The sequence below is a fragment of the Amycolatopsis sp. NPDC058278 genome (assembly GCF_042881395.1).
Classification (GTDB): domain Bacteria; phylum Actinomycetota; class Actinomycetes; order Mycobacteriales; family Pseudonocardiaceae; genus Amycolatopsis.
In genome coordinates this window covers 1-55,197 of sequence record NZ_JBHVXZ010000032.1, presented here as the reverse complement: position 1 = coordinate 55,197, position 55,197 = coordinate 1, and the positions used below count along the sequence as shown (strand labels likewise).

Annotated in this window: 57 protein-coding genes and 1 pseudogene (1 of these 58 only partly in view); 30 read left to right on the top strand and 28 right to left on the bottom strand. The window is 69.5% G+C overall.

All coding sequences use genetic code 11. The features are described 5' to 3' along the window. Both ACFVYA_RS18855 and ACFVYA_RS18850 read left to right on the top strand, forming a co-directional pair. Positions 1-505: the 3' portion of an ABC transporter ATP-binding protein gene (locus ACFVYA_RS18855; protein ID WP_285987419.1), read on the top strand. It extends 197 nt beyond the left edge of the window; only the last 505 of its 702 coding nucleotides appear in the window; the start codon falls outside the window, past its left edge; its stop codon occupies positions 503-505. Continuing rightward, on the top strand, positions 502-2,751 hold the full coding sequence (locus tag ACFVYA_RS18850) for an FtsX-like permease family protein (RefSeq protein ID WP_387046470.1): 2,250 nt from the start codon (positions 502-504) through the stop codon (positions 2,749-2,751). Before ACFVYA_RS18855 ends, ACFVYA_RS18850 begins: the two co-directional genes overlap by 4 nt. A gap of 107 nt (positions 2,752-2,858) precedes the next feature. Here the strand turns inward: ACFVYA_RS18850 and trmB are convergent, their stop codons facing one another. The 6 genes from trmB to ACFVYA_RS18820 all read right to left on the bottom strand — a co-directional run bounded on the left by trmB (position 2,859) and on the right by ACFVYA_RS18820 (position 7,892). Beyond that, a complete protein-coding gene (gene trmB / locus ACFVYA_RS18845; RefSeq protein ID WP_387046468.1) occupies positions 2,859-3,566 on the bottom strand; it encodes a tRNA (guanosine(46)-N7)-methyltransferase TrmB in 708 nt (235 codons plus the stop codon). A 115-nt stretch (positions 3,567-3,681) separates the two neighbouring features. Then, positions 3,682-4,251: a hypothetical protein gene (locus ACFVYA_RS18840; protein ID WP_285987416.1), complete on the bottom strand. Its 570-nt coding sequence runs from the start codon at positions 4,249-4,251 to the stop codon at positions 3,682-3,684. Positions 4,252-4,411: 160 nt separating this feature from the next. Next, a complete protein-coding gene (locus ACFVYA_RS18835) occupies positions 4,412-5,167 on the bottom strand; it encodes a hypothetical protein (RefSeq protein ID WP_285987415.1) in 756 nt (251 codons plus the stop codon). Further along, the gene (locus ACFVYA_RS18830; RefSeq protein ID WP_387046467.1) at positions 5,164-6,078 is read right to left on the bottom strand and encodes an ABC transporter ATP-binding protein; all 915 of its coding nucleotides are present in this window, start codon (positions 6,076-6,078) and stop codon (positions 5,164-5,166) included. Before ACFVYA_RS18830 ends, ACFVYA_RS18835 begins: the two co-directional genes overlap by 4 nt. A 108-nt stretch (positions 6,079-6,186) precedes the next feature. Next, positions 6,187-6,936, bottom strand: coding sequence for an ABC transporter permease (locus tag ACFVYA_RS18825; protein WP_285987413.1), 750 nt, complete (start codon positions 6,934-6,936; stop codon positions 6,187-6,189). A 17-nt stretch (positions 6,937-6,953) separates the two neighbouring features. Beyond that, on the bottom strand, positions 6,954-7,892 hold the full coding sequence (locus ACFVYA_RS18820) for an ABC transporter ATP-binding protein (RefSeq protein WP_387046466.1): 939 nt from the start codon (positions 7,890-7,892) through the stop codon (positions 6,954-6,956). Positions 7,893-8,089: 197 nt separating this feature from the next. On the opposite strand from ACFVYA_RS18820, the gene ACFVYA_RS18815 reads away from it, so the two are divergent. Then, the gene (locus ACFVYA_RS18815) at positions 8,090-8,677 is read left to right on the top strand and encodes a TetR/AcrR family transcriptional regulator (protein ID WP_387046464.1); all 588 of its coding nucleotides are present in this window, start codon (positions 8,090-8,092) and stop codon (positions 8,675-8,677) included. Continuing rightward, positions 8,674-9,585, top strand: coding sequence for an SDR family NAD(P)-dependent oxidoreductase (locus ACFVYA_RS18810; protein WP_387046463.1), 912 nt, complete (start codon positions 8,674-8,676; stop codon positions 9,583-9,585). Before ACFVYA_RS18815 ends, ACFVYA_RS18810 begins: the two co-directional genes overlap by 4 nt. Before the next feature lies 1 nt (position 9,586). Here the strand turns inward: ACFVYA_RS18810 and ACFVYA_RS18805 are convergent, their stop codons facing one another. Further along, positions 9,587-10,243 (bottom strand): response regulator transcription factor, encoded by a 657-nt coding sequence (locus tag ACFVYA_RS18805; RefSeq protein ID WP_285987409.1) that lies wholly within the window; start codon positions 10,241-10,243, stop codon positions 9,587-9,589. Next, on the bottom strand, positions 10,240-11,397 hold the full coding sequence (locus tag ACFVYA_RS18800; protein WP_387046512.1) for a sensor histidine kinase: 1,158 nt from the start codon (positions 11,395-11,397) through the stop codon (positions 10,240-10,242). The genes ACFVYA_RS18805 and ACFVYA_RS18800 overlap by 4 nt, the downstream gene beginning before the upstream one ends. A gap of 205 nt (positions 11,398-11,602) precedes the next feature. On the opposite strand from ACFVYA_RS18800, the gene ACFVYA_RS18795 reads away from it, so the two are divergent. The 12 genes from ACFVYA_RS18795 (at position 11,603) to ACFVYA_RS18740 (ending at position 24,045) form a co-directional block, all read left to right on the top strand. Next, complete coding sequence (locus tag ACFVYA_RS18795) at positions 11,603-13,120, top strand: dynamin family protein (RefSeq protein ID WP_387046510.1); 1,518 nt, start codon at positions 11,603-11,605, stop codon at positions 13,118-13,120. Positions 13,121-13,179: 59 nt separating this feature from the next. Beyond that, positions 13,180-13,827 carry a hypothetical protein gene (locus ACFVYA_RS18790; protein ID WP_285987408.1) on the top strand — a complete coding sequence of 216 codons (648 nt, stop codon included), beginning with the start codon at positions 13,180-13,182 and terminating at the stop codon, positions 13,825-13,827. A 75-nt stretch (positions 13,828-13,902) separates the two neighbouring features. After that, a complete protein-coding gene (locus ACFVYA_RS18785; protein ID WP_387046461.1) occupies positions 13,903-14,382 on the top strand; it encodes a hypothetical protein in 480 nt (159 codons plus the stop codon). Positions 14,383-14,504: 122 nt separating this feature from the next. Further along, positions 14,505-14,891, top strand: a complete 387-nt coding sequence (locus ACFVYA_RS18780; protein WP_285987406.1) for a nucleotide exchange factor GrpE — start codon at positions 14,505-14,507, stop codon at positions 14,889-14,891. After that, positions 14,888-16,726 carry a dynamin family protein gene (locus tag ACFVYA_RS18775; RefSeq protein ID WP_285987405.1) on the top strand — a complete coding sequence of 613 codons (1,839 nt, stop codon included), beginning with the start codon at positions 14,888-14,890 and terminating at the stop codon, positions 16,724-16,726. The genes ACFVYA_RS18780 and ACFVYA_RS18775 overlap by 4 nt, the downstream gene beginning before the upstream one ends. A gap of 101 nt (positions 16,727-16,827) precedes the next feature. After that, the gene (locus tag ACFVYA_RS18770) at positions 16,828-17,529 is read left to right on the top strand and encodes a hypothetical protein (RefSeq protein ID WP_285987404.1); all 702 of its coding nucleotides are present in this window, start codon (positions 16,828-16,830) and stop codon (positions 17,527-17,529) included. 349 nt (positions 17,530-17,878) lie between these two features. Then, the gene (locus ACFVYA_RS18765; RefSeq protein WP_387046460.1) at positions 17,879-19,702 is read left to right on the top strand and encodes a phosphoenolpyruvate carboxykinase (GTP); all 1,824 of its coding nucleotides are present in this window, start codon (positions 17,879-17,881) and stop codon (positions 19,700-19,702) included. A 64-nt stretch (positions 19,703-19,766) separates the two neighbouring features. Then, complete coding sequence (locus ACFVYA_RS18760) at positions 19,767-20,609, top strand: TIGR03621 family F420-dependent LLM class oxidoreductase (RefSeq protein ID WP_387046459.1); 843 nt, start codon at positions 19,767-19,769, stop codon at positions 20,607-20,609. Between the two features lie 14 nt (positions 20,610-20,623). Then, on the top strand, positions 20,624-21,505 hold the full coding sequence (locus ACFVYA_RS18755; RefSeq protein ID WP_387046458.1) for an LLM class F420-dependent oxidoreductase: 882 nt from the start codon (positions 20,624-20,626) through the stop codon (positions 21,503-21,505). After that, entirely contained in the window at positions 21,502-22,107 is a 606-nt protein-coding gene (locus tag ACFVYA_RS18750) for an ATP-binding cassette domain-containing protein (protein WP_387046456.1), read from the top strand. The genes ACFVYA_RS18755 and ACFVYA_RS18750 overlap by 4 nt, the downstream gene beginning before the upstream one ends. Before the next feature lie 71 nt (positions 22,108-22,178). Continuing rightward, positions 22,179-23,435, top strand: coding sequence for a hypothetical protein (locus tag ACFVYA_RS18745; protein ID WP_387046455.1), 1,257 nt, complete (start codon positions 22,179-22,181; stop codon positions 23,433-23,435). Between the two features lie 31 nt (positions 23,436-23,466). Next, a complete protein-coding gene (locus ACFVYA_RS18740) occupies positions 23,467-24,045 on the top strand; it encodes an EndoU domain-containing protein (protein ID WP_387046454.1) in 579 nt (192 codons plus the stop codon). Here ACFVYA_RS18740 and ACFVYA_RS18735 read toward each other — a convergent pair. The 3 genes from ACFVYA_RS18735 to ACFVYA_RS18725 all read right to left on the bottom strand — a co-directional run bounded on the left by ACFVYA_RS18735 (position 24,042) and on the right by ACFVYA_RS18725 (position 26,872). Then, a complete protein-coding gene (locus tag ACFVYA_RS18735) occupies positions 24,042-24,854 on the bottom strand; it encodes a GNAT family N-acetyltransferase (protein ID WP_387046452.1) in 813 nt (270 codons plus the stop codon). The genes ACFVYA_RS18740 and ACFVYA_RS18735 overlap by 4 nt on opposite strands. A 9-nt stretch (positions 24,855-24,863) precedes the next feature. Further along, on the bottom strand, positions 24,864-25,136 hold the full coding sequence (locus ACFVYA_RS18730) for a helix-turn-helix domain-containing protein (RefSeq protein WP_043787181.1): 273 nt from the start codon (positions 25,134-25,136) through the stop codon (positions 24,864-24,866). 116 nt (positions 25,137-25,252) lie between these two features. After that, positions 25,253-26,872 (bottom strand): alpha/beta hydrolase, encoded by a 1,620-nt coding sequence (locus ACFVYA_RS18725; RefSeq protein WP_285987396.1) that lies wholly within the window; start codon positions 26,870-26,872, stop codon positions 25,253-25,255. Between the two features lie 188 nt (positions 26,873-27,060). Here ACFVYA_RS18725 and ACFVYA_RS18720 point away from each other — a divergent pair, with 188 nt between their 5' ends. Further along, entirely contained in the window at positions 27,061-27,339 is a 279-nt protein-coding gene (locus ACFVYA_RS18720; protein WP_387046451.1) for a DUF3311 domain-containing protein, read from the top strand. Further along, on the top strand, positions 27,336-28,991 hold the full coding sequence (gene mctP, locus ACFVYA_RS18715; protein WP_387046449.1) for a monocarboxylate uptake permease MctP: 1,656 nt from the start codon (positions 27,336-27,338) through the stop codon (positions 28,989-28,991). The genes ACFVYA_RS18720 and mctP overlap by 4 nt, the downstream gene beginning before the upstream one ends. Here the strand turns inward: mctP and ACFVYA_RS18710 are convergent. Further along, complete coding sequence (locus tag ACFVYA_RS18710; RefSeq protein WP_387046447.1) at positions 28,988-29,575, bottom strand: hypothetical protein; 588 nt, start codon at positions 29,573-29,575, stop codon at positions 28,988-28,990. The genes mctP and ACFVYA_RS18710 overlap by 4 nt on opposite strands. Positions 29,576-29,607: 32 nt before the next feature. Here ACFVYA_RS18710 and ACFVYA_RS18705 point away from each other — a divergent pair, with 32 nt between their 5' ends. Next, positions 29,608-30,183: a peroxidase-related enzyme gene (locus ACFVYA_RS18705; RefSeq protein ID WP_387046446.1), complete on the top strand. Its 576-nt coding sequence runs from the start codon at positions 29,608-29,610 to the stop codon at positions 30,181-30,183. Here the strand turns inward: ACFVYA_RS18705 and ACFVYA_RS18700 are convergent. From ACFVYA_RS18700 to ACFVYA_RS18685, 4 genes are all read right to left on the bottom strand, one after another. Then, entirely contained in the window at positions 30,180-31,109 is a 930-nt protein-coding gene (locus tag ACFVYA_RS18700; protein ID WP_387046444.1) for a GNAT family N-acetyltransferase, read from the bottom strand. The genes ACFVYA_RS18705 and ACFVYA_RS18700 overlap by 4 nt on opposite strands. A gap of 220 nt (positions 31,110-31,329) precedes the next feature. Continuing rightward, a complete protein-coding gene (locus tag ACFVYA_RS18695; RefSeq protein WP_167441331.1) occupies positions 31,330-31,479 on the bottom strand; it encodes a hypothetical protein in 150 nt (49 codons plus the stop codon). Positions 31,480-31,740: 261 nt separating this feature from the next. Then, complete coding sequence (locus ACFVYA_RS18690; protein ID WP_387046442.1) at positions 31,741-32,931, bottom strand: AAA family ATPase; 1,191 nt, start codon at positions 32,929-32,931, stop codon at positions 31,741-31,743. Between the two features lie 155 nt (positions 32,932-33,086). Continuing rightward, positions 33,087-33,821, bottom strand: a complete 735-nt coding sequence (locus ACFVYA_RS18685) for a TipAS antibiotic-recognition domain-containing protein (RefSeq protein ID WP_387046440.1) — start codon at positions 33,819-33,821, stop codon at positions 33,087-33,089. A gap of 171 nt (positions 33,822-33,992) precedes the next feature. On the opposite strand from ACFVYA_RS18685, the gene ACFVYA_RS18680 reads away from it, so the two are divergent. Continuing rightward, positions 33,993-34,538 carry a DoxX family protein gene (locus ACFVYA_RS18680; RefSeq protein WP_285987387.1) on the top strand — a complete coding sequence of 182 codons (546 nt, stop codon included), beginning with the start codon at positions 33,993-33,995 and terminating at the stop codon, positions 34,536-34,538. Between the two features lie 48 nt (positions 34,539-34,586). Here the strand turns inward: ACFVYA_RS18680 and ACFVYA_RS18675 are convergent, their stop codons facing one another. Continuing rightward, positions 34,587-35,891 carry an acetyl-CoA C-acetyltransferase gene (locus ACFVYA_RS18675; protein ID WP_387046438.1) on the bottom strand — a complete coding sequence of 435 codons (1,305 nt, stop codon included), beginning with the start codon at positions 35,889-35,891 and terminating at the stop codon, positions 34,587-34,589. Positions 35,892-35,983: 92 nt separating this feature from the next. Between ACFVYA_RS18675 and ACFVYA_RS18670 the strand changes: the two genes are divergently transcribed. Next, complete coding sequence (locus ACFVYA_RS18670) at positions 35,984-37,318, top strand: 3-oxoacyl-ACP reductase (protein WP_387046436.1); 1,335 nt, start codon at positions 35,984-35,986, stop codon at positions 37,316-37,318. 1 nt (position 37,319) lies between these two features. Continuing rightward, positions 37,320-38,159 (top strand): MaoC family dehydratase, encoded by an 840-nt coding sequence (locus ACFVYA_RS18665; protein ID WP_387046434.1) that lies wholly within the window; start codon positions 37,320-37,322, stop codon positions 38,157-38,159. Here the strand turns inward: ACFVYA_RS18665 and ACFVYA_RS18660 are convergent. Then, positions 38,151-38,807, bottom strand: coding sequence for a TetR/AcrR family transcriptional regulator (locus ACFVYA_RS18660; RefSeq protein ID WP_103340895.1), 657 nt, complete (start codon positions 38,805-38,807; stop codon positions 38,151-38,153). The genes ACFVYA_RS18665 and ACFVYA_RS18660 overlap by 9 nt on opposite strands. 126 nt (positions 38,808-38,933) lie before the next feature. On the opposite strand from ACFVYA_RS18660, the gene ACFVYA_RS18655 reads away from it, so the two are divergent. From ACFVYA_RS18655 to ACFVYA_RS18630, 6 genes and pseudogenes are all read left to right on the top strand, one after another. After that, a complete protein-coding gene (locus ACFVYA_RS18655; RefSeq protein WP_387046432.1) occupies positions 38,934-39,590 on the top strand; it encodes an SCP2 sterol-binding domain-containing protein in 657 nt (218 codons plus the stop codon). 69 nt (positions 39,591-39,659) lie between these two features. Beyond that, a complete protein-coding gene (locus ACFVYA_RS18650) occupies positions 39,660-40,211 on the top strand; it encodes an SCP2 sterol-binding domain-containing protein (protein ID WP_387046508.1) in 552 nt (183 codons plus the stop codon). A gap of 138 nt (positions 40,212-40,349) precedes the next feature. Further along, positions 40,350-40,586, top strand: a complete 237-nt coding sequence (locus tag ACFVYA_RS18645) for a hypothetical protein (protein ID WP_387046430.1) — start codon at positions 40,350-40,352, stop codon at positions 40,584-40,586. Between the two features lie 150 nt (positions 40,587-40,736). Beyond that, the gene (locus ACFVYA_RS18640) at positions 40,737-40,940 is read left to right on the top strand and encodes a hypothetical protein (protein ID WP_387046429.1); all 204 of its coding nucleotides are present in this window, start codon (positions 40,737-40,739) and stop codon (positions 40,938-40,940) included. Positions 40,941-40,964: 24 nt separating this feature from the next. Continuing rightward, positions 40,965-41,279: pseudogene (locus ACFVYA_RS18635) on the top strand (SitI3 family protein); the annotation flags it as partial. A gap of 28 nt (positions 41,280-41,307) precedes the next feature. Continuing rightward, positions 41,308-41,442, top strand: coding sequence for a hypothetical protein (locus ACFVYA_RS18630; protein ID WP_387046516.1), 135 nt, complete (start codon positions 41,308-41,310; stop codon positions 41,440-41,442). 13 nt (positions 41,443-41,455) lie between these two features. Here ACFVYA_RS18630 and ACFVYA_RS18625 read toward each other — a convergent pair whose 3' ends face one another. Genes ACFVYA_RS18625 through ACFVYA_RS18605 form a run of 5 tightly spaced genes read right to left on the bottom strand, consistent with a single transcriptional unit; the run spans position 41,456 to position 48,621 of the window. After that, positions 41,456-42,247 (bottom strand): DUF6339 family protein, encoded by a 792-nt coding sequence (locus tag ACFVYA_RS18625; RefSeq protein WP_387046427.1) that lies wholly within the window; start codon positions 42,245-42,247, stop codon positions 41,456-41,458. Continuing rightward, a complete protein-coding gene (locus ACFVYA_RS18620) occupies positions 42,247-43,143 on the bottom strand; it encodes a hypothetical protein (protein ID WP_387046425.1) in 897 nt (298 codons plus the stop codon). Before ACFVYA_RS18620 ends, ACFVYA_RS18625 begins: the two co-directional genes overlap by 1 nt. Then, positions 43,140-45,053, bottom strand: a complete 1,914-nt coding sequence (locus tag ACFVYA_RS18615) for a hypothetical protein (RefSeq protein ID WP_387046423.1) — start codon at positions 45,051-45,053, stop codon at positions 43,140-43,142. Before ACFVYA_RS18615 ends, ACFVYA_RS18620 begins: the two co-directional genes overlap by 4 nt. After that, entirely contained in the window at positions 45,050-46,051 is a 1,002-nt protein-coding gene (locus ACFVYA_RS18610; RefSeq protein ID WP_387046422.1) for a PD-(D/E)XK motif protein, read from the bottom strand. Before ACFVYA_RS18610 ends, ACFVYA_RS18615 begins: the two co-directional genes overlap by 4 nt. Beyond that, positions 46,051-48,621, bottom strand: coding sequence for a Z1 domain-containing protein (locus ACFVYA_RS18605; RefSeq protein ID WP_387046421.1), 2,571 nt, complete (start codon positions 48,619-48,621; stop codon positions 46,051-46,053). Before ACFVYA_RS18605 ends, ACFVYA_RS18610 begins: the two co-directional genes overlap by 1 nt. A 277-nt stretch (positions 48,622-48,898) precedes the next feature. Between ACFVYA_RS18605 and ACFVYA_RS18600 the strand changes: the two genes are divergently transcribed. Further along, positions 48,899-49,984, top strand: a complete 1,086-nt coding sequence (locus ACFVYA_RS18600) for a DNA cytosine methyltransferase (RefSeq protein ID WP_387046420.1) — start codon at positions 48,899-48,901, stop codon at positions 49,982-49,984. A 3-nt stretch (positions 49,985-49,987) separates the two neighbouring features. Here the strand turns inward: ACFVYA_RS18600 and ACFVYA_RS18595 are convergent, their stop codons facing one another. The 3 genes from ACFVYA_RS18595 to ACFVYA_RS18585 all read right to left on the bottom strand — a co-directional run bounded on the left by ACFVYA_RS18595 (position 49,988) and on the right by ACFVYA_RS18585 (position 51,513). Continuing rightward, positions 49,988-50,362 (bottom strand): very short patch repair endonuclease, encoded by a 375-nt coding sequence (locus tag ACFVYA_RS18595; protein ID WP_285994025.1) that lies wholly within the window; start codon positions 50,360-50,362, stop codon positions 49,988-49,990. An 81-nt stretch (positions 50,363-50,443) separates the two neighbouring features. Next, the gene (locus tag ACFVYA_RS18590) at positions 50,444-50,914 is read right to left on the bottom strand and encodes an FxsA family protein (RefSeq protein ID WP_387046418.1); all 471 of its coding nucleotides are present in this window, start codon (positions 50,912-50,914) and stop codon (positions 50,444-50,446) included. Positions 50,915-50,961: 47 nt separating this feature from the next. Further along, positions 50,962-51,513 carry a TetR/AcrR family transcriptional regulator gene (locus ACFVYA_RS18585; RefSeq protein ID WP_387046416.1) on the bottom strand — a complete coding sequence of 184 codons (552 nt, stop codon included), beginning with the start codon at positions 51,511-51,513 and terminating at the stop codon, positions 50,962-50,964. An 80-nt stretch (positions 51,514-51,593) separates the two neighbouring features. Here ACFVYA_RS18585 and ACFVYA_RS18580 point away from each other — a divergent pair, with 80 nt between their 5' ends. Next, a complete protein-coding gene (locus ACFVYA_RS18580; protein WP_387046414.1) occupies positions 51,594-52,493 on the top strand; it encodes a zinc-binding alcohol dehydrogenase family protein in 900 nt (299 codons plus the stop codon). Here the strand turns inward: ACFVYA_RS18580 and ACFVYA_RS18575 are convergent. Next, positions 52,490-54,436 (bottom strand): ABC transporter ATP-binding protein, encoded by a 1,947-nt coding sequence (locus ACFVYA_RS18575; protein ID WP_387046412.1) that lies wholly within the window; start codon positions 54,434-54,436, stop codon positions 52,490-52,492. The two genes, ACFVYA_RS18580 and ACFVYA_RS18575, sit on opposite strands and share 4 nt — an antisense overlap. Positions 54,437-54,456: 20 nt before the next feature. Beyond that, entirely contained in the window at positions 54,457-55,047 is a 591-nt protein-coding gene (locus ACFVYA_RS18570) for a TetR/AcrR family transcriptional regulator (RefSeq protein ID WP_387046506.1), read from the bottom strand. Between the last annotated feature and the right edge of the window lie 150 nt (positions 55,048-55,197).

The window sequence follows — 55,197 nt, the reverse complement described above, 5'->3', positions numbered from 1 at the left end:
CGACGGGCAGATCTTCCTGAGCGGCCAGCGGATCGACCACCTCGGCGAAAAGAAGCGCAGCGAGCTGCGCCGCACCGAGTTCGGGTTCGTCTTCCAGTCGGGGATGCTGGTCGCCGAGCTGTCGGCCGAAGAGAACGTCGCGCTGCCGTCGCTGCTGGCGGGGCTCGGGCGCAAGGAGGCCATCGACGCCGGCCGCGTCTGGCTGGCCCGCCTCGGCCTGGCCGGCAAGGAACGCCGCCGTCCCGGCGAGCTGTCCGGCGGCGAGGCGCAGCGCGTCGCGATCGCGCGGGCGCTGACCCACCGGCCGAAGGTGATCTTCGCCGACGAGCCGACCGGCGCGCTCGACACGCGCACCGGCCGCGACACCATGGACGCCCTCCTCGGCGCCGCTCACGAAACCGGCGCCGCGGTGCTCGTGGTGACCCACGACCGCGAGCTGGCCGAGTCGATGCCCAAGACCGTCTCCATCCGGGACGGCCTGATCGCGACGAGGCTGGCGGCGTGAACTCCCTCCAGATCGCCCTGCGGGTGCTCAGGGTCGACCGGCGGACCCGGACGTCGGCGATCCTCACCGCGATCGGGGTGGCCGTCGCCACCGGGCTGGTGCTGCTGCTGGCGACGCTGCCGTTCGCCACCCAGAACCGCGAACAGCGGGCCCTCTGGCAGGGCGAGCAGTTCTACAGCCGCGGCACGGACGGCCCGGTCAAGATGCTGTTCAACCAGTCGAGGGACTACTTCGACGGCAAGCAGATCGTCCGGGTCGACGTCGCGCTGACCCCCGGGACCACCGCCGCGGAGATCCAGCTGCCGCCGGGTGTGCCGCAGCTGCCCGGGCCGGGCGAGACCGTCGTGTCGCCCGCCCTCGGCCGGCTCCTGCAGGCCAGCCCGGCCGGGCAGCTCGGCGACCGGTTCGGCAAGCCCGTCGGCGCGCTCGGCGAAGACGGCCTCCGGTTCCCGGAACAGCTCGTCGCGCTGACCGGCCACACGCCGGACGCGATGCCGGAGAAGGTTTCCCAGGTGTCCGGCTTCCCGAGCGGGAAGGCAAGCCCGGACGCCCTGCTCATGCTGCTGTCCTGGGTCGGGATCATCGTGCTGCTGGTGCCCAGCCTGGTGCTGGTGGCGTCGTCGGCGCGGCTGACCGCGGCCCGGCGCGAACGGCGGCTCGCCGCGATCCGGCTGGCCGGGGCGACGCCGGGGCAGGTCACGAACATGGTGGCCGCCGAGACGACGTTGTCCGCGGGCATCGGCGCGCTGCTCGGCCTGCTGCTCAGCCCCGCGCTGCACGGCCTCGCGTCGTTCGTGCCGTGGTCCGGCGGCACCTGGCTGGCGGCCGACTTCGCGCTGCCGGTCGGGCTGACGGTGTTCATCGTCCTGGCCATCCCGGTGCTCGTGGTGCTGGCCGGCGTCCTCGGCCTGCGCCGGGTCCTCAAGAACCCCCTGTTCGCAACCGGGGGCCACACGAAGAAGCCGCTGCACTGGTGGCGGCTGCTGGCGCTGCCCGTGGCCGGGGCGTTCTTCCTCGTCGCCGTGACGACGGTGAAGGAGACCGGGGGTATCGGGCTGGTCATGGCGGGCCTGTTCTTCCTGGTCGGTTCGGCCGCGATCGTCGGGCCGTGGGTGACGTCGGCGGTCGGCGGCACGTTCGTCCGGATCTGGCGGCGCCCGTCCGCGCTGCTCGCTGGCCGCCGTCTGCGTGACGACCCGAAGGGCGCCTACCGGGCGTCGGCCGGGATCGTGCTGGCGGTGTTCGCCGGGTCGATGGCGCTGACGCTGCTGCCGACGTTCGAGTCGATGGCCGGCGGCGGGCGGTCCTTCGCCGACTCCGTGCTCTACGTCGACACCGACAGCGGGCACGCGGGCAAGATCGTCGGCCAGGCCAACGCGTCCCTGCAGAAGTACGGCCAGCAGGAGAAGGCGGTCGCGGTCGGCGAGATCTACCTCGTCCGAGGCTCGGGCGACAACCGCTACGGCCACCGCGCCCTGGTGATGACCTGCGCCGACGCCGTCAAGCTGACCCGCTTCGGGCTCACGCCGGAGAACTGCACGGGCGGCCCGGCCGTCTTCGGCGACTCGGCGATCGACCTGGCGAAGTACCAGATCGCCGCGAACTGGGACGCCCCGGCGATGGCCGCGAAGTCGGGGACGCGGGTGGAGGCCGTCCACTACCCCGACGCCGACCTGTCCGGCTCGTTCGTCGTCGACCCGGCCGCGCTGCCGGCCGGCTTCACGCCGAAGGACTACACCGTCGTCGCGCCGACCACCGACGCGAACCGCGAGACCGTCCGGACGGCGTTGGCCGGCCCGGCGGCGGGCGCGGAAGTCGGCAGCCGCGACCAGTACCTGTACAACCAGCAGACCGAGCTCGGCGACCTGCGCCGGGTCACGGTGATCGGGCTGATCGCGGCGGGGGTCCTGGCCGGTTGCAGTGCCGCGGTCGCGACCGCGGGTTCGGTGATGGACCGCCGCCGCACCTTCGGCGCGCTGATGGCCGCCGGCACGCCGGTGCGGGTGCTGGCGAGGGCGTTGCGGATGGAAGCCGCGCTGCCGGCGCTGGTCGCCACCATCGGCGCGGGAATCGTCGGGGTACTGGTCGGCGTTGGGCTCTACAGCATGGTCGACGAGCGCGGCATCGTGCTCAGCCCGTGGCTGCTGGCACCCGTTGTGCTCGGGGTCGGGGTGGCCCTGCTCGGCGCCTCGGTCTGCACGCCCGCACTCAAGCGGGTCCAGGCCGAACCGCTCGCCGAGGAATGAGGCGTTCGCCCCTCTGTCGGGGGAGGGGCGGATACCGGGGGTAGTGAGCTGAAGGGGACTTTCTCCGCAGGGGATCCGGGGAGAGTCCCCTTCAGCCACTTCTTGAATCAGCGCCGTTCGAAGATCAGATCGTGCGAGACGCGGCCTTCGACGTCCGCGCGCTGCTCGAACTTGGTCACCGGCCGCCACTCCGGCCGCGGCGCCCAGCCGCCGGGCTCGCCGGCGTACCGGTTCCGCAGCGCGGGCTCGGCGGAGCAGACCTCGAGCATCTGCTCGGCGTAGTTCTCCCAGTCGGTCGCCATGTGGAACGTGCCGCCGGGCGCGAGCCGCGACGCCACGAGCGCGGCGAAGGACGGCTGCACGATCCGCCGCTTGTGGTGCTTCTTCTTCGGCCACGGATCCGGGAAGAACAGCCGCACGCCGTGCAGCGAGTCCGGCTCGACGTGTTCGGTGAGCAGCACGACGGCGTCTCCGTGCAGCAGCCGCAGGTTTTCGACGCCCAGCTTTTCGGCGCGCAACATCAGCTGGCCGAGGCCCGGGTCGTAGACCTCGGCGGCGACGTAGTTGAGCTCCGGCGCCGCGGCGGCCAGCTGCGACGTCGTCTCGCCCATGCCGGAGCCGATCTCCAGCATCACCGGTGCCTCGCGGGCGAACCACGCGGTGAAGTCCAGCGGCCCCGCGGGCAGCTCGCTCACCGTGCGGCCCAGCTCAGGCCACAGTTCGTTCCAAGCGCGTTGCTGCCCGACGGTCATCCGGCCGCCGCGCTTGACGTAACTGACGACGCTGCGCAGCCGGGGTTGGTGCTCGTTTTCCACGGATGAAATGTAACCGGGCGCGCAGCGCCTCCGTTGAGGGTGGTGGTGGGGGCATGGATGGAGTAACCGGGCGCGCAGCGCCTCCGTTGAGGGTGGTGGCGGGGGCATGGATGGACTAACGAACGGCTTCGAACACCCCGAGACGAGATCGCAGCCCGGCCAGCCCGGCGACCGGAATCGGGTCCGGTGTGCGCCCGGTGTGCGCGGGCAGGACGTCGATCCAGCCCGGGTGCCGGTCGGTGTTCATCACCGTCGTGGGAATCGCGTGTCCCGATTTCCCGCGTTCGGACGGCATGAACTCCCAGTAACCGGATTCACCGTCCGCGGCCCAGGGGACGAATTCCCACCCCGGGCGCGGGCCGAGCAGTTGCGCGATCCGGTCCTCGACGCGGAAACCCTGTTCCCGGGAATCGAGCTTGCCGTCCGCCATCGCGCGCAGCCACCACGGCGCGGGGATCGGGCCCCCCATCCCCGCCGAAGCGCGGAACAGGGCCACGACGCTGTCTTCGGGCGCGCGGTGCACCCACGCCCGGCGGAGTTCGGCCGGCGTCGCCGCCGTCATGGCGGCCTGCGGGAGTTCGATCGCCCGCGACCATTCGAGGTCCAGCATGGGTTCGAGCCGGGGAGCGTCGCCTTCGACGCGGGCTCGGGGAATCGTGCCACCCAATTCTTGCCCGGTGTCCACCGTCAAGATTCACCTCCAGGGGGGAGTTCAGACGGGTCCGGTGCTCTCACTTATGAATCTTGCCTGGTCGTAGCAGTATGTCCGGTGCCTGTGAGAGAAGCCACAGCTGTTTCACCTTTTGTTAACAAGGTTTTTTGCGGTATCGAGACCCCGGTCACGCTCAGGCGTCGCGCCGTGCCGTCACGAGCACGCCGGCCACGAACAGGGCAACGGTGATCGCCGCGAAGTAACCGAGGTACCCCCACGGGCCGAGCGGCGCGGACGGCAACCCCAGCGGCCCCGTGGTGAGCCCGCCCGCCCCGACGAACTCGTCGGCGGCGTGGAACGGCATCCACTGGTAGACGTACTTGCCGAAGCCCGGGATGAAGATGAAGATGCCTTCGAGCACCTGGGTCCACACGATGACCACCGTCAGCGCGAAGGCGACGCTGCGCAGCAGGAGCGCGACGCCGACCCCGGCCACCGCGGTGAACAGGAAGGCCAGGCTCTGGCCGAGCACCGAGCGCCAGTCGGCGGCCGTGTGCAGCGCGAGGTCCGCGTCCGGCCGCACCAGAGACGCCAGCCCCCAGGAACCGAAGCCGATGGCCAGCCCGAGCACCGCGCCGAGTGCACCGACGACCACGACCTTGGCCAGCAGCACGGGCACCCGGCTCGGCACCGCCTGGAACGTCAGCCGCATGGTGCCCCAGTTGAACTCCGACGCGGTCGCGAGCACCGCGAGGACGAGCAGCACGGTCCGGCCGTTGCCGCTCACGAGCTGGGTGTTGCCGACGGTCGGCGGGACATCCGGGCCGGCCAGCGCGAAGAACAGCGTGATGAGGGCGAGCGGCGCGATGATCGCGATGGCCAGGCACCACCACGGCGCGCGGGTGCTGAAGAGCTTGATGCGCTCGGCGCGGAGCAGGTTGGCGATCATCGGGAGGCCTCCGAAGACGGCACCGCGAACTCGACGGCGTCGCGGGTGAGGTCGAGATAGGCCTGCTCGAGCGAGCCGGTGATCGGGCTCAGCTCGTGCAGCGTCGCGCCGGCGTCGAAGGCGAGCTGCCCGATCCGGTCACTGTCCGCCCCGGACACCAAGAAGGCACCGCCGGCTTCGGTGAACTCGGCCTGCCCGGTCAGCGCCGTCCGCAGCCGGTCGGCGTGCGGGGTGCGCACGCGCACGCCGTGTTCACTCGTCTGTGCGATGAACTCGTCCATGGTGCCCTGGTAGATCAGCCGGCCGCGGCCGATCACGACGAGGTCCTGCGCGGTCTGCGCCATCTCGGGCAGCAGGTGGCTGGACACGAACACGGTCCGGCCGTCGGCGGCCAGCGAGTGCAGCAGCTGCCGGATCCACGCCATGCCCTCGGGGTCGAGGCCGTTCACCGGCTCGTCGAACAGCAGCACGCGCGGGTCGCCGAGCAGGGCGGCGGCGATCCCGAGCCGCTGCTGCATGCCGAGCGAGTACTGCAGGACGCGCGTCTTGCCGACGCTCGTCAACCCGACCAGCGCCAGTACTTCTTCGACGCGCTTGTCGGGGATGCCGTTGGTCGCGGCCAGCCAGCGCAGGTGGTCGCGCCCGCTGCGGCCGGGGTGGCGCCAGGTGGCGTCCAGCATCGCGCCGACCGTCCTCAGTGGATCTTTCAGCTCCCGGTACGGGACGCCGTCGACGAGCACCCGGCCCCCGTCGGGGCGGTCGAGACCGAGGACCAGCCGCATCGTCGTGGACTTGCCGGCGCCGTTCGGGCCGAGGAAGCCGGTGACGCGCCCGGAGCGCGCGGTGAACGTCAGTTCGTTGACCGCGGTGGTGGCGCCGTACCGCTTGGTCAGTGCTGTCGCCTCGATCATGGGCTCCCCCGTCCGTCCAGGCGAGCCTACTGCGAAACACCGAATCCGGGTCGCCCCCCGACAGCGCGACCCGGATTCGGTGTTTTCCCCTGTTTCCCCTTTTCTCCCCTATGCGTCCCGCTTCTTCGCGACCCCGAGCGCGACGAGCAGGAACACGATCGCGATGCCGGCGAAGTACGCCAGCGCCCAGCCGGGGCTCAGCGGGGAGTCCGACGGCGTCGGGCCGTCGACCTCCGCCGAGCCGCGGAGGAACTTGTTCGCCACGTTGAACGGCAGCCATTCGTGGATGTGGTTCCCGATCTTCGGGATCAGCTGCACCAGCTCTTCGGCGGCCAAGTAGTAGATGAGCAGCAGGGCGATCGCCCCGGCGCTGTGCCGGATCAGGATGCCGAGCGCGACCGCCAGCACGGCGCTGATCGCGAAGACCGGCCCGAGCCCGGCGACGCTCATCCAGTCCTGCGAAGTGTGCAGGCCCAAGTGATCGTTCGGGCGCATGAGCATGGCGAGCCCCAGCGCGCCGAACGCGCCGAGCTCCCCGATCACCAGCGCCACCAGCGCGACGACGACGGCCTTGGCGACCAGCGCCGGCGAGCGGTGCGGCACCGCCTGGAACGTCGTGCGGATCGTGTTGAAGCGGTATTCGGTGGTCACCGCGAGCGTGGCGAGCACCATGATGACGGCGATGCCGAACTGGGAACCGCCGAACTGAGTGGCCGACAGCGCGATGGGCGTGTCGGTGGACGACGCGCTGGCGAGGATGGCCGCGAAGCCGATGGTCAGTGCCAGCGTGATGAGCGCGCACCACCACGGTGAGCGGGTGCTGAACAGTTTGATGCGTTCGACCGCGAGCAGGTTCATGATCTTGGTTTCCCCGGTTACTTGGCGGACTCGAGCACGTGCTGCGCCTCGGCGTCGAGGCCGGTGTGGTACTCGACGGAGTCGCCGGTGATCTGCATGAAGGCCTGCTCGAGCGAGCCGGTCTGCGGGCTCAGCTCGTGCAGCACGATCCGGTCGGCGGCGGCGATCTCGCCGATCTTGTCGCTGTCCATCCCGGACACCACGAGCGCGTTCGCCTCCTCGGCGACCCCGGCGCCGGCGCGCTGCAGGGCCTCCCGGAGCTCGGCCAGCTGCGGCGAGCGCACCTTGACCGTGTTTTCCGCCGCCCGGGAGACGAAGTCCTGGGTCGACGACTGCGAGATCAGCTGCCCCCGGCCGATCACCACGAGGTTGCTCGCGGTCAGCGCCATCTCCGAAAGCAGGTGGCTCGACACGAAAACGGTGCGGCCTTCCTCGGCCAGCCGGTGCATGAACTTCCGGATCCAGAGGATGCCTTCGGGGTCGAGGCCGTTCACCGGCTCGTCGAACAGCAGCACCTCGGGGTCGCCGAGCAGGGCGGCCGCGATGCCGAGCCGCTGTGACATGCCGAGCGAGAACCCTCCGGCGCGCTTGTTCGCGACGCTGGTCAGGCCGACCGTCTCGAGCACTTCGTCGACACGGCTCGCCGGGATGCGGTTGGACTTCGCCATCCACAGCAGGTGGGCCCGCGCCGAGCGGTTCGGGTGCACCCACTTCGCGTCGAGCAGCGCGCCGACGGTGCGCAGCGGCTCCTTGAGGTCGTGGTACTTCTTGCCCCCGATGGTGACCTGACCGCCGGTCGGGTTGTCCAGGCCCAGGATCATCCGCATGGTGGTGGACTTGCCCGCCCCGTTCGGGCCGAGGAAGCCGGTGACCTGACCCGCGGCCACGGAGAACGACAGGTTGTTCACCGCCAGTGTCTTTCCGTACCGCTTGGTGAGGCCGGTTGCCTCGATCATGACTGCTCCTCTTCCGCCCCTCGCTTACGACGCGTTCATCGTCGCGGGTCGGAGCCGGTTCGCGCGTCACCCTGTAGACCGAACCGGGCCCCCTACCTGAGTAGTACCTTGCTGGCTCTCCGGCCGATGCGCGATGGGTGATGACCCTGAGCCGACCCTGATTCGACGGCATTAATGAATTGTGGTTCAATAATGGCGTGGCCAGGCCGAGGAGCATCGCCGACGAGCGGCTGCTGGGTGCGGCGGAGACCGTGATCGGCCGCTGCGGCCCCGGTTTCACGCTGGCGCAGGTCGCCGCGGAAGCGGGGGTCTCGGTCGGCACGGTCGGGCAGCGGTTCGGTTCCAAGAGCGGGCTGTTGCAGGCGATGAGCCGGCGGGCCACACGCCGGGCGGTCGAGCACATGCGGGCCTGCGCCGAGCGGGCGGACGACCCGGTCGGCGGCCTGCGCGCCGCGGCGGTGTCGGTCTACGCGGTGCTCGGTGACGCCGAAGAGGCGGCGAACCGCCTGGGCCAGCTCGGCGTGGACATCGGCGACCCGGTGCTGCGGTCGTTGCTGGGCGAGCACTTCACGGCGGTCGAAGAAGAACTGCGGCGGCTGGTACGCGCGGCGGCTTCTTCGCTGCCGCACGCGCCGAGCGTGCCGCGGGCGGCGCGTGCGGTGCTCGGGGTGATCAACGGGGTGTCGATCGACTGGTCGATCCGGCCGCACGGGCGGCTGGCCGACCGGCTGGCGGAGGACGTCGACGCGGTGCTGTCCGCGTGGCGGGGACGGGAGGATTCATGAGCTTGAGGGGCAAGGTCGCAGTGGTCACCGGGGCGACCCGGGGCTGCGGGCGGGCGATCGCGGTGGAGCTGGGCCGCGCGGGCGCGACGGTGTACGTCACCGGCCGCACGACGCGCGAAACGCTGTCGCCGATGAAGCGCCCGGAGACGATCGAAGAGACGGGCGAACTGGTGGAGGCGGCGGGCGGCAAGGCCGTCGTCGTCCGCTGCGACTTCACCTCGGTGTCCGATGTGGACGCACTGAAGGCGCGCATCGAGTCCGAAGTGGACGGAATCGACATCCTGGTCGACGACGTCTGGGGCGGCGACATGTACTTCCACTTCGACGCGCCCTTCTGGGAGACGCCGCTGGAGGACGCGCTGACCCTGACGCACAACGCGCTGGACACGCACCTCATCGCGCTGCACAAGCTCCTGCCGCTGGTGGTCGCCCGCCGCGGCCTGGTGCTGGAGGTGACCGACGGCGACAACGACGACTACGTCGGCGCCGGCCTCCCCTACTACCTGGCCAAGTGCGGCATCCGCGCGCTCGGCCGGGCCCTCGGCGTGGAGCTGGAGAAGCACGACTGCGTCGGCCTCGCGGTGACCCCCGGCTTCCTGCGCTCGGAGTCGATGCTCGACCACTTCGAGGTCACCGAGGACAACTGGCGGGACGCGGTCGGCAAGCTCGCCCCGGTCGACTTCAAGATCTCCGAGACGCCGTACCTGCTGGCCCGCGGCGTCGCGGCCCTGGCCCAAGACGCCGACGTCTCCCGCTTCGCCGGCCGGACACTGGCGTCGTGGACGCTGATGAAGGAGTACGGCTACACCGACGTCGACGGCGACCGCCCGGACTTCGGCCGCTGGCTCACCGAAGTCCGCCACGCGGGCAAGGACCCGGCGGCCACCCCGCCGGACGCCTTCCGCTGATTCAGGCGAGGCCGGGGCGCGCGAGACCGGTTTCGTAGGCCAGCACCACGGCCTGCACCCGGTCCCGCAGCTCCAGCTTCGCCAGGATCCGCCCGACGTGCGTCTTCACCGTCGCCTCGGACAGGAACAGCGCGTCGGCGATCTCCAGGTTGGACATGCCCTTGGCGATCAGCACGAGCACCTCGCGCTCGCGGTCGGTGAGCACGTCCAGCTCGGCGGTGTCCCGCATCGGGGAGCCGCCGGTGCCGACGAAGCGGTCGAGGAGCCGGCGGGTCACCGACGGTGACACCACCGCGTCACCCGAAGCGACCGCGCGCAGCGCCGACACGAGGTGGTCGGGCTGGGTGTCCTTGAGCAGGAACCCGCTCGCGCCGCCCTGGAGCGCCGCGTAGACGTACTCGTCGAGGTCGAACGTCGTCATCACGAGCACGCGCGCGGTGCCGTCGGCGACGATCCGCTTCGTCGCCTCGACCCCGTCGAGCACCGGCATCCGGACGTCCATCAGCACGACGTCGGGACGCAGTTCCGCCGCCATCGCGATGGCCTGCGCGCCGTCGCCCGCCTCGCCGACGACGTCGATGTCGGCCTGCGCACCCAGCACCATCCGGAACCCGACGCGCATCAGTTCCTGGTCGTCGACGACCACCACCCGGATCACTTGTCCAACCTAACCGGCAGGGCCGCGCGGACCTGCCACCCTCCGCCCGGAGCCGGGCCCACGTCCAACGTCCCGCCGTACACGTGCGCGCGCTCGCGCATGCCGATCAAGCCGTTCCCGCCCGGCAGCCTCGGGTCGCGCCGCCCGGCCGGCACCAGCTGTGGGACGTGGCCGGCGCCGTCGTCGGCCACCAGCACCTCGACCAGGTCGCCGGTGCGGCACACCCGCACCGAAGCGGTCGCGCCGCGCCCGGCGTGCTTGAGCGTGTTGGTCAACGACTCCTGCACGATCCGGTAGATGCCCAGCGAGACGCCGGCCGGCAGGTCGCCGAGCTCGCCGAGCTCCAGGTCCACCGGCACCCCGGAGGTGCGCATCCGGTCGGCCAGCTCGGCGAGGGCGTGCGCGTCCGGCTGCGGTACCCGGGGCTCGCCGTCCGCGTCGTCGCTGCGGAGCACGTCCAGCAGGCGCCGCAGTTCGCCGAGCGCGCCGCGGCCGGTCTCGGAAATCGTTTGCAGCGCCCGCTGAGCGAGCTCGGGGTTGCTCTGGATCGCGTACGACGCGCCATCGGCCTGCACGACCATGACGCTCACCGCGTGCGCGACGACGTCGTGCAGCTCGCGCGCGATCCGCCCGCGCTCCTCGGCCACCGCGATCCGGGTGGCCTGGTCCCGTTCGGTCTCCAGCAGGTGCAACCTGGCCTCCACTTCCACGTCGTAGGCGCGCCGGGCCCCGACGAACTCGCCGAGGGTCCAGCACAGGGCGATGCCGAACGCCAGGAACAGCGCCGCGATGACCAGCTCGTCCGCCGGACCCAGCGCCAGCTGCAAGGCCGAGCCGGCGACGACGGCACCGACGTACACCAGCCCCTGCCGCCGCCCCGCGTAGACGACGACCGAGTAGATGCTCATCGCCAGGGCGGCGACGCTGGAGATGCCGAGCTGGAGCGTCCCGTGCACGACGCCGATCACCAGCACCACGTACGCCGACCACAGCGGCGACTTCCGCCGGAACACCAGCGGCGCCACCATGGCGACGTTCAGCGGCACGGCGACGTACCAGGGCGGCATTTCGCCGATTTCGTCGAAGCCGTCGGCGGCGAACAGCAGCAGGTCGAACAGGCCGAGCAGGACGGCGAGCACCGTGTCGCCCGCCATGGGGTGGGCACGCATCCAGAGACTCAGCCGTCGCACCACACAACACTAGGTCGCGGCGCGGAGACCGCGCGTCGGTCGCCGGTACCACCTTCGGTGCGACCTGGGGATGAGGCACGTGGCACGATTCAGGGGTTGTCCGTGAGACGGGGGAGGGCTGGGGGCCGTGACGTCACCGGAGCAGGGCCGGCTCGCCGGTCCGCTGTCGATGTCGGTGGCCAACCTGTGCCACCGCCTGCAGCCGCAGGTCTCCGCGCGCACCGCCGCCGGGTTCGCCGAGGTGCTGCGCCGGCTCGGGGCACCCCTGCAGGTCGCTGTGGCCGGCCGGATCAAGTCGGGCAAGTCGACGCTGGTCAACGCCCTGATCGGGCGCCGGGTCGCGCCGACCGACATCGGTGAGTGCACCCGGCTGGTGACCCGGTTCCAGTACGGCACGGTGGACCGCGTCGAGATCGTCTTCACCGACGGCCGCAAGCAGGTGCTCCCGTTCGCGTCCGACGGCATGATCCCCGCCGAGCTGGGCGTCGACATCGAGCGGGTGTCGCACATCGAGGCGTACCTGACCAACGCCGTCCTCCAGGGCATGACGGTGATCGACACCCCGGGCCTCGGCTCGCTCGACGCCGCTTCGGTGTCCCGCACCGAGCTGCTGCTGGGCGCGGCGAAGCACCGCAAAGAAGAAGACGGCGAAGAGGGCTCGGACGAGCTGGACGACACCTCGCGCAACGCCGTCGCGGGCGCGGAAGCCGTCCTGTACGTCGTCACCCAGGGCGTCCGCGCGGACGACCAGCAGGCCCTCGCCGCCTTCACCGCGGCCACGGCGAGCCGCGAGGCGGGCCCGGTCAACGCGATCGCCGTCCTCAACAAGGCCGACACCATCGCGCCCGAGTCCGTCGAGGGGGCGGGCGGCGACGTCTGGAAGGCCGCGACGCTGCTCGCCGAGAAGCAGGCGTCGACGTTGAAGCCGCGCGTCGCCGACGTGCTGCCGGTGATCGGGCTGATCGCCGAGTCCGCCGAGTCCGGCGGCTTCACCTCCGCCGACGCCGATGCCCTGCGGCAGCTCGCCGAGCTCGACGACGACATCCTGCAGACCATGCTGATCTCGGCGGACATCTTCACCAGCTGGGAGTGCGACGTCCCGGCGGGCACCCGGCTGCGGCTGCTGGAGAAGCTCGACCTGTTCGGCATCTCGCACGGTGTCGAGGCCATCCGCAAGGAGCCGGAGATCACGGCGGGCGCGTTGCGGCGGGCGCTGCTCGACGCCTCCGGCCTGGAGGCGGTCCGGCAGCGGCTGGCGGTGGTGTTCGCCGCCCGCGCCGACGGCATCAAGGCGGCCGCGGCGCTGGCCTCGGTGACCGCGCTCGCGCACGCCTCGGCCGATCCGGCCGAGCGCCAGCGCGTCCACGACGCCATCGAAGTGCTGCTCGCCAAGCCTGAGGCCCACCAGCTGCGTCTGCTCGAAGCGCTGACGCTGGTCGCCTCCGGCGCGGTCGACATGCCGGAGGACCTGTCCGAAGAGGTGCTGCGGGTCGGCAGCAACGCCGACATCGGCGCCCAGCTCGGCAAGCCCGGCGCCCCGCGGCCGGAGCTGGCCGCGCACGCGCTCGAGCGCGCGGGCTGGTGGCGGTCCTTCGCGTCCTTCGGTGCGACGCCGGCCCAGAGCCGCGTCGCCCACGTCGTCCACCGGGCGTACTTCTTGATCTGGCAACAGGTCCGGGACGGGTGAGTTTGTTTCTGCTTGCCGACTTTCGCTGGTAGGCCCGCCTTTCCGCGTACTGTTGAGTCGTGCGCCTAGAAAACACGACATCCTGGCGAGCCGGCTGGAGCAGCGAGACCGAGGTCGACGTCGCGCTGTACATCCGTGACGCCCTGGCGCTGTCCGTTTCGGAAGGGCAGGTGCTGCCGCCGGTGGAGCCGCAGGTCCCGGTGCACGTCCCGGCCGGGCTCGACCGCGCGGCCGTCCAGGCGCAGTGGGCCGACTGGTGGGTCGACCTGCTGGCCTTCCTGCGCACCCGCGAAGACCCGGACCCGCGCAGCCCGCGCACCCGCTACGGCAGGCCGGCGCTCGCGCAGGGGTCGGCGATGCGGCAGGCGCTCGAGTTCTTCACCCCGGCCGCGGCCCGCCACTTCGCCAACGCCCGCGGCCCCGCCCTGCGCGGGTCGAACGAGCCGTCGGGCAGCACGCCGTGGGCACCCGGCTTCTACCGCCGCCAGATCGTGGCCGGCGAGCGGCTCGGCCAGCTGGTGCGCGAGGCCGAGGTGAAGCAGGGCCGCCGCGCCTACCCCTTCCGCCTGAACGTCATCGAGATCTCGGTCGCCGGTTCGATCTGGCTGCGCACGGCCGAAGACCAGCTGCTGGTGTCCTCCCGCCTCGCCGAAAACGGCCCGGGCCTGGAAGCAGTCCTCCGCCAGGTCATCGACGACCTCGTCTGACACCGGGCTGCCCGCCGCGCAAGCGAGATCCGCTCCCGGTCCCGGCAAACCGCCCGCGGTCCGAATAATGGCGGCATGGAGACAACCGTCGACGAGCCGTCGTGGCTGCGCACCGGGTCCTGGGTCGGCTGCCCGCTCATCGGGGGCGCGCTCGGCGTGGGCGTCTGGGCCATCGCCGCCTGGGTGAGCGGCCTGCCCGCCTTCCCGTTCCAGGGCGTGTTCAAGGTGCTCACCAAGCTGCCGCAGCCGTGGGCGACGCTCGTCGCGGTCGCCGGTGGGCTCGTGCTCGGCCTGGTGTTCGCCGCGATCTGGGCGCACGAGCGGCTCGTCGTCACGGTGTCGCCGACCCGGGTCACCCTGGTCCGCGGCGACAAGACCCGGCGGATCGAGGCCGACCTCGAAGCCGTCTACCTCGACGGCAAGGAGCTCGTCCTGCGCACCGCCGACGGCCGGGAAATCGCCCGCGAAAAGACCGACCTCCCGGGCCGCGAGCTGGCGCCGGCCTTCGCCGAGCACGGCTACCCCTGGCAGGACGAGCCGCCGGTCGAGCGATGAGGACGGTCGATCCCGCCCCGGACGACGCCGCGGAGACGGCCGGCCTCGATCCGGCGGTCCTCATCCGGTTCGTTCGCCCGGTTTCGCCACCGGCCGGCGCCGGAGTCCGCCAAACTGGGGTCATGGCGTGGTTTCGCAAGGACGGAACCGACGGCGGCGCGGCCGCGTCGGACACCGATGTGCACCCCTTGCAGCAGGTAAGCGATCTCGAGCGCGCCCTCGCCGATCGCCAGGCGCTGATCCAGATGTGCCTGTACGCCCTGGACCGTGCCCGCAGCGGCGGCGTCGTCGAACGCCTGGAAGAGGGGCTCGCCGCGATCGGCGTCCAGGCCCTGCGGCCCGACGGCGAGCGGTTCGACCCGGCTCGCCACGAAGCGGGCGGCGCGGTCCCGACCGAAGACCCCGCCCTCGAGGGCATCGTCGCCGAAACCGAGGTCACCGGCTTCGCCGACCACGACCGCCTGCTGCGCGCCCCGATCGTCACCGTCTACGCGAAGAAGAACCCGTGAGCGCACCGACCGCGCCGAGCCTGCCCACGCAGGTCGCCGCGACCCGAGACCAGCTGCTGACCGTCGTCCGCGACGCCGATCCGGACGCCGCCAAGTGGGTCGAGAGCATCCGGAGGGCCCGGCCGAAGAAGCCGGCCGTCGTGGTCGTCGGCGAGACGAACCGCGGGAAGAGCTCGCTGGTCAACGCGCTGCTGGCGCGGCCCGGACTGTCCCCTGTGGACGCCGACGTCGCCACCGCGACCTACCTGGTGTTCGACCACGCGGACGCCTGGGGCGCGCACGCCTGCTACCCCGGCCAGCTCGCCCCGGTGCCGATCGGTCTCGGCCAGCTGATCAACTGGGTCTCCGCCGCGCACGAGCTGCCGCCGGGCCAGCTCCCGCCGCGGTACGTCGAGGTCACCGGGCCGGTGCCGCTGCTGGAACGGCTTTCGCTGGTCGACACGCCGGGCGTCGGCGGGCTCGACTCGATGCACGGCGAGCTCGCCAAGGAAGCCGCCGCGGGCGCGACCGCGCTGCTCTTCGTCGTCGACGCGTCGGCGCCGTTCACCTCGACCGAGCTGCAGTTCCTGCGTGACGTCGGCGAGCGCGTGGAGACCGTCGTGTTCGCGCTGACCAAGGTGGACATGTTCCGCGGCTGGCGCGAGGTCATGGAGGCCGACCGGCAGCTGCTGCGCGAACACGCGCCCCGCTTCGCCGACGCGGTGTTCCACCCGGTATCGGCGCGGCTGTTCGAGACCGCGGCGAAGGCGCCCAACGAGCAGGTGGCCGCGATGCTGCGGGAGAAGTCCGGCGTCGCGGCCATCCAGACGGCGTTGCAGGAGCTGCTCGTCGGCCGCTCGGCGATGCTCGGCGAGGCGAACACGCTGCGCGCGCTGTCCAGTGCGCTCGGCGAGCTCAAGGCGAAGCTGCAGGCCGAGAGCCGGGCGTTGTCCGCGGGCGAGGCCGAGGCCGAGCAACTGCGCGAACGCCGTGACCAGCTGCAGGCCGAGCGCCGGAGCTCGACCCGCGGCTGGCAGCTGAAGCTGCGCGGCGAGGTGCAGCGCACCCGCGTGGAGGTCGGGCACGAGAGCAGCCGGCAGATGCGGGACGCGCAGACCCACTTCCGCCAGCTGATCGACGCGGCCAAGCGGGACGAGCTGGCCGCGCTGCCCCAGCAGGTCGACATCGCGCTGCAGACGACGTCCCAGCGGATTTCGATGCTGCTCTCGCAGCGGCTGAACCAGGTCACCAACGTCTCGCTGTCGGAGCTGTTCTCGCCCGAGGAGCTCGACGTCATCCGCGCGCAGTTCGCCCGGGCCGGCGGCCCGCCGGTGGTCCTGCGCCCGCCGGACAAGAAGCCGCCGACGGCCGAGGACAAGCTGCTCGTCTTCATGGGCATTTCCGGCGGCGTCGGGGCCGGCAAGGTCGCCGCGTTGCCGCTGGCCGGCGTCGCGATCCTCAACCCGGTCGTGCTGCCCGTGACGATCATCATCGGCCTCGGGGCCGGCTGGTGGATGGCCCGCACCCGCAAGCACGCGGCCGACAAGCAGCACATGAAGCAGTGGCTGGTCGAGGCCATCGCGGACGCCCGCTCGACGCTCGACCAGCTCGTCGCCGAGCAGCTCATCGAGGCCGAGCAGCAGCTGTCGATGGCCCTCGACGAGGCGCTGGGCCGGCGCATCGACGCGATCGAGGCCGAGCTGAAGGAAGTCGACAAGACGATCAAGATGGGTGCGCAGGAGCGGGCCAAGAAGATCGCCGTCGTGTCGAAGCGGCTCAAGGAGGTCAGCGACGGCCGAGACCGCGCCGAAGCCTTCCTGACGCGGATCCGGGCCCTCCGGGACAAAACGGCCTGATCCTCGGTCCGGTTGTGGAGCGGAACCGAACGGGCCTACGGTGAGTCATACCCTCAGACAGCAGGTCGGAGCGTGTTACCCGGTTCGAAGGGGGAAGTCCCATGTGGGTCGACGAGAGCGGCGGCAGCGACACCGACGCGAGCAGCCCGGACGCGATGAACGTCCACGTCGACGGCCAGGAGTACCAGGCCGAGGTCAACTACGACGTGAACGAAGACGGGGTGAACGACACCGCGATCATCGAGCACGACGACGGCTCGGCCCAGGCCTTCATCGACACGAACCACGACGGCGAGGCCGACCACTACGCCGTGCTGGACGAGAACGGGAAGGTCGTCGAGCAGGCCGTCTACGACGAGGCCAGCGGCCAGTGGGTGCACGACGGCTCCGGCGGCGGCCACGACGACTCCGGCACCGGCCGGGACGACAGCTCCGGCGGCCACATCCACGCCGACCTGCCGGACGGCGAGGTGGACGCCGGGGTCGCGACCATCGACACCGACCACGACGGGCACAACGACACCGCCATCGTCGAGACGAAGAGCGGCGGCACCATCGCCTTCACCGACAAGGACGGCGACGGCGAAGCGGACATCGCGGTGCAGACCGAGTCCGACGGCACGACCACGACGTTCGAGCACGCCGGCCCCGGCCAGTGGACCGAAGTCTCCAGTGGACTGATGAACGCCGGGACCGACGGCGACCCGGCCGCCGACGCCGCGTGGGGCGAGGCCGGCACGCAGACGCTGGAGGGCGTCGCGCGCATCGACTCCGGCACCGGGCAGTGGATTTCGCCGAACTGAAGGTGACCCAGGTCATAGTTTGAAAGCCCGAGGCTCCGGCCTCGGGCTTTCTTCATGTCGTCAATGAAAACGAGCAGGTCACAGGTGTGTCCCGAGCCACCGGAAGATTTTCAGCGAATACACCGATCAAGTGACATCTGAATCGATTCCCTTATCGTTCTTGTGAGAGAACCTACACGTCAGCTCTCGGTTACTCGCCGGTCATGCGGCTACTCTCGGGGAATCCCAAATCGCACACACCGGTTCGCCAGCCGGTGTGCGAAGCCATTCGGTCGCCGGCAATGACGCCCGCACCGGGACAACGTCGTTCCGGTGCGGGCGCATTTGTCGTCGGAAGTCAGGAGTAGAGATGACCGCAGTCGCCATCCCCGGACTGGACACCGCGCCGACGACGCACACCGGCGTGCTGTCCTTCGTCCGGGAGGTCGCCGAACTGACCACCCCGGACCGCGTGGTGTGGGTCGACGGGTCTGACGAAGAAGCCGCCCGGATCAACCAGGAGCTGGTCGAGGCGGGCACGTTCGTGCAGCTCAAGTCGAAGCCGAACTCCTTCTGGGCCACTTCCGACCCGGACGACGTCGCCCGCGTCGAAGACCGGACCTTCATCTGCTCGGAGCGTCCCGAGGACGCCGGTCCGACCAACAACTGGATGGACCCGGCCGAGATGAAGGCCACCATGACCGAGCTGTTCCGCGGCTCGATGCGCGGCCGCACGATGTACGTCATCCCGTTCTGCATGGGTCCGCTCGGTGACGACAATCCCAAGCTGGGTATCGAAATCACGGATTTCGCCTACGTCGTCGCTTCGATGCGCGTGATGACCCGCGCCGGCAAGGCGGCACTCGAGAAGTTCGTCGCGCCGGACGGCAGCGAGCGCGAATTCGTGCCCGCGCTGCACTCCGTCGGCCACCCGCTCGAACCGGGCGAGAAGGACGTTTCCTGGCCCTGCAACGAAACGAAGTACATTTCGCACTTCCCGGAGGAGCGCGCGATCTGGAGCTACGGCTCGGGTTACGGCGGCAACTCCCTGCTGGGCAAGAAGTGCTACTCGCTGCGCATCGCGTCGGTGATGGCCCGTGACGAGGGCTGGCTCGCCGAGCACATGCTGATCCTCAAGCTGATCTCGCCCGAGGACAAGGTCCACTACGTCGCGGCCGCGTTCCCGAGCGCCTGCGGCAAGACCAACCTCGCCATGCTGCAGCCGACGATCCCGGGCTGGCGCGCCGAGACGCTGGGCGACGACATCGCCTGGATGCGCTTCGGCGAGGACGGCCGTCTGTACGCGGTCAACCCCGAGTTCGGCTTCTTCGGCGTCGCGCCGGGCACCGACTGGCACACCAACCCGAACGCCATGCGCACGATCGAGAAGGGCAACACGGTCTTCACGAACGTCGCCCTGACCGACGACGGCGACATCTGGTGGGAGGGCATGGAGAACAAGCCCGCGCACGCCACCTCGTGGAAGCAGCAGGACTGGACGCCGGACTCCGACGAGAAGGCCGCCCACCCGAACTCGCGCTACTGCACGCCGATGTCGCAGTGCCCGATCCTCGCGCCGGAGTGGGACGACCCGAAGGGCGTGCCGATCTCGGCGATCCTGTTCGGGGGCCGTCGCAAGACCACGGTGCCGCTGGTGAACGAGGCCCGCGACTGGCAGCACGGCGTGTTCATGGGCGCCACGATGTCGTCGGAAACCACCGCCGCGGCGGCCGGCGCGGTCGGCAACGTGCGCCGCGACCCGATGGCGATGCTGCCGTTCCTCGGCTACCACGCCGGTGACTACTTCAAGCACTGGCTGAACCTGGGCAAGAACGCCGACGCGACCAAGCTGCCGAAGATCTTCTACGTCAACTGGTTCCGCCGCGGCGACGACGGCCGCTTCCTGTGGCCGGGCTTCGGCGAGAACTCGCGGATCCTCAAGTGGGTCGTCGAGCGCGTCGAGGGCAAGGGCAACGCCGTCGAGACGCCGGTCGGCTTCGTGCCGCGGGCCGAGGACCTCGACACCGAGGGCCTGACCGAGCCGATCGAGGACATCCAGGCCGCCCTGGACGTCAAGCCCGAGGAGTGGCGCGAGGAGGTGCCGCTGATCGAGGAGTGGTTCGCGAAGATCGGCGACAAGGTGCCGACCTCGCTGCGTGACGAGCTCGACGCGCTGGCCCAGCGCCTGCGCTGAGCTTTCCCGACCGCAGAAGGGGACGTCCCTCGGGACGTCCCCTTCTGCATGTAGCTTCGCGGCCATGAGACCGTTCCGCTTCGGGGTGGCGTTGTACGTGCCCGGCTCACGGGCCGATTGGGTGGCGAAGTGCCGCCAGGCCGAGGACCTCGGCTACGACGTCGTCGGGGTGGTCGACCACCTCGGCCGGGTCGCGCCGGTGCCCGCCCTGCTCCTCGCGGCCGAAGCCACCGAGCGGGTCCGGCTGAGCACCTACGTCCTCAACGCGAGCTTCCACAACCCCGTCCTGCTGGCGCGGGACCTCACCGGGCTCGACGAGTTCACCGGCGGCCGGGTGGAGATCGGGATCGGCGCCGGGTACGTCCGCGCGGAGTTCGAAGCCGCCGGGATGGACTGGGGCACCCCCGGCCGTCGGTTCCGGCGGCTCGTCGACGTGGTCACCGAGATCGAGGGCGCGTTCACCGGCCGCCCGCGGCCGCCGCTGCTGCTCGGCGGCCGCGGCGACCGGATGCTGACCTTCGCCGCCGCGCACGCCGACACCATCGCCCTCACCGGCACGGCGCCCGGCGCGGCCGAGGGACGGCTCGCCCTGGCCGGTTCCGCGGCACTCGCCGAGCGCGCCGCCTTCGTGAAGCGGGTGCTGGACGGCCGGGACGCCGAGCTGAACCTGATGGTCCACTTCGTCCGGATCACCGATGACCGGCGGGCGGCCCTGGAGGCGGCGCACCAGCTCGTGCCGCACCTCGGCGTCGAGGAGCTCGGCACGCTGGCCACGGTCCTCGCCGGCACGGCGGAAGCGGTGGCCGAGCAGCTGCTGCGGACTCGGGAGACCCTCGGCGTCAGCTACTTCACGGTGCTCGAAGACGACCTGACCAGGCTCGCCCCGGTGATCGAAAAGCTCCGTTGAGTACCTTGGTCGGCATGACTGGGGATTTCCGCTTCGGTGTCAACATGGTCGTGCCGGACAGCCGCGCCGCCTGGGTCGAAAAGTGCCGCAAGGCCGAGGACCTCGGCTACGACGTCCTGTCCGCGGCCGACCACCTGGGCATGGCGCCGCCGTTCCCGGCGCTCGTGCTGGCCGGCGAGGTCACTTCGCGCGTCAAGCTGAACACCTTCGTGCTCAACACGCCGTTCTACAACCCGGTGCTGCTCGCCCGGGACGTCACGGGCACTGACCAGTTCACCGGCGGACGGCTGGAGCTCGGGCTCGGCGCCGGGTACGTCAAGGAGGAGTTCGAGGCCGCCGGGATGCCGTTCCCGCCCGCCCGCGAGCGCGTCGACCACCTCGAGCGGACGATCGCCGAGCTCAAGCGGTCGTACGCCGACCCCGAGCACAAGCCCGCGCCCGCGCGTCCCGAAGGGCCGCCGCTGCTGCTCGCCGGCCGCGGCGACCGGGTCTTGACGCTGGCCGCCGAGCACGCCGACATCATCGGCTTCACCGGCACCACCAAGACGCCCGATGGCGCGCCACTGGCCGCGGCCGCGCCCGAGGAGGTCGACGAGCGGGTGGCCTTCGTCCGGGCGAGGCTCGGCGAGCGCGAGTCCGAGGTGGAGTTCAACCTCCTCTGCCAGTTCGTGAAGGTGACGAACGACCGCGCGGCCGGCCTGGCCGAGGTCGAGCAGCTCGCCGGCGGCCGGTTGACCGCCCAGGAGGCCGGCGAGCTGCCGGTGGCCCTCATCGGCACCCCCGCGCAGATCGCCGACCAGCTCCGCGGGCACCGGGAGCGGTTCGGCTTCAGCTACTTCACCATCCTGGAACCGTTCCTGGCGGAGTTCGCGCCGGTCCTCGAGCACCTCCGGTGATCGACGCGAAGGCGCTCGGCGTCCGGGCCGGCGAGCTGTGGCTGTTCGACGACCTCGACTTCTCCGTCGACCCCGGGGAGTGCGCCGCGATCGTCGGGCCCAACGGCGCCGGCAAATCGACCCTGATGCGCTGCTTCTACGGCATGCAGAAGCCGCAGCGGGGCCGTGTGCTGATCGACGGCAAGCTGCCGGACGAGCGGGACGTCGAGTTCCGGCGCAAGGTGTCGGTGCTGTTCGACGACTCCGACTTCTTCGCCGAGTTGACGCCGTTGCAGCACCTCGAGCTGCTGTCCGGTTCGTTCGGCGCCGACCTCGGCGACCACGAGGAACTGCTGCGCGACGCGGGCCTCGGCGAACGCGTGCGCGTGACGTCCGGGCACTTTTCCGCGGGCCAGCGCCGTCGCCTGCTGCTGCTCGGCGTCACCGCCCGGCCGCACCGGGTGCTCCTGCTGGACGAGCCGGAACGCGCGCTGGACACGGCGGGCAAGGAGTGGCTGGTCGAGGTGATCGCCCGGTCGACGGCGGCCGGCGCGGCGGTCGTGGTGGCCACCCACCACCCGCCGCTGCTGGAAGCCGCGGACAGCGTGCTCGAACTGTTTTGATGACACAGCGGCGCAAGGCGCCTCGGTTGAGGGCGGTGGTGGGGGCAAGGGTGGAGACGACCCCACGCCGGATGCGGATCCCGGGTCGCAAGCGGTTCGGCGGGATCTTCAGCGGTGATACCGCCGGCTTCGTCTTCCTGTTCGGCTTCGGGTTCCTGTTCACCGCGTTCTTCCACGTCGACGGCTGGCGGCCGGCGCTCTACGGGTCGTCCCTCGTGGACTTCCCGGCCGTGCTCGGCCTGCTGACGCTCTGCTGCGCGGTGGGCTGGCGCGGCCTGCTGCGGCGCGGCTTCGCGTGGGTCGAACCGGCCGAGCTGACCTGGCTCGACTTCGCGCCGGTCGACCGCGGCCGCGTCGTCACGCTGCGGCTGCTCGGCGCGTGGACCGGGGTGGTCGCGGTGACCGGCTACCTGGCCGCGCTGCTGCTCGCCGTCGGTGGCGCCGGGCTGGAGCAGTGGCGGGCGGCGGTCGCGATCGTCGCCGCGACCGGGGTGGCGGCCTTCGCTTCGGCTCGGCGGACTTCGCTGCGTCTCGACGCGCTGGGTCCGCTGGTGCTCGCGGTCCTCGGCTTGGGGATCGCCGCGCTCGGCCTCGGCCCGGCCACGGTCCAGTTCGTCGCGGCCGGGGTCCTGGCCGCCGCGCTGCCGCTCGCCTTCGGCGGCGAACCGGTGTCGCGCGCGGGCCGGGCGGCGCTGCTCGCCGGGTGGGACGGCCGGGTGCTGCGCTCGGTCGCCGTCACCTTCCTCGACCCGATGATGCTGCTCCCGCCGTCCGCGCCGACCGGCGGGCTTTCGCTGCGCCGCCCGACGCCGCTGCGGCTGGCCTGGGCGGGCACCCTCGGCCGGGCGCGGTACGCGGGCGCGGCGCTGCTGGTCGGCCTGGCGGTCGTCGTCGCGCACATCGCGGTGCCGACGGTGCCGGGCGCGGTCCTGATCGGCATCGGCGGGTACGTCGCGCTGACGCCGTTCGGCGGCGGGCTGGGCGAGCTCTGGCGCAACCCGGGACGCCGGCGGTGGGTGGGCTCGGCGGACCGGGCCCTCGTGCTGGCCCACGGCGTGGTGCTCGCCGGCGTCGGCCTGCTCTGGGCGGCAGCGCTCTTCGCGGTCACCCTCGCGGGTGGGACGTCGTTCGCCGCGATGGCGTGGCTCGCCGTGCCGCTGTCGGTGCTTTCGATCCTGCGCACGGTCACCCGGACCGCCGTTGACTACGCGAATCCCGCGTTCGTCGACACCCCGATGGGCCCGATGCCGGCCAACCTCGTCCGCCAGCTCTTCCGCGGTCTCGACCTTCAGGTCATCGGCATCGTGCTGCTCGCCGCCGCCGTTTGACCTACTCTCGGTGCGACGAAGGGAGCAGCGAGTGGGCGGCGGGCACGCACCGGGCGTCGGGCGCAGGGCGACCAGCGAGTTCCCGGCCGGCTGGACCGACGAGCAGATCATCTCCGTGGTCAAGGACGTCGCGAACGATCCGAGCGAGGCCCGGCGGCAGCAGCGCAACGGCCGCTGGCGCTGCGCCGGCGAGCGGTTCAACGTCCACCTGATCGTGCTGGTCGAGGACAACGGGCACGTGCACACCGCCTACCCGGTGGCCGGGCCGGGCGTGGTCCGCAACCCCGACACCGCGCGGGACCCGGCGAACCCGACGGTCGCCGACCTCAAGGGCAACCGGATCAGCTTCTTCGCCGACAGCGTGCTGACCACGATCGGCAACCGGCTCTCCCCGGAGGACTACACGCACTACCGGACGCTGCTGTGGGCCGGCGAGTGGGAGGAACTGGCCGACGTGCTGGCCGCGCACGCGTTCCGGGTCGGCTTCGGCTTCTCCGCCGACGAGTTCTCCGACTTCGAGAAGCTGCTCAACAGCTACGACCTGCCGGTGCCCGGGTGCGTGTTCCTCAACGACCGCGAGCACATCCTCAAGCAGCTGCGGCCGCTCTAGCGGAAGTCGTACCCGCGGAAAGTGGCGATCGGGACGAAGCCGAGGCGCCGGTACAGGGCGTTGCCGGTGACGTTGGCGGGATCGCTGTAGAGGACGACGTCCGTCGCGCCCGCCGCCAGGGCGGCCCGGCTCACGGCGGCCGTCACGGCGCCCGCGTAACCCCGGCCGTGGGAACGGGCCGGGGTGTAGACGGGGTCGACCCGGACCATGCCCGCCAGCACCGGGGTCGAGCCCGCCATGGCGACGGGCGAGTCGGTCTCCCAGAACGTGAACTGCTTGTCGGCGAAGTTCGAGGCGGCCCAAGACCGCTCATCGGTGATGGGCGCTTGCCCGACTGCGGTGGCGAACTCGCTGCACCAGCGGATGATCTCCGCGCGGTCCCGCGCGTCCACGGCGCGGCCTTCGGGCATCGGCTCCGGCGGGCTGAGCGTGCCCAGCCGGTGGAGCCGGACCCGCATGCCGGGCACCGGCACCGCGTCGGTGCGCCGCTGCCACGCTTCGGCGAAAGCGGTGGCGGAGTCGTCGTCCGCGGTCACTCCGGACAACGACCGGCCGGCCAGTTCGGCGGCGAGGGCGTCGGCCTGCTCGGGTGCGACCGAAGTCAGGACCAGGCGTTGCGATGGACGGCGGTAGAAGATCGCGCTGACCTCGCCGTCCTCCAGCCAGCCGAAGAGCGTGCCCGGTTCCCCGTGCGTCCGCAGCTTCTCGAGCCGGGTCAGCTGCGAGGTGTGCAGCGCGGGCCGCGAGCGCAGGAAGTCGCCGGTCCGGGCGAGGAAGCCGTCGATGTCTTCGGTGAGGCGCCAGGGCATTTCCGCTGGTCAGCTCGCCTGCGAAAGTGGCGGTGACGCGGCGGGCGTGACGGCCGCGCGCAGCTCCTCCAGCGGCAGGCCGACGGCGTCGGCGATGGCCGCGACCGTGAAGAACGCCGGTGTCGGGATACGGCCGGTCTCGATCTTCCGGAGCGTCTCGACCGAGATCCCCGCCTCCGCGGCGACGTCGACCATGCTCCGGCCGGCTCGCGCCGCGCGCAGCGCCTGGCCGAGGCGTTCGCCTCGTTCGCGCTCTTCATCCGTAAGCGGTACGCGCACCATGGGTGGCATTCTAATACCACCCGAGTTGTCCACCGCCTGTGGATAACTCTGTGCACAGGTGTGGAAAAGGCCCCGCCGAGCCGAAGCTCGACGGGGCCCCACCACATCTAGTGCCCTCAGGCGCCCGCGGGCACCGGAAGTGGCATGCCGGGCAGGCTCTGGTCGTTCGGCACCACGCCGTCGACGAGGTAGGCTTCCACGACCTTGTCCACACCCGCGTTGCCGCCGGCGTAGATGCCGTGGTCACCCTCGCCGGTGATGGTCAGCATCCGCGAACCCGCGAACGCCTTGTGCGCGCGCCGCGCGCCCTCGATCGGCGTCGCCGGGTCGTGCTCCGACTCGACGATCAGCACCGGCGGGACACCCTTGCCGTCCAGCACCGGGAGCGGGGACGGCGGCTTCTTCCAGAACAGGCACGGCTGGATGAACCAGCCGGCACCCAGGAGCGGCAGCTGCTGGTCGATCAGCTTCTGCGAGTCCCGGATGGCGCTGTTGGGCGAGCCGGTCCACGGACCCTCGTTGCACGGGATGGTCCAGAAGCTGGCGTCGTAGGAGTCGCCGTCGGCCGGCACCATCAGCGGCTGCGGGCCGTAGGTGACGGTGCTCTTGTCGCCGGCCTTGACCTTCTGCGCGGCCGAGGACTTGGCCTGCGCCGAAGCGGTGCCCTGGGTCAGCGTGCGGACGCTGACCAGGTAGTCGGCCAGGCCGGGGAAGGCACGCTTGGAGTAGATCTGCGACGCGATGAACGAGTCCAGGCCGTTGGCCGAGACGGTCGAACCGTCGGGCAGGGTGACCGCGCCCTGGGTCAGGGCGTAGCGGACCTGCTCGTAGGTCTGGCGGGCCGCCTCACCGGTGGTGCCGAAGTGGTAGAGGCTGTCGTACTTCGCCACCCACGGGAGGAAGTCGGACCGGAAGCGGCGCTCGAAGCCGAGCGGCTGCCAGTCGAACGACTTCTGCCAGGTCGTGGTGAACTCGGTCGCCGAGTCGAGCACGAACCGGCCGGTGCGGGTCGGGTAGGCCTGCGCGTAGTGCGCGCCCATCCAGGTGCCCGCGGAGTAACCGACCCAGTTGATCTTGTCGCGGCCGAGCAGCACGCGCAGCAGGTCGATGTCCTTGACCGTCTGGTCGGTGTTGATCAGCGGGCCCAGCTCGCCGGACTTCTGCTGGCAGGACAGTGCCGCGTACTTCGTCGCCTGCAGGATCAGGTTCAGGTTGCCGCGGTCGCGGTCACGCGGGTCCAGGTCCGCGCCGGTCCCGATGGCGCCGCCGCAGGTGATGTTGGTGCTCTTGCCGGTGCCGCGCGGGTCGAACCCGACGATCTCCTGATGCTCGCGCAGCTTCGGCTGGTTGCGCAGGCGGGCCGGGAAGTTGCGGCCGGGCGCGCCGGGGCCACCGGGGTTGGTGACGACGCTGGCGGTCGCGTCCTTGGTCGCCTTCAGGCGGCTGACCGCGATGGTCAGGTCGATCTGGGCGTTCGCCTGGTACCAGTTGCGCGGGGTCTTGTAGGTCGCGCACTCCATGTCCTCGGCACCCGCGGGCGGGGCCGTCGGCAGCTCGGAGGGGACAGCGCACTTGTGCCAGTCGAGCTTCTGGTTCGCGTACTGCGCCGGGATGTTCGTGGAGTTCAGCGGCTGCTTACCGGCCGCGACCTCCTGACCTGCGAACGCAGGCGTGAACCCGGCCAGCAGGGTGCCGGCGATGGCCGGGATCACCACCGCGTAGCGGAGTCGTGTCATACGGTTGCCCCTTTTGGGTTTGCGCGTGCGGAGTCGGGCTATTGATATAGGGCTCGCGATGGTGGGGCAACCGACGTTGGTCGGCATCGGCGGCCGGGGCGATCAAATCGATATCGGACAGACGTGACGCGCCGTCACCGAGGTCATAAGGTCAGGCAGTCGGTTACGGGAGTGTTAGGTGAGGTCCGATGTCGACTGTGAAGCACGACGGAAAGGTGCGCGGGTTCCAGTTCAGCCCGTGGAACCTGCTCCTGATCGTCCCGCTGCTGGTCCTGGTCACGCCATTGTTCAACATGGACGGTCCACGGTTGTTCGGGATGCCGTTCTTCTACTGGTTCCAGTTCCTCATGGTCGGCGTCGGGGTGCTGAGCACCTTGATCGTCTTCGTGATGACGCGGGACAAGCCGACCGTTGACGCCGCGGACAAGCTGAGCGTCGAGGACCTGGACGAGGGGGGCGCTCGATGAGCAACCTGCAGTGGCCCGAGCTGATCATCTTCACGATCTTGTTCGCCCTGGTCACCGTGCTCGGCTTCATGGCGTCCCGCTGGCAGCGGGGCGGCGCGCTGGACCACCTGGACGAATGGGGCCTCGGCGGCCGCAAGTTCGGCTCGTGGGTCACCTGGTTCCTGCTCGGCGGTGACCTCTACACGGCGTACACGTTCGTCGCGGTGCCCGCGCTGGTGTTCAGCGCCGGCGCACTGGGCCTCTACGCGCTGCCGTACACGATCGTCGTCTACCCGATCGTGCTGCTCCCGGCGTTGCGGATGTGGTCGGTTTCGCGGGTGCGCGGCTACGTCACCCCGGCCGACTTCGTGCGCGGCCGCTTCGGCTCGCCGATCCTCGCGCTGCTGGTCGCGATCACCGGCATCGTCGCGACCATGCCGTACATCGCGCTGCAGCTGGTCGGCCTCGAAGCCGTGCTGCGGACGATGGGCATCAACGGCTCCGGTGTCGTCGGGCACCTGCCGCTGCTGGTCGCCTTCGTGATCCTGGCCTTCTACACCTACCAGTCCGGCCTGCGGGCGCCTGCGCTCATCGCGTTCGTCAAGGACATCCTGATCTACATCGTGATCCTGGTGGCGATCATCTACCTGCCCTCGAAGCTGGGCGGCTGGTCGCACATCTTCGACGCGGCGGCGAAGAAGCTCGGCACGCCGAACCCGACCACCGGCAAGCCGGCCGGGTCGATCCTGCTCACGGCCAACAACCAGCTGCAGTACGCGACGCTGGCACTGGGCTCGGCGCTCGCGCTGTTCCTGTACCCGCACTCGCTGACCAGCGTGCTGGCCTCGCGCGGCCGCAGCGTGATCAAGCGGAACATGGTCGCGCTGCCGGCGTACTCGCTGGTGCTCGGCCTGCTGGCGCTGCTCGGGTACGTGGCGATCACGGCCGGCGTCAAGCCGCTGACGAACGCGGCCACCGGCAAGGCGGACGGCAACACGATCGTCCCGGTCCTGTTCGACAGCCAGTTCTCGTCCTGGTTCGCCGGCATCGCGTTCGCCGCGATCGGCATCGGTGCACTGGTGCCGGCCGCGATCATGTCGATCGCCGCGGCCAACCTGTGGACGCGCAACATCTACAAGGAATACATCCGCAAGAACGCGACACCGCAGGAAGAGGCGAAGCAGGCGAAGCTGGCTTCGCTGGTCGTGAAGCTCGGCGCGGTGGCCGTGATCATCCTGATCGACCCGCAGTTCTCGATCGACCTCCAGCTCATCGGCGGCGTCCTGATCCTGCAGACGCTGCCGGCCGTGGCGCTCGCGCTGTACACGCGCTGGTTCCACCGCTGGGGCCTGATCGCGGGCTGGGTCGTCGGCATCGGCTGGGGTCTGATCATGCTGTACGGCATCCCCAACCCGGCCAACGGCAAGCAGCACTTCGGTGGTTCGGCGCTGTCACTGGGCAACCTGTCGCTGCTCGGCTGGCACCCGTTCGCGGGTTCGGCGGTCCAGATCTACGTCGGGTTCGTGGCGTTGATCGGCAACCTGGTGATCGCGGCGATCGTCACGGTGATCGCCCGGCAGATGAAGGTCTTCAACGGCACCGACGACACGGAGCCCGAGGACTACCACACCGACGAGCACGACAAGAACCTGCGCCCGATCGGTGTCCACTAAGGACGGTTCTTGAGCACGAGCGTCCGCGAGACGAGGTAGAGCACCACGCCGTTGAGCAGGTGCCAGAGGAAGTGCGTACCGACCGGGACGTAGCCGCACACGTCCCGGTCGAGTGCGCGCAAGCTCAACGAGAGCGCGAAAACGGCGCCCGCCACGGCGAAGTGCGTCCAGTAGGCGTCACGGGCGAAGGCGAGTACGGCGGCGAAGGCGGCTAGGCCGATCAAAGCGCCCAGGTAGAGCCCGCCGCCCAGCAACGCCGTGACGACGGTCAGCGCGAGGAACGCGGGCGCGGCTAGCCACGCGTGTCGTGGGCTCCAGTACCGGCGCGCGAACAGCATGAACCCGAGGATCGCCACGGAATCCGCGACGGCGGCCCACCGCGTCGCCAGCAGGTGGAAAACGGTGCTCGCGACGAAGACGAGCCCGATCAGCCCGGCGAGCACCCGCCCGGTCCGGTCCCCGTTGGCCAGCCGCCACACGAGCACGGCGGCGACGAGGAAGGCGAGGTTGCTGAGACTGTTGAGCGGCTCACCCCAGAGGCCAGGCGCAACACGTTCGCAGTACCCGTCGACGTAGTCCGTCACGCCGACAGCCAACCACGGCTAGCGTGAAGGGAATGAGCGATGCGGTGAGCCGATTCCCGATCACGGAACTCGAAGACCTGCCCGAGGACCTGCGCGAGCGCATCGGCGGGATCGCGGAGAAGTCCGGGTTCGTGCCGAACATCTTCCGCGCGCTCGGCCACCGCCCCGCCGAGCTGCGTGCGTTCCTCGACTACCACGACGCGCTGATGGAACGCGCCGGCGGACTCGGCAAGGCCGAGCGCGAGCTGGTCGTCGTCGCCACGTCCGGCGCCAACCACTGCACCTACTGCGTCGTCGCGCACGGCGCCATCCTGCGCATCCGCGCGAAGGACCCGGAACTGGCCGACCGGGTGTCGAGCAACCCGTGGCAGGTCGAACTGGACGAACGCGGCCGCGCGATCGTCGACCTGGCACTGGCGCTCGCCCAGGACTCGGCCCTGTTCGGCGAAGGAGACCTTGAAGCCGCCCGCAACGCCGGGCTGACCGACGACGAGATCTGGGACGTCGGCGCGATCACGGCGTTGTTCGCCATGTCGAACCGGCTCGCCCACCTCACCGCGCTCCGGCCGAACCCCGAGTTCTTCCTGCTCGGCCGGGTCCCGCGCTAGAACTCGAGGCGCCAGGTCTCGTCGGTCAGCTTCGGTCCCCAGGTGTCGAAATCCTCGGTGGCGACGAGTTCGAACCCGGCCGCCCGGTACAGCGAACGCGCTGCGTCGAGGATGGAGACCGTCGACAGCTCCATCGCCCGGTAGCCGTGTGCCCTGGCGAACTCCACGCACTCGGTGACCAGCCGCTTGCCCACGCCGTGCCCGCGGGCCGACGGCTCGAGCAGCAGCAAGCGGAGCTTCGCCGTGTCCGCGTCCGGCCCGCGGGTGCACGCGATGCTGCCGGCCCGCTCGCCGTCCAGCTCCGCGATCCAGAGGGCCTGCCGCTGATCGTGGTGGGTTTCGGCGAAGTCCGCGACGATCCGGGCGACGAGCGCCTCGAACCGGGCGTCGAAGCCGTACTCGCGGGCGTAGAGCGCGCCGTGCCGTTCCACCACCCAACCGAGGTCACCCGGTCGTGGCGGGCGGAGAACGAGGGCCGGGTCGCGGCGGCGGTCACCGACCAGGTCGCCGATCGTGTGCATCGCGGCCAGCAGGCGCTGCTGGTCTTCGTCGGCGAAGCGGCGCAGCAGCCCGCCGATCTGGTCGGTGGAGCGGCGGTTCAGCACCGCGAAGGCGTCCCGGCCCGCCGCGGTCGGCCGGACGAGCTGGCGGCGGGCGTCCTCCTCGGACCGTTCGCGCACGATCAGCCCGCGGGATTCGAGCCGCGCGAGCAGCCTGCTGGCGTAGCCGGCGTCGAGGTCGAGACGTTTCCGCAGGTCCGTCACCGGCAGCGGGTCCTGGTGGGCGAGCTCGAAGAGCACGCGGGCTTCCGGCAGCGAGTACTCGGCGTCCGCCGGCCCTTCGTCGAGCACGCCGATGACGCCGGTGTAGAGCCGGTTGAAGGCACGGACCGCGGCCACGCGGCCGGCCAGCTGAGCGTCGTTCATTGACCACCTCAACAAGTTCGTTGACGAAGTCAAAGATTACTCGGTAGGGCGGCGCCGGCAAGGGGATTTCGGACATGGGAAACCCCGCGATGCTGCCAGGTCGGGGGTCCGCCAGCATCACGGGGTCGTAGGGGGTATCGACACCCCTTCGGGTGGCGTTACACCTTCATCAGTTTGTGGCATAGGTCACTCGAATGGGCGACCGCCACGGGGTGAGAGATCAGCGCATGTACGCGGAGCGAGCCTGCGCGATCGCGATGAGTTCCTGACGGACCGTCGCAGTGGCGGCGGTGTCGATCGCCCGGTTCAGCGCCCGGCGAGTGCGAACCTCGGCGCGACGGGCACGGAGCTTGGCGGCGATGTTGTTCATCGGTGTCTGCATCCCCTTCAGAGGGTCTAGGTGGCTTGTGCTTCTAGTATGCACCTTTTTTCACAAGGAAGCCAACGAATATCCGGTGATGTGGCGCACTCGCCGATGAATTGTCGGCAAAAGTGGGCATAGGCCGGAGACATCTGGGGTGGCGGCGGTCACGGCGAAGCAACCCGCTACAGCTATCTAGGCATCTATAGCGAATAGGCAAGATTTGTGTAGCGAGCCGGATAGACCGCGAGACAGCAGGAAAAGCCCAGGTCAGTCGCGGCCGAGCAGGTAGTGGCCGAAGTGCGGGACGGTGAAGGCGATCTGTCCCCGCTCGGCGGAGTACACGAGGCCCTTCTTCATCAGGCTGTCGCGCGCCGGCGACAGCGACGACGGCTTCCGCCCGAGGAACACGGCGACGTCGGCGGTGCCGGCGGGCTCGTCGCGGCCCTGGGTCAGCGAGGCCATCGCCTGCAGGTACTCCCGCTCGGCCGGCGTCGCGCGTTCGTAGCGTGACCCGAAGAAGCCGACCGCCAGCTCCGACTCCGCCTCGGGCGCCGCGACCTGGACGTCCTTGACCGTGATCGGGTCGGACGGCGCGGCGTCCCAGGCCGCCTTGCCGTAGGCCTGGATGAAGTAGGGATAGCCGCCGGACGCGTCGAAGAGCGCGTCGAGGGCTTCCGGCTCGATGCCGGCGTCCTCGCGCTCGATCGGCGCCATCACGGCGAAGTCGGCGTCCTCCCGGCTGAGCCGGTCGATGCGCGCGAACCGGAAGAGCCGCTCGGAGTAGGACTTCGACGCCGAAAGCACCGCGGGCACGTGCGGCAGCCCGGCCCCGACGACGACGAGTGGCGCACCGGACTGGGACAGCTCGTGGCAAGCCGCGCACAACGCCGAGACGTCGTCCGGCTGCAGGTCCTGGATCTCGTCGATGAGCACCGCGACGCCGGTGCCGACGTCGGCGGCCAGCTCGGCGACGTCGGTGAACAGCTCGACGAGGTCGATCTCGATGTCCCCGGAGTCGGCCCGCCCCTGCGCGGCGGGCACGTCGATGCCTGGTTGCCACCGGTCGCGCAGCTTGGCGTCGGGCTTGTTGGCCCGCAGCGCGAACGCCTTCAGGACGCCGAGCACCTCTTCGACCCGATCCGGAGCGCGGTGCCGCACGGCGAGGTCCCGGATGGCCCGGTGCAGCGCGGCCGACAGCGGCCGCCGCAGTTCGGCGTCCGGCCTGGCTTCGATCTTCCCGGCGCCCCACTTGTGCCGCACGGCCATCGCCCGCAGTTCCCCGAGGAGCACGGTCTTCCCGACCCCGCGCAGCCCGGTGAGCACGAGACTGCGTTCGGGTCTCCCCCGCGCAACCCGCTCCAGCACCACTTCGAAGGCTTTGAGCTCACGCTCGCGCCCGGCCAGCTCGGGCGGCCGTTGCCCGGCGCCCGGCGCGAAGGGGTTGCGGATGGGGTCCACTCTGCCAAGTTATCGGCGTTTCTAGCGTGAGCCCGATATTCCGCCATAGACAGCTAGCGCGTGTCGCCGAGGTTGGCCCGGATGGCCGTACATAGAGACGAACAGGTCTGCAGCCCTGCTCGTCCCTACCCCCAGTGCGCCCTTACGACGCGCGACTAGTCACTGAGGTTCCGTTCCGCGTAGATCTTCATCGCATCCCGGACGAACTCGGCCGTCGCGCCTTCGAGTCCGTAGCGCGGGTCGTCCACGTACAACTGCCCGAGTCCCGCGAAGTACCCCGCCGACACCGACGAGACCGCCGGCCGCAGCCACTCGTGCAGCCGTCGCGTGATCGCCTGGACCTCGCCGGAATCCGGCGTCGAACCCGAAGCGTGCGCCGCGCCGAACGCCGCCGCGATGTCGAGCTGCTCCTGCTGGTGGGCCTTCTTCTCCTCGGCCGACAACGAACTCCACCACTGGTCGCCGCGCCGGTACGCGTCAGCGCCCCATCGTGAAGTCACTTCCTTCTCGTACTTCGTGTGGTCGAAGCCGTCGAAGACTTCTTCTGCCATCAGTCGTTCACCTCCCTTCAGTTTCCGGAGGGTCGTGCGGACCGACTCGATCTGCCGTCCGATCCGCCGCTGCTCCTCTTCGAGCAGCTCCAGGTGGGTCTCGAGCGCCGCGGCGCTGTCGCGCTGCCCGTCGAGCACCTCGGCGATGGCCGGGAGCCCGAGGCCGAGCTCGCGCAGCAGCAGGATCCGCTGCAGCCGGACGAGCGCCTGCTCGTCGTAGTAGCGGTAGCCGTTGCCGCCGATCCGGCTGGGCTCGAGCAGCCCGACCGCGCCGTAGTGGCGCAGCGTCCGGCTCGTGGTCCCGGCCGAGCGGGCGATGTCCTGGATCGACCACTCCATGTCCTCGACGATAGAAGTTGACGCTGCGTCAAGGTCAACCGCTAAAGCTTTATAGGACTATCTAGAACTTTCACGATATTTTCGCAGAAAGCCCGATGAGGATTCGAGCACGGGCCGAGCGGGCATCCACGGAGTAGGTTCGACCAGGCAGCGGCCCGTACGAGGAAGGCTATGACCGTGATACTCCGTCGAGTGGCACGTCCACTGCTCGCCACGATCTTCGTGACGGGCGGGATCAATGCGCTGAGGCAGGCCGAGGGGCACGCCAAGGCGGCGGAACCGTTCCTCAACAACGCGTTCGAGAAGTTCGGCGACGTCGTGCCGGAGCAGGTTCCCCGTGACCCGGTGACGCTCGTCCGGATCGACGCCGCGGTGAAGATCGGCGCCGGTCTCGCGTTCGCGGCCGGCAAGGCGCCGCGGCTCGCGGCGGGGCTGCTCCTCGGCAGCCTGGTGCCGACGACGCTGTCGACGCACAGCTTCTGGACCATCAAGGACCCGGGCGAGCGCCAGCAGCAGCAGATCCAGTTCTTCAAGAACGCGAGCCTGGCCGGTGGCCTGCTGCTCGCGGTCAGCGACACGCACGGGAAGCCGTCGGCGGCTTGGCGGGCGCGGCACGCCGCGAAGGACGTCGGCGCCGCGGCCGGGAAGCTGAGCCGCAAGGCCGAGAAGCGCGCGAACAAGCTCGCGAAGCGGGCGCAGAAGGTGCTCCCCAACTGACCATCGAAAAGGGCCGTCCCCCGCGGGGGACGGCCCTTTCGCGTGCGGTTACTTCTCCAGGATCGCGGTGACGCCCTGGCCGCCGGCCGCGCAGATCGAGATCAGGCCGCGGCCGGACCCCTTCTCGTGCAGCAGCTTCGCCAGCGTCGCGACGATCCGGCCGCCGGTCGCGGCGAACGGGTGCCCGGCCGCCAGCGAGGACCCGTTGACGTTGAGCTTCGCCCGGTCGATCGCGCCGAGCGGCGCGTCCAGCTCCAGCTTCTCCTTGGCGAACGCCGGGTCCTCCCACGCCTTGAGCGTCGCCAGCACCTGCGACGCGAACGCCTCGTGGATCTCGTAGAAGTCGAAGTCCTGCAGCGAGAGCCCGGCCCGCGCGAGCATCCGCGGCACGGCGTACGCGGGCGCCATCAGCAAGCCTTCGTCGCCGTGGACGTAGTCGACGGCCGCCGTCTGCGAGAACGTCAGGTAGGCCAGCACCGGCAGCTTGTGCGCCTTCGCCCACTCGTCGGTGGCGAGCAGGACCGTCGAGGCGCCGTCGGTCAGCGGCGTCGAGTTGCCCGCCGTCATCGTGCCGTCCGGGCCGCCGAAGGCCGGCTTGAGCTTGGCGAGCTTCTCCGCGGTCGAGTCCGGGCGCAGGTTCTGGTCGCGCGCGAGCTTGAGGAACGGCGTCACGAGGTCGTCGAAGAACCCGCGGTCGTAGGCGGCGGCCAGCTTCTGATGGCTGCTTGCGGCCAGTTCGTCCTGCGCCTCGCGGGTGATCTCCCAGACCTTGGCCGTCAGCGCGGCGTGCTCGCCCATCGACAGCCCGGTGCGCGGCTCCTCGTTGCGCGGGATCGCCGGGACGATGTGCCCGGGCCGGATCTTCGCGACGAGCTTGAGGCGGTCGCCGAGCGTCTTGGCCGCGTTGAGCTGGATGAGGATCTGGCGCAGGTCCTCGTTGACGGCGAGCGGCGCGTCGCTGGTGGTGTCGACGCCGCCGGCGATGGCCGAGTCGAGCTGGCCGAGCGCGATCTTGTTGGCGACGTTGACGATCGCCTGCAGCCCGGTGCCACACGCCATCTGGACGTCGGACGCGGGCGTCGCGGGCGAAAGCTTGCTGCCCAGCACGCTCTCGCGGGCCAGGTTGAAGTCCTTCGAGTGCTTGAGCACCGCGCCGGCGGCGACCTCGCCGATCACCTCGCCCTGCAGCGAGAAGCGGCTGACCAGGCCGTCGAGGGCGGCGGTGAACATGTCCTGGTTCGACGCCTTCGCGTACGGGCCGTTGGACCTCGCGAAGGGGATCCGGTTGCCCCCGATGATCGCGACCTTGCGTACCGCGGGCGCCTGCTTTGAATGTCGCGGTTTCGGTGGCATGACTTCACCTCTCTGGTCGTGTCCCTCACACTGTAACCTACTAGCGAGTAGGTTAGACTCCGACGTGACGCAGACTGCACGGGAGGCAACCGATGGCTGACAGGTACCAGCAGTTCACGAAAACCCCGGTGGGGAAGTTCGTGGTGCCGAAGCTCGGCCTGCCCAATCCCGCGACGCTGCGCCGGTACAAGCCCGGGCAACCCGCTCTCGAGGGTCCCGCACTCCTGGGCGCCGCGCCCGGCGGACGGCTGGAGAAGACCCTTCGCGACCAGATGGCCGACGCCGGCATCGAGGTCATCACCACCGCGGCCGACCGGCACGCGGCGCTGGTCTTCGACGCCACGGGCGTCACCGACCCCGCGCGCCTGCGCGAGGTCTACGACTTCTTCCACCCGGTGATCCGCAGTGTCGGCCCGTCCGGCCGGGTGGTCGTGCTGGGCACGCCGCCGGAGCAGGTCGAGGGCCGCGAGCGGATCGCGCAGCGCGCGCTCGAAGGCTTCATCCGTTCGGTGGGCAAGGAGCTGAAGCGCGGCGCCACCGCCCAGCTCGTGTACGTCGCCGACGGCGCCGAAGAGGCAACGGACTCGACGCTGCGCTTCCTGCTCTCGGCGAAGTCGGCGTTCGTCGACGCGCAGGTGATCCGGATCGGCACCGAGGGCAAGACGGCTTCCGCGCCCGCGAACTGGGAAAAGCCCCTGGACGGCAAGGTCGCGCTGGTCACCGGCGCGTCCCGCGGCATCGGCGCGGCCATCGCCGAAGCGCTGGCCCGCGACGGCGCGCACGTCGTCGCGCTCGACATCCCCGCCCAGGGCGGTGACCTGTCGAAGGTGGCGAACAAGGTCGGCGGGTCGTCGCTGCAGCTCGACATCACTTCGCCGAGCGCGCCCGCGAAGCTCGCGGAGTACCTGAAGGAGCGTCACGGCGGCGTCGACATCGTCGTGCACAACGCGGGCATCACGCGCGACAAGACGCTGGGCAACATGAGCGAGAGCGCGTGGGACTCGGTGATCGCCGTCAACCTCGCTTCGCAGCTCGCGGTGAACGACAAGCTGCTCGCCGATCGCGTGCTGAACGAGAACGGCCGCATCATCGGCGTCTCGTCGATCGCGGGCATCGCCGGCAACGTCGGCCAGACGAACTACGCGACGTCGAAGGCGGGCGTGATCGGCATGGTGAACGTCGGCGCGCCGCAGCTGGCGGCGTACGGCGGCACGATCAACGCCGTCGCGCCCGGGTTCATCGAAACCAAGATGACGGCCGCGGTCCCGCTGTTCATCCGCGAAGCCGGCCGGCGGCTGTCCAGCCTCGGCCAGGGCGGCCTGCCGGTCGACGTCGCCGAGACGATCGCCTGGTACGCGAACCCGGCGTCGGCCGCGGTGAACGGCAACGTGGTCCGCGTCTGCGGCCAGGCCCTGCTGGGGGCCTGACGTGGCGATCCGCGAACTCGACAGCACGCCGAGCCTGGCCACGCTGTACCCGAAGGCGCTGCTCGGCGGCGTCCTGCGCAAGCCGTCCGGGGATTCGCTGCCGGACACCGAGCTGGTGCGGACGGGCGTCGTCGTCGACCCCGCGCACCTGGCGGCGTACAACACGGTGTGCGGCTTCCGGCTGAGCGACGAGCTGCCGGCGACGTACCCGCACATGCTGGCGTTCCCGCTGCAGATGGCGCTGATGACCGAGCCGGGGTTCCCGTTCCCGCTGCTCGGCATGGTGCACGTGGCCAACCGGATCACCCAGCACCGCGCGCTGCGGGTGAGCGAGCCGCTGACCGTGCGCGTGCGGGCGGAGAACCTGCGCCCGCACGAGAAAGGCCGCCAGTTCGACGTCGTCAGCGAAGCACAGGCCGGCGACGAGACGGTGTGGACGGACGTCAGCACGTACCTGCGTCGCGGCGCGGGCTCGGGCTCTTCTCGGCGGAACCAGCTCGTGCCGCCGACACCGGACGCGATCTGGCGCGTCCCCGGCGACATCGGGCGGCGCTACGCGGAGGTGTCAGGCGACCGCAACCCGATCCACCTGCACCCGCTGACGGCCCGCCTGTTCGGCTTCCCGCGCGCGATCGCGCACGGCATGTGGACGAAGGCCCACGCGCTGGCCGCGTTCGAAGGCCGGCTGCCGGAGGCGTTCACCGTCGACGTCCGCTTCAAGCAGCCGGTGCTGCTGCCGGCCAAGGCGGGCTTCACGTCCTGGTCCGTGGATGACGGCTGGGCCTTCGAGCTGTGGAGCCAGTCGAAGCCGCACCTGGAAGGCACGATCAGCTCACTCTGACGGCTTCCAGACCGCGCCCTCGATGAGGTCGTTGAAGCCGAGCCAGACGAGGTTCATCAGCCAGGACGCCAGGACGCCATCGGAGATGTCGGGGTGGTCGAGGGCCCAGTCGGCCAGCGACTCGGCCGCCCCGACCAGCGCCGCGGACAGGCCTTCGCCGGAGAACTCGGCCTGCTCGCCGACGCCCTTGCGGGTGCCGGCGGACACCACCAGCGCGGCGACCAGCTGGATCGCGCGCACCCGCATGTCGGTGACCTCCGCGGCGAAGGCCCCGCCGACGGTGAGGGCCTGGCGGTGCAGGACCGTCCACGACTCGCGGTACTCGGCGACGAAGCGGTAGAAGGACCGCAGGCCGTGCCAGAGCTGCATGTCCGGCGGCAGGTCGGGCTGCACGCCGGCCTGGATGGCCTCGAGCAGGCGCGTCGCCTCACGGCGGATGCACGCGCCGAAGAGGTCTTCCTTCGAGCCGAGGTAGGTGTAGATCATCGGTTTCGAGACGCCGGCGACGTCGGAGATCTCGTCCATCGACGCGGCGTGGTAGCCGTGCCGCGAGAAGACCTGGACGGCCGCGTCCAGGATCTGCCGCTCGCGCACCGCACGCGGCAGCCGCCTGGCCCGTTCGGGCGGACGCTGATCTTCCTCTGACACGCTCGACCTCCTCGTTGCTGCCCGGAGACGGTACCGGTCGTTGCCACGCGTGGGTGATTTCGGCACGCTTGCCCGCCTACCTACTGGCGGGTAGTATTACTCTTGGGTAACTGGAGAGGGGTGACCATGGCCGAAAACGCCGGGATGACCAGCGCTGATCGGATCGCGGACCTCCGCGGGGCAGCGCTGCTCGACGCACTGGAGCGGCTCGACCCGCTGGGCCCCGAGGCTCACGCCCTCAACGTCAACGAACTCGCGCTCGACCCCGGCGACCTCCGCAAGGACGACTTCCGGCGGCTCCTGAACGCCCTGCTGAGGCTGGCCGAGCGCGCCCCGGCGTTCGACCTGAGCAAGGTCGAGCCGGCCCGCTTCGCGTCCCTGGTCGCTTCGGCGTCGCGCGCGCAGCTGGAGAGCGTCGTCGCCGACCGCCCGCTGCGAGAGCGCGTGCTGGACGAGATCTTCGCCCGCATGGGCGCGCACATCAGGCCTGACCGCGCCCGCGACCTCCAGGCGGTGGTCCACTGGCGCCTGTCAGGCGGAGCCGGCGAAGGCGGCTTCGACCGCTACGAGACGGCGATCTCGCACGGAGCCTGCACGGTGAGCCGCGAGATGAAGGGCCGCCCCCGCGTGACGATCACGATCGCCCCGGCCGACTTCTTCCGGCTCATCACCCACCAGGCAACACCGGCGGTGTTGTTCGTCACGGGGAGGATAAAGGTCAAGGGCGACTTGGCCTTCGCGGCCGGGTTGATCGGATTCTTCGACCTCCCCCACCCCGTATAGTCCGTCTCCGTGCCCCGAAACGCGAAATGGCGCCTACCCCGGCCCCGCACTCTTCGAGGCGGTCACGTGGTGAACGCGTTCGCGGAGAAGCTGGTCATCGATCGCCTGACGCCCGCGCAGTTCACCCAGGTCCTGGAAACCCTGCACATGCTGGGCGAAGCGGGAGCGGGCATCGAGCTGAGCTCCCTGTCGACGGACGTCCTGGTGGACGTGGTCCGCCGCGCATCCCGCGACCAGCTGAAGGCGATCGCGGACCACCCGGAGCTGCGTGCGGTGTTCTTGGACGAGATATTCCGCCGGATGTCGGAGCATTTCTCACCGACGCGGGCGCGTCACGTGGATTTCGTGGTTTCTTGGCGCTTTTCGGAGGGTTCGGGCGAGGACGGATACGACCGCTTCCAGACAGTGATCGAGGACGGCGTCTGCGTTTCTTCGACGGACTTGTCCCGCACCCCGGACACCACGATTACGTTGTCAGTGGACGACTTCATCCGGATGGCGACGGGCAACGCGGCAGTGGCGGCGATGTTCGTGACGGGCAGGGTGAAGGTGAAGGGCGAGTACGCACCGGCGGTGCGGTTTTCGAGCTACTTCGACATCCCCAAGCCATCCGTGGACTAGTCGCAGTTCACGGAAGATTTCGGGCACCCTCGCACCCGGGCCGGGCGGTGGCCCGAACAGGGCGGCCACGAGTATCAGGACGGCTGGGCCAGTGCCCTCGACTGCATCCTGAACGACGGTTTCCCCACGGCATTCGACTTGCTCGGTGCGATCGGGAAGGGTATCGACGTATCCGCGCTCAAGCACGCGGCACGGTTGCAGGGACTGGTCGGCAACAACAGCTCGGACGACCTCGCCGGACTGGAGCAGTTCTGGCTGCACGCCGCCGGTGAGCGTCCGATCCTCACCGGATTGCCTCGGACGCACACCCAGGACGCGATCAAGGAGAAGATCAAGTCGCCGACGGTGGGCGGGACGTGCTCATCGTCGGCGTGATCGAAGCGCTCGACTTCTTCGGTGTCAAAGCCGAAGCCACGTCGGCCATTCCCATCGCCGAGGTCGCCGCCACCGCGGAGGCCATCCTGGTCGCCGCCGGGGGGAGCGGACGCGATCACGCAGGGTGTGGTTCCGGCGATGCAGGCGGCTATGAGCGGCACGCCGAACCCGGAGGTCGAAGGGCGCGACGCAGGCAAGATCAGCCACGAGATCAGCGGCCACACCGAACCGTCCCGCGTTCCGGACCCCAACGCGGCCCCCGGCGGTCACCCGACCAATATCCCGAAGAGTGCCGACCCGGAGGAAACCATCGCGATCGACAAACAAGGTAATATACTCCAACTTTACCCCTGATTCACGACGCGAGGATTTGCTCGAATGGCTATCTCTTACGATCTCGAAATGGCGACATCATCGTCGCCGGAGCAAGTCACACGCGCACTGCTCGACGTCGGCCGCGCGTTGAAGCTCTTCGAGGAGTCGGTGACGCCAGAGCAGGTCACGCGCGATGGGGCGGTGACCCCACTCCGCACCTGGATTCGGGTATATAAATGGACTCCAGCGCCTTGGTCACCCGTAGTGACGGACTTCGGGATCACCCCGACGGTGGCGATCGGGTTCGGCATCTACAAACACGACAACATTCCCGAGCAACAGGACAACCTGGTCCGGCTATCCGGCGGTCTGCTGGACAGATCACCGGCGACGCGCTGCTGTCCGCATGGACACGATCTGGCTCATGCGCCGCGGCAGCGAATTGACCCTGAACACACGAGACGAAATTTGGTCCGAGCGCCGCCTCGCCGCGCTGCACCAGCCCTACCAGCGGGAAACCGTGGCCTTCTCCGAGGAGTGAACGTCGGCGGTCGTCACCCTCGGGCGTGCTCGAGGACGTGCCGAGGCCGACGCTCCGAATGGAACGCCTGCACTGAGTCATCAGCCGCACGGCGCACCTCGGCGTTGAGCTGCTCGTCGTGGAGCGTCTCGAAGGACATGAAAGCGCCGAGCCGCAACAAGCGCTTCAGGAAGTCCTTGAGCAGATCGGTCTCGTTCAGTCCGCCGGTGTCGATTTCGTGCCAGACGTGCAGGATCGAGCGGACCAACTGAGGGCTGCCGCCCAGTGCCCGTCGACGTGCGTAGATTTGGTCGAACGCGCCTTCGCCCAGAATGTTCAGCGCGGCGTAGGGATCGGGGCTGTCCGTGTCGTGGACCAGGTGGGCTCGCCACCAGAGGCGACCGAACACGTGCCGGGTCAGGTCCTTGGCGAGAAAGCGCTCGTCGGTCCGCTTTTCGAATCGCCAGAACGAGACATCCGGCAGAACGACGAGCGCGAGGAACACCCAGATGTCACGGGCCGCCGCTTCCGCAGGAGCCAGCCCGGTCGTCCGGTGGAGCAGCTCGGCGACGTTCCGATCGAACTCGTTCTTGGTGGCGGGTGTCGACCGATTCGGAAAGCCGGCCTCACGAGCCGCGGCGACGACGGCCTGACGCAACTGAGAGAGGTCCTTCTCCCGGACTCGATCACCGCCCGTGGCGGCGTAAACGGCAGAGTCGTGGCGCAGTGCGGTGCGCAGTTCGAGCTCTTCGATGGTCAGCGACTTGTACTGCTCGTACAGCTTGTGGGCCTGCCGAGGCAGCAGACGCGGGAACAAGACGCTCATCAGGACTCCTCGAAGATCCGAACAGCGTGCTGCAGCTCGGTGGCGAACGCGGTCGGCGATTGCCCTTGCCGTCTGCGCAAGTGGGTCAGGCTCTGCCCCGGGAAGAATCTTCCGATCAGCGCCTGCAGCGTGCTGCCGATCGTTTCGTCGCCGTAGTCGACTTCGAGGCTGAAGTCCTGGTCTTGCAGCGCGTACTCCACCAAGGTGCGGGCGACGTCCGCGTGCACCGTGGACAACACCACGCGGTCGACGGGGCGTGGCTTGGCCGCGTTGCGCATGGCGTCGACCAGCACTTTTTTGCGTTCGTTCACCAACAGGAGCAACGCGCCCATCGTGGCCGTTTCGAGGTCGCCGCCGATCTCCACGTGCCAGCCGGCGTCCTCGGGATATTGGGTCTTGGCGAAGTCGACGACGGCGATGGGGAAAAGCGGCGCGTCGCCCTGGAGGCGGGTCTCGTATTTGCTGGTCCACAGGATCGACCCGGCCCGGCGGGGCGACGCCAAGTCGCCGTCCTGGGTGAACTCGGCGAGCACCAACGTCGTTTCCAGACCCAACACACCACCCAGTTGGGTCCCGGGCAGCACCGCGGCCAGGTCGACGTGCGCGATACCCGCCTCGGGCAGGGGGATGCGATGGGCTGCGACCTTCAGACCCGACCCGGACGCGGTCCAAATCATGGCGAGTGTCAGCTTCGCGGCTGCGGGCAGTCTGGTGGTCTGCCGAACGAGATCGACGTCGACGGTCACCGTTTGACGCAGGGACAGATCCATGCGGTAGTCCCAGTCGCTCAGGGCGTCCGGCAGCTCACCGGGGACATCATCGATGAGCCACTGCCATGGTCCGGCCACCACCGATCCCGCCGGGGCCATCCGGTACGGCGGTGCTTGCATGCTCATCGCAACGCCTCCTCACGCTGGGCGTGCACTGCAATCTCGGTCGTCGTGTCGGGTGCCGGGCTGACCAGGACGCGCCAAACTTCTTCGCCGCCTTCGAGGGTCTGCGTCGGATCGGTGTGCAGCGCGCCGTCGGGGCCTTCCCACCCGAAGAACCGCGGTCCGTCAGCTCCTCGGGGCGGGTCCGTCTCCCTGCTGCTCGTGCCGGCCAACGCGACGCCGAGATCGGCGCTGCAGCGGTGTACGCCGAGTGCGGAGACTCGGAACGCCTGGACCAGCAGGATCTGGCCGGCGCGGACTTCGTAGTACGGTGCGTCCAGGTACTCGACCCGCGGTTGACGTCCGCCCGGACGGCCGGGCTCCCCCTCCGACGGGGAGCCTGTGTCACTGCCGCCCGCGTCGTAGAGGTCCCCGGAGAGCTGGACAGTCCCGACTGCCGGCGTCGGTTTCACCGGTTTGAATGCTCGTCGGTAGTCGGACGCTCCGCCGATACCCCAGGCACCCGCGACGAGATCGGAGAACGAGCGGCTCGCGGCGCCCAGGGAAATCTCCGATGAACTCGTGCGGACGCGGCCGTCGATCTCGATCAGGCCTTCGATCGAATCCTTGATCCGGGTGAAGGCCATCCGGACGAGCCGTTTGTCGTGACCTTCGAGCGATTGCCAGTTCCACGCGTCGTGCGTGGGCGGCTCGGACGAAGCGAATGTACTGTCGAGCTCGACGTCTGCGCGGAAGACCCCGGCATAGGAAACGTACTCGGCCGCCGGCTTGGGGCCTGCGTGGTAGGTGACCACGAGCTCTGCTGTCCGCATGAGACAGACATGGTGAACGGTGCCGCCGATGCCTGCCGTCTCGGCAGCAGGGGTCTCGGTGAACGGCGGCAGGAACCGCTTCTCGAGGCCCAGCATGCCGAGCTTCGTCCTGGGGTGCCCGTTGTACCAGAGCTCATTGCCGCTTTTCGACCGCATCGTTTCGTATGCGGTGACGAACATGTCCAGCGGAGTCGTCTCCCGTGGGTCCGGAATGGGAACTGTGATCCCGTCGCATTGCACGGAGAACCGCATCGGAGGAGTGCCGTCAGCAGGGGCGGCCAACATCTTCGGCCAAAGGTTCCACGCGATCGTCTCCGCCAGGTAGGTCCCGGCGTTCTCGATCTCCCGTTCGCCCAGGTCGGGATCGATGACCACTACCGTGGTGCCGGTCTCATTCGGGCCGAAGCCGCGCAGGCCCAGCCGCTCCGCGGCGGCCTCGGCCTCGTCGCCTGTCAGGGGTTCGACCACGCCGTCCGACGAGTGGGTGCCCCACCAGTGTCGTCCGGTGTACCGGCGGCCGGTGAGACCCTCACCCTCGGCGTAGCTCTTCCAGAGCGCGCAGCCCATCAGTCGGGTCTCGAACCCGTCGTCGACTTGACAGCGCGTGTGCACCAGCACGGTGCCGGGCCTGCTCAACAGGTAGAAGATGCCCTTGCCGAAACCGTAGGTTCCCCCGCCGAGTTCGGTGTCCCTCGGTTCGCCGATGTTCCTGATGAAGGACACGAAGTCATGGTTTTCGACCACCGCGTTGTCCGCTCGGGTGGGTCCGCCCAGGCCGGTGGTCCCACGGTCCGAGACCGTCAGGACGCGGATGACCGGACTCGAGATCGACTGCCGCAGCGGCAGGTGCTCATGAGCGGGTACGTTGCGGACGAGCAGCTCCCGCCACGCCGGCGCGTGTGCCGGGCTGACGACTCTCAAATCGAGGTGGTAGTCGACCGCCGTTTGGCCGGTCCGCGCATCCCAGCTGTTCTGGGCGGACTCGCGCACGAGGATCGTCAGCAGATCCAGTTCGGGCCTGCCGAGTTGGTTGCGGATTCCCTCGGCCGCACTCGCCCCCTCGGGCGGGAACATCTGTGAGTGCCAGGCCGCTGTGGTCACTTGCTCTCCTGGGTGATCCGGGCGATCCGAGCACGGATTTCCTCGACGTCGGTGACTTTCGGTTGCTGCTGGTCCAGGTCGACGGTGTAGTCGAGGTCGAATATTCCGGGAGCGACCGACGAAGGAGCGATGCGAGGAAAGTCGTCATCCACCTCGTACCAGCGTTGCTCGCGAACCGCGAAGCGCACGTTCCGGTACAAGTCCGCATCGGCCGGTCGATAACCGGCCTCGGCAAGCTTGAAGAGCAGCTTGGTGTCGTCGTCGCCGGTTCGGTGCGCACGATCGACGAGCTCGGAGATCGTGCTGCCCTGGTCGGCCACCCGCTCCACGCGAACCCACACCAGGTCGAGGGCTCCGTGGGGCGGTGGCTGGAGCTGTTCGGCGCCGTGGATACGGACTTTCCGCCCGGTCGCCGCCGTGGAGGTCTTCACCTCGATACCTCGCGTGCCGACGGTGAAGTCGTGACGGTGTCCGGAGGGTCCCGTCCAGAAGTCGACGGCTGTGCTCTCGCCCGCGAGCAATTCGTTCAACACCACCAACTCGCCGAACAGGCCCGCCAACCGATCGGCACTCAGCGGTGCCGGCGAGTGCTGGAACAACGCACGCCACCGGCCCAGAACCGTGTACAGCGATTTCAGCGGTCGGTCGGGGGCTTCTTCGACGGAGGTCAGAACGTCGGCGACGAGTCCGGTGAAGACCTCGTCGAGATCCCTGCGGAGGCAGCCCAGGTCGGCGTACCGCTCGTAGGTTTGGTCATTCTCGAGCGGACGCTCGCGGACGGTCAACGCCGCGCCACCGCGGTCGAGGCGGACGTGCTGGTGGGCGCTCAGCGGAACGAGCAAGTGGCGATTTCCTGCGTGGTCGACGGCTGCGAGCATCGGGCCGAGCGAGGTCGTCACCGGAAGGTCGGACGTGCGCACGTGCTCCGGCCCCGACGTATGTTGTTCCTCCAGGCGCTCCCAATGATCGTCGACGACTTCACGCAAAGGCACGGCCATCAGTCGTCCACCGCGTCGAGCGCACTCAAGTCTTCGTCCTCGATACGGACCTTGGCCAGGTTCGTGGCCACGTACTGCCACTCGACTGTCGAATCGACCGATGACGGCGGTGGGAATACCAGGCCCACACCGATGACGTCTTCCGCGGCATTCAGCGGGCGACGTTTGTCGGCTCGATGAGCCTCGGGCTTCGAATCCTTGTCGATGGCGTAGAGCGCCAGGAGCGCGATACTCGGGCTCTGCTGCAGTCGCAGCCCCTTGATCTTCTCTTCGGTCAGCTCGCCCTGCACCGACGAAGTGTCGAGGTCGATCGCCGCGTCGCGGCGGCTCATCAGGGTCTTGATGTCGACGAAGTCGGTGTTGTCACCGTCGAGAGCAGAACGAGTGACCATGCGGACCGTGAAACCTTCGGCGAAGGTGAACTCCTTGGGAGTCTCCTTGCCCGCGGAACCACCGATGATGGCGACGTTCCAGCTCCGCAGCGCGCCGGACTTGGCGATGCGCCTGGCGACGTAGCCGGTCAGCAGCTCGGAGTCGCACTCCTGCGACTTCTCGTGGAATCGATAGTCGCGCAGGAACTCTGTGACGAGGCCGTGCGGAACCCCGCGAATCAGCTCGTTGCCGTCCTGCCTGCTGGGTTCCGGACTGCCCTGGAGCGCGGCCGTCTCGATGAGCTTGCGAGCTGCGGCCTGATTGTCGGCGAGCCAGTCTTGGTCGGTGCGGAAGTAGCGCGTCTGTACGCGCAGGCCGCCGTACGCCGATGCCGAGGGGACGGCGTTGGTCATCTTGGCGGCCGCCGTCACGCGAAGCGCCGGATGTGTGCGCAGTCGTACGGCGAAGTTCATCGGGGTCTTGTCCTCGACCATGTACACGTCGATGTCGCGGCGCATCTCGCTCTCGACCGTCGCGATGTGGCGGAACCAGTCGCGGAGCTCGTCGGTCATCCAGATGCGGGGGAGGTCGGCGTACCCGTTACGGAAGCCGAACCACCTGCCCATCTGCAGAAGCGTGTCGTACGCGGACACGGATCGCACGAAGTAGCTCACGGCCAGGCCTTCGAGCGTCAGGCCGCGAGAGAGGGTGTTGCCACCGACCGCGATGGCGACGACCGGACCGTTCTCGTAGTCCAGACGATCCTTGCTGCCGGAGTTGTCCATGATGATCCGGCAATCGTGCAGGACCCCGGGAAGCAGCGGTGCCAAGTCGTCGAAAGTCACCCTCTCTTCGCGGAACAGGTCCGCGGGCACGCGTGCCGTCTCCTTGTCCCAGAGCTCGCGAAGCTCGACCAGGAGTTCGTTGTCGCCCGCCCGTAGCCGGGTCTCGCTCTCGTCGCGGAGTTGGGTGAGGGGCTGCTTGAAACTGTTGTGGACTGCGGTGTTGACGCTGGTGTGCACCAGCATCGTCGAGTGTGGATTGCCTATCTTGCGTACTCGACGCGCGGCGGTACTGAGCCAGAAGTACCGGATCGCCGTGCGGAGTGTGTCCGTCAGCACCGGGTGGAAGCCGTCGGTGTCGGCGCGTGAACTCGGGCGTACGAGGTCGACTTCGAATTCGGGGACCTGCCGAATCATGTCGTAGCCGTCGAAGACGTCTTCAGGGTCTTCGCCGTCCATGACGTCGCGACCGAACAGGACCTCGGTCCCGAAGTGGCCCTCCGGCTTGGGCAGGTTGACGATGAAGTGCTCGGGGTACAGATCCTTGACCGAAGGGTCGATCAGCAGGTTCGCGAACGGGGTCGCGGTGTAGCCCACATAGGCCGACTTCGGCAGGCGGCCGAGGATTTCGATGATCAACGGATTGATGGTTTCGGTGGCGACCGTCGCCTGGTCGGCTTCGTCGTCGATGATCAATGCCGGGCAGTCCGCCAGGTACTCCGAAGCTGTCTCGAGCCAGGCTGAGAACTTCTCGAGAACGCGCGGGTTCTTCTTGATGACGCACAGGACGTGCTGCTTGTTGTTCTTGGCCAGGTACGCGGCCGCATTGGCAGGCGGCGTGAAGTCCGTGTCGGGGTCGGTGAGCTGCAGCCAGCGCGCCGGGTTCGGTTTGACCAGTTGGTCGACGAGGCGAAGCTGGGTTTGCCTGCGTAGGCCGTTGTGGATACCGGCCAGCACGATGAAGAGCTTGTAGCCGCGATCGGCCGCTTTCGCCGTCACGGCGGTGAAGTTCGTCGTCTTGCCCGACTGGACGTAGCCGACGACCAGCCCCTTCGTCGAAAATTGGGTCACCCGTGGGTGGCTCAGCAGGGAAACGACCTTGGTCGATGCGCCGTCGAGGTCGTCGAGGCTCTGCTCCGACCACCCCGACTTCCGCAGCAACTCTTCGAGCGCCGGCCAGTACTTGTCACGCGGCCGCGGGCCGGTGTACCAGGTGTAACGGTTGTCGAGGATGACGCTGTGCGGCTCCTCACGTTCCCGGATCCGGATGGTTTCGCGCTCGTGCCGCTCCGCGATTCGCTGGAGAAGTTCGTCCTCCGCGCCGAAGAGTTCCATCTTCTTGATGGCGGTTTCCGGGGTGCCGGTGTCCACCAAGTCAAGGAACGCGGCGTACTGCTGGTCGAACTTGTCGGTCACCGATCCTCCAACTCCGTCTCCGGGCGCGTCGACGGGACGAGCTACGCCGACCCGCCCCACGGTAGGTGCTGCCGGCGTCACCGTCAGGTGCCTCGAACGGGTGACCCCTGATCGACGCCTCGACACAACCCCCTCCGTGATCGATCACGTCGCACGGAAGGCCGCTTCCGTTACTCCAAGTGGTCACGAACGCGTCACACGCTGAGTGAGCCACCGCCGGCGTGTCGAATTCATGGCTCGTTCGGACTGTCGTACCCGACTTATAGACTCCCGTCCCATGACCGACGGACAGTTGGCCTTGCCGCTATCGGCGCAGGTCGAGATGGTGGACCTCTTCGCCGGTCCGGGCGGGCTCGACGTTGCCGCTCACTGGCTGGGCGTGTCCGTTGTAGGCATCGAATGGGACGACGACGCCTGCATCACTCGTGATCGAGCCGAACTGCAGACTGAGCACGGCGATGTTCGGCATTCCAAGCCTGCCAACTATCCGAAGGCCCGGTTCCTGACCGGAGGTCCTCCCTGCCAGACGTACACCGTCGCGGGGCAGGGGACCGGGAGGCGAGCTCTGGAGCGGGTGCTGTCCTTCGTCGACGCCGTTGCCGGCGGCAACGGCGTCAGCGAGAAGGACCTCGCGGAGCTGGATGACGAACGCACCGGATTGGTGCTGGAGCCTCTTCGGTGGGCGTTGGATGCGGGCATCCCGTACGAAGCGATCGTCCTCGAACAGGTCCCTGCTGTGCTGCCGGTGTGGCAGGCCTATGCGCGGGTGCTTGAAGGGCGCGGGTACAACGTCGATTGTGGAATCCTCCACACCGAAGAGTTCGGAGTTCCGCAAACACGTCGTCGGGCGATCTTGATCGCCCGACGTGACGGGGAAGCGAAGTTGCCCAAGCCCACGCACCGGCGTTATCGCAAAGGGGCGGCCCGCGGCGAAGGGGATCCCCGGTTGCTTCCGTGGAAGACGATGGGGGAAGCGCTCGGCTGGTCGGAGCAGTTCACCGTGCGGTCCAACTACGGCACCGGTGGCGACCCGAAAGCGCGTGGTGAACGGCTGTCGAGTGAACCGGCTTTCACTGTCACCGGCAAGGTGTCCCGCAACCGTCTGATCGACCGACCGAAGGGGTGGCCTGACCGCTTCACCGACCACGAAGCAGGCAGACTGCAGACCTTCCCGCCTGACTACCCCTGGTCCGGGCGGGGCATCGCCCAACAGATCGGGAATGCAATCCCGCCGCGGCTGGCTGCCCATGTCCTGGCCGCGGCTATGGGCAAGCAGCTCGATACCGCGAAGCTGGACCGATGTGTCAAGCGGAGCTGGAAGGAAACCCGCAACGGGGTCGACGGGCTGCTGAAGGAGGCCTGATACTCAGCGGCGTTCCCGGACCGCCGTGATGACGCGGTCGGTAGCGACCTCCACCGTCTCGTGTTCCCAGATCCGGACGGCGAGCCATCCGGCGTCACTGAGTCGCGCGTCGGTGTCGGCGTCTCGTCTGCGGTTCGTCTCGATCTTCTCGCGCCAGAATTCCGCGTTGTTCTTCGGCCACGTTGCGTGCTCCGGACAGCCGTGCCAGAAGCATCCGTCCACGAAGACCGCCACGCGGGCGGGGCCGAACACGAGATCTGCCTCGCGGCGTACGCCCTTGACCGGTCGGCGGTGCACTCGGTAGCGGAAGCCCGCGCTGTGCAGGGCCTTGCGCAGCGCCATCTCGATCCCGGTGTTCCGGGACTTCTGCTTGCTCATCCGGATGCGCACGGCGGAAGTGGTCTTCAAACGCTCCACGCGCACATTCTGGCAAGGTTTCGTGCCCCCGGCCGATCGCGGCTAGTTCTCCACGATCCGGCCTTCGATGACCGTCGGCTGCTCCCGCCGCCGAGGCTCCTCGGTGGACACCACCTCGCTGTCCACCACCATCGCCGGCCCCCGCCGCTGGTTGGCGAACCGGACCGCTCGCTTCTCCATCCGCTTCAACCAAAGCCGCCGCGCCACTGCGCGTGAAGGCGGCAGGATCAGCAGTAACCCGAGCACATCGCTCACGAACCCGGGCACCAGGATCAGCACCCCACCGAGCCCGACCAGCATCCCGTCGGTCAGTTCCTTCTCCGCCGGGCGCCCCGAGCGGGCCGCCGATGTGAATGCCCTCATCGCCTTGCCGCCCTCGCGGCGGGCCAGCCAGGAGCCCAGGAACGCGCCCGCCAGGAGGAGGCCCAGCGTGCCGAGCACGCCGACGGCCGAACCCACCGCCCAGATCGCGGCGATTTCGGCGAAGACGTAAAGCAGGAACGCGACAGCCATACCCTCTCAACGAACAACCTGTCCGATTTGCTCCCGGTATCGCCTGATCAGCGCAGCAACGTCGCCACCATCGACCGCAGGCCCGCCGCCAGGCGGTCCGTCTCGCCGGTCTTCAAAAACCGCCGCATCAGGTCGCTGTGCAACGACCCCAGCAACAGGTGCGCCACCAGGTCGGCGTCGAGCGCAGGCGACGCCGAAGCGATCAACCCAGACACGTGCGCGTGCCACGACACGTAGATCGGGCTGTTCAGCCGGTCCGTCGACGCCTGCTCGAACGCCGCCATCACCTTGACGTTCTTCGAAGCCAGCTCCACCACCGCGTCGAAGAACGCCGCCAGTCGCTCGGCCGCCGGTGCGCCCGGGCCCAGTGGGGGCGGGCCCGACGAAATGGCTTCGGACAGCGCCTGGACTCGGGACTCCACCAAGGCGCGCATCAGGCCTTCGCGGTTGCCGAAGCGGTGGAACACCGTTCCCTTGCCGACGCCGGCCGCGGCCGCGACGCGGTCCATCGACACCTCCGAGAGGTCGTGCGACGACAACAACTCCTCCGTCGCGCGCAGGATCGCCCGGCGGTTCCGAGCCGCGTCGGCGCGCTCCATGTGGACTCCTCGACAAGTTGACCGTTGGTCCATATAGTAGGCGACCGTAAATTGACCGATGGTCCAGTTAGGGGTGGCAGATGCGAGCAGTGGTGCAGCACGGCACGGGCGGCCCGGAAGTGCTCGAGGTGGCGGACCGGCCCGAACCGACGCGGAAACCCGGCGAAGTGCTGGTGCGGACCGAGGCGATCGGGGTGCCGTTCTACGAGACCCAGCTGCGGTCCGGGCTGATCCCGGCCGGGCCGGCGCCGGCGGTCTTCGGGCACGAGGCCGCCGGGATCGTCGCCGAGGCCGACGACGGAACCCTGCTCGGGCGCCGGGTGGTCACCATGTCCTTCACCGGCGGCGCGTACGCCGAAGTCGTCGCCGCGAGCCAGTACACGCTCGTGCCCGACACCGTCACGCCCGAGCAGGCGGTCGCCGCTGCTGTTCCGGCCTCCGTGGCGCTCGCCTTGATGCACACCGCGGACGTCAAAGCAGGCGAGACCGTGCTGGTCGAAGCCGTGTCCGGGGCGATCGGCGGGTACCTGGCCCGGCTCGCCGAACGAAGAGGCGCTCGAGTCGTGGCCACGGCCGGCAAGGGGAAAGCCGACATCGACCACCACGACCCGGACTGGCGCCAGAAGGTGCCCGAGGGCGTCGACGTCGTCTTCGAGTCGATCGGTGGCCCGCGCGCCGCCGAGCTTCTCGCGAAACTCGCGCCGCACGGCCGGATCCTCGCCTACGGCCTGCTCAGCGGCGAATTTCCCACGTTCCCCGTCGCCGGCCTCATCGCGCGCGGGATCACCCTGATCGGCTTCGGCGGACCGGACGCCTACGGGAAGCGGGTCGCGGCCGTCCGCGCCGAGGCACTCGGCCTCGTCGCGGACGGCACGCTCACCCCCGTGCTCGACCGGATCTACCCCCTCGCCGACGTCGCCGCCGCGCACGCGCGCGTCGAGAGCCGCGAAGGCGTCGGCAAGGTCGTGCTCATCCCCTAACCCGGCACCTCGTCCAGGTACGCCTGCGCCTGCAGGGTGAACAGGTCCGCGTACCCGGCCTTCGCCGCCATCAGCTCCTCGTGCGTGCCGTACTCCGCGACCTTTCCGTGGTCCAGCAACAGAATCCGCTCGGCCTGCCGGACCGTCGAGAACCGGTGCGAGATGTACAGCGTCGTCCGTCCCTCGGACAGCTCACGCAGGCGCGAGAACAGGTCGTGCTCGGCTTGGGCATCCAACGCCGACGTCGGCTCGTCGAGGATCAACAGTGGCGCTTCCCGCTGGAACGCCCTGGCCAGCGCGATCTTCTGCCACTCGCCGCCGGACAGGCTGACGCCCTGGTCGAACCAGCGGCCCAGCGGGCTGTCGTACCCCTGGGGCAGCCGCTCGATGCGCTCGTCCGCTCCGGCGCGGCGGGCGGAGTCCTCGATGTGCGGGCGATCTTCCAGTCGCGAAAGGTCGCCCAGGCCGATGTTCTCCGCCGCCGTTCCCTGGTACGTCACGTAGTCCTGGAACATCGCGCTGATCCTCGTGCGCAGCTCGTCCGGGTCGTACTCGCGGATGTCGACGCCGTCGAGCAGGATGCGGCCGTCCGTCGGGTCGTACAGCCGGCAGAGGAGCTTGAACAGCGTCGACTTGCCCGCGCCGTTGCGGCCCACCACCGCCACCGTCTCGCCCGGGCGGATCTCGAAGCTGACGTCCTCCAGCGCCGGCTCCTCCGCACCCGGGTACGCGAAGGTGACCGAATCGAACTCGATGTGACCGTCCACTTCGGAGGGGAAGGGGCGCGGCGAGGCGGGCGCCGTGATCTCCGGCTTCGTGTCCAGGAAGCGGTACAGCGTGTCCAGGTACAGGTTGTTCTCGTACATCCCCGAAAAGGCCGTGAACAGCCCGGACACCGACGTCTGCACGGACGTCGCCGCGGCCGTGTACAACGCCAGGTCACCCAGCGTCAGCCGGCCGCCGACCGCCTCCAGGGCGATGTACAACGCGATCGCCGACCCCGCGAACGTGCTCAGCAGTCCCCAGGACGTCGAACTGATGTTGCGGTTGATGGTCAGCTTCCGCTGCCGCTCGTACGAGACGACGCCGAGCCGGCGGAACCGGTCGACGAAGTACGGGCCGAGCCCGAACAGCTTCGTCTCCTTGGCGTAGGTGTCCGTGGTGACCAGCGACGACAGGTAATCCATCCGCCGCTTGATCGGTGACATCAGGAACGTCAGCCAGAACGCGCGCGAGCCGTACTTGGACTGCGAGATGAACGCCGGGATCGGCGCCACCAGCGCGACCAGGGCCAGCAGCGGGCTGATCGAAACGAGCAGCGCGACCATGCTGCCGAACGTGATCAGCGTCCGCACGAGCCCCAGCGCGGAGTTCATCATCGACAGCGGCCGCGTCGGCGCCTCCTGCGCGGCCTGGCGCAGCATGTCGTAGGACGTGGACCCCTCGAAGTACGCGAGGTGCAGTTCGCTCGCGTGCGCCATCACCTGGTGGCGGATGGTCAGCGTCATGCGTTCCTGCAGCAGCGACTGGGCGATCGACGTCAGCGCGCTGCTGATCGCGGTCGCGGCGAGCACGCCGAACTGGAACAGCGCGACGTTCACGATGTCGCCCGTGGTGCCGCGGTGCTGGATCGCCGCGACGACGGCGTCGAGCAGCAGCTTCGCGATGTACGCGGTCGCGGTCGGCAGGAGCCCGGACAGCAGCGTGATCAGCGCCAGGAGGATCGTCAGGACGGGACTCGCCTGCCACGTCAGCTTCACGACCTTCGGCAGGCCGCGGACCGTGCCCGCGACGGACGTCTTCGCGCGACTCAGCCGGGAACGCAGGTCCTTCGGCTGGTCATCCTGCTTCGGTTCGGGGATGTCGACGGGCCCGGTGAGCCCGCTCTCCGGCACTGTCACGGCGTGCCGCCGTCTTCCCCGCCGAGCCAGCATGAACTCCATGCCGCCCCCACCGCCCGGGATCACTGCGCCTCCACCGCGCCGTGCATGAAGACGTCGACCACCTGGCGCATGGTGGGCGCGTCGTCGTCCGCCGCCGTCCGGCGCCCGCCGAACAACAGGGTCAGGAACAGGGCGGCCAGTTGCTCGGGTGGCAGCCGCAGGCGGTCCTTTTCGGGGGTGAACAGCTCGACCATCGCCCCCCGCATGGCGGCCATCGACTCCCGCCGGCCGCCCTTCCAGGTGCCGCGCTGGTCCTTGAGGCGCTGCTCGGGATCCCGGTGCTTGACGCGCCCGGACGCGTGCAGGGCGCCCATCAGCGCGCCCATCCGCTCGAGGTGGGCGCCGAGCGCTTCGGCGGCCTCGACGAGCCGCTCCTCCAGGGGCTGGTCCAGGGGGATGTCGGCGATGGCGTCGAGCACGTGGTCGGGCCGCAGCGCCTCGGCGGTGCAGGCGTCGAAGAGCTCGTCCTTGTCCTTGAACGCGCGGAAGATGGTGCCCTCGCCGATGCCGGCGGCGCGGGCGATCTGGCTGGTCGTGACGTTGGCGCCGTGCTCCATCAAGAGCGGCAGCACCGCGTGCACGATCATGGCGCGCCGGGCTTCGACGCTCATGCCCGGCGCTCTTCGCCGGGTTTCGGGTGCTGGTGTCATGCCTCCAGTGTGCGGAGTGAGTGCTCACTCCGTCAAGCGAGTATACGTTGGGCCCATGGGTGTGGTCCGGGCGGTGGTGTGCCCGATGCTGGTCGTGCTGCGGTTCCTGCT

Excerpts from the sequence above, each read along its gene's own strand:
- ACFVYA_RS18800 (WP_387046512.1), bottom strand. The coding sequence starts at position 11,397 with ATGGCGGGCGACACGGTGCTCGCCGTCCTGCTCGGCCTGTTCGACCTG.
- ACFVYA_RS18610 (WP_387046422.1), bottom strand. The coding sequence starts at position 46,051 with ATGGCCGTGCCTTTGCGTGAAGTCGTCGACGATCATTGGGAGCGCCTG.
- ACFVYA_RS18625 (WP_387046427.1), bottom strand. The coding sequence starts at position 42,247 with ATGAGCGTCTTGTTCCCGCGTCTGCTGCCTCGGCAGGCCCACAAGCTG.
- ACFVYA_RS18770 (WP_285987404.1), top strand. The coding sequence starts at position 16,828 with ATGTGGGTCGACGAGAGCGGCGGCAGCGACACCGACGCGAGCAGCCCG.
- ACFVYA_RS18760 (WP_387046459.1), top strand. The coding sequence starts at position 19,767 with ATGAGACCGTTCCGCTTCGGGGTGGCGTTGTACGTGCCCGGCTCACGG.
- ACFVYA_RS18640 (WP_387046429.1), top strand. The coding sequence starts at position 40,737 with ATGAGCGGCACGCCGAACCCGGAGGTCGAAGGGCGCGACGCAGGCAAG.
- ACFVYA_RS18680 (WP_285987387.1), top strand. The coding sequence starts at position 33,993 with ATGACCGTGATACTCCGTCGAGTGGCACGTCCACTGCTCGCCACGATC.
- ACFVYA_RS18795 (WP_387046510.1), top strand. The coding sequence starts at position 11,603 with ATGTCGGTGGCCAACCTGTGCCACCGCCTGCAGCCGCAGGTCTCCGCG.
- ACFVYA_RS18590 (WP_387046418.1), bottom strand. The coding sequence starts at position 50,914 with ATGGCTGTCGCGTTCCTGCTTTACGTCTTCGCCGAAATCGCCGCGATC.
- ACFVYA_RS18725 (WP_285987396.1), bottom strand. The coding sequence starts at position 26,872 with ATGACACGACTCCGCTACGCGGTGGTGATCCCGGCCATCGCCGGCACC.
- ACFVYA_RS18570 (WP_387046506.1), bottom strand. The coding sequence starts at position 55,047 with ATGAGCGTCGAAGCCCGGCGCGCCATGATCGTGCACGCGGTGCTGCCG.
- ACFVYA_RS18670 (WP_387046436.1), top strand. The coding sequence starts at position 35,984 with ATGGCTGACAGGTACCAGCAGTTCACGAAAACCCCGGTGGGGAAGTTC.
- ACFVYA_RS18595 (WP_285994025.1), bottom strand. The coding sequence starts at position 50,362 with ATGAGCAAGCAGAAGTCCCGGAACACCGGGATCGAGATGGCGCTGCGC.
- ACFVYA_RS18830 (WP_387046467.1), bottom strand. The coding sequence starts at position 6,078 with ATGATCGAGGCGACAGCACTGACCAAGCGGTACGGCGCCACCACCGCG.
- ACFVYA_RS18575 (WP_387046412.1), bottom strand. The coding sequence starts at position 54,436 with ATGGAGTTCATGCTGGCTCGGCGGGGAAGACGGCGGCACGCCGTGACA.
- ACFVYA_RS18785 (WP_387046461.1), top strand. The coding sequence starts at position 13,903 with ATGGAGACAACCGTCGACGAGCCGTCGTGGCTGCGCACCGGGTCCTGG.
- ACFVYA_RS18620 (WP_387046425.1), bottom strand. The coding sequence starts at position 43,143 with ATGAGCATGCAAGCACCGCCGTACCGGATGGCCCCGGCGGGATCGGTG.
- ACFVYA_RS18720 (WP_387046451.1), top strand. The coding sequence starts at position 27,061 with ATGTCGACTGTGAAGCACGACGGAAAGGTGCGCGGGTTCCAGTTCAGC.
- ACFVYA_RS18745 (WP_387046455.1), top strand. The coding sequence starts at position 22,179 with ATGCGGATCCCGGGTCGCAAGCGGTTCGGCGGGATCTTCAGCGGTGAT.
- ACFVYA_RS18820 (WP_387046466.1), bottom strand. The coding sequence starts at position 7,892 with ATGATCGAGGCAACCGGCCTCACCAAGCGGTACGGAAAGACACTGGCG.
- ACFVYA_RS18705 (WP_387046446.1), top strand. The coding sequence starts at position 29,608 with ATGAGCGATGCGGTGAGCCGATTCCCGATCACGGAACTCGAAGACCTG.
- mctP (WP_387046449.1), top strand. The coding sequence starts at position 27,336 with ATGAGCAACCTGCAGTGGCCCGAGCTGATCATCTTCACGATCTTGTTC.
- ACFVYA_RS18675 (WP_387046438.1), bottom strand. The coding sequence starts at position 35,891 with ATGCCACCGAAACCGCGACATTCAAAGCAGGCGCCCGCGGTACGCAAG.
- ACFVYA_RS18780 (WP_285987406.1), top strand. The coding sequence starts at position 14,505 with ATGGCGTGGTTTCGCAAGGACGGAACCGACGGCGGCGCGGCCGCGTCG.
- ACFVYA_RS18580 (WP_387046414.1), top strand. The coding sequence starts at position 51,594 with ATGCGAGCAGTGGTGCAGCACGGCACGGGCGGCCCGGAAGTGCTCGAG.
- ACFVYA_RS18730 (WP_043787181.1), bottom strand. The coding sequence starts at position 25,136 with ATGGTGCGCGTACCGCTTACGGATGAAGAGCGCGAACGAGGCGAACGC.
- ACFVYA_RS18695 (WP_167441331.1), bottom strand. The coding sequence starts at position 31,479 with ATGAACAACATCGCCGCCAAGCTCCGTGCCCGTCGCGCCGAGGTTCGC.
- ACFVYA_RS18835 (WP_285987415.1), bottom strand. The coding sequence starts at position 5,167 with ATGATCGCCAACCTGCTCCGCGCCGAGCGCATCAAGCTCTTCAGCACC.
- ACFVYA_RS18585 (WP_387046416.1), bottom strand. The coding sequence starts at position 51,513 with ATGGAGCGCGCCGACGCGGCTCGGAACCGCCGGGCGATCCTGCGCGCG.
- ACFVYA_RS18600 (WP_387046420.1), top strand. The coding sequence starts at position 48,899 with ATGACCGACGGACAGTTGGCCTTGCCGCTATCGGCGCAGGTCGAGATG.
- ACFVYA_RS18630 (WP_387046516.1), top strand. The coding sequence starts at position 41,308 with ATGGACACGATCTGGCTCATGCGCCGCGGCAGCGAATTGACCCTGAAC.
- ACFVYA_RS18825 (WP_285987413.1), bottom strand. The coding sequence starts at position 6,936 with ATGAACCTGCTCGCGGTCGAACGCATCAAACTGTTCAGCACCCGCTCA.
- ACFVYA_RS18655 (WP_387046432.1), top strand. The coding sequence starts at position 38,934 with ATGGCCGAAAACGCCGGGATGACCAGCGCTGATCGGATCGCGGACCTC.
- ACFVYA_RS18765 (WP_387046460.1), top strand. The coding sequence starts at position 17,879 with ATGACCGCAGTCGCCATCCCCGGACTGGACACCGCGCCGACGACGCAC.
- ACFVYA_RS18810 (WP_387046463.1), top strand. The coding sequence starts at position 8,674 with ATGAGCTTGAGGGGCAAGGTCGCAGTGGTCACCGGGGCGACCCGGGGC.
- ACFVYA_RS18755 (WP_387046458.1), top strand. The coding sequence starts at position 20,624 with ATGACTGGGGATTTCCGCTTCGGTGTCAACATGGTCGTGCCGGACAGC.
- ACFVYA_RS18700 (WP_387046444.1), bottom strand. The coding sequence starts at position 31,109 with ATGAACGACGCTCAGCTGGCCGGCCGCGTGGCCGCGGTCCGTGCCTTC.
- ACFVYA_RS18685 (WP_387046440.1), bottom strand. The coding sequence starts at position 33,821 with ATGGAGTGGTCGATCCAGGACATCGCCCGCTCGGCCGGGACCACGAGC.
- ACFVYA_RS18735 (WP_387046452.1), bottom strand. The coding sequence starts at position 24,854 with ATGCCCTGGCGCCTCACCGAAGACATCGACGGCTTCCTCGCCCGGACC.